The sequence below is a fragment of the Bacillus cereus group sp. MYBK14-1 genome (assembly GCF_051916885.1).
Classification (GTDB): Bacteria; Bacillota; Bacilli; order Bacillales; family Bacillaceae_G; genus Bacillus_A; species Bacillus_A cereus.
This window is the reverse complement of the sequence record NZ_JBQAHM010000008.1, coordinates 1-57,671: the sequence shown is the minus strand read 5'-3', so window position 1 is coordinate 57,671 and position 57,671 is coordinate 1. Positions and strand designations below refer to the sequence as shown.

The following is a 57,671-nucleotide window of genomic DNA, read 5'->3' as shown; positions in this document are numbered from 1 at the left end:
ACATTTCCCTCCCAAATCCCAACATAAAATACATCTTCAAACAAATTAAATAGCTTTTGCATTTTAGAGTTTTGTTTACTATTTACTGACTGATTATCCATCTCCTGAGTTTGTTCCTCGTCATAATGTGACTTAAAAAAATTAAACATCTTACGAATTACACCTTTCTCATCTTGTGTAAACTCATCCATTTGTGGCATCTCCATTCTTTCTCCAACCCCTCCCATCGAAAAGCCTGTGATTTTCCCTTTTTTGATCTCTTTCCATGTTTCACTATCGTCTACTCGAACAGTCATAAGCCATGTTCCTTTTTTAATATTTTGTTTCCCAACAACCGTATTATTTTTTGAAATCCAGCTTTCTACTACTGTTCCTTTTCCTGCCAACTCGTCATGGTTTTTATCTATGTATCTATATTTCTCTAAAAAATTATAAGCCGCTCTTTCAATTTCTTCAGCCGTCATGATATCACCATGTGCATCTTCTATATTTGGTTCATAAACAACCCCTGTTACAAGTTGTTTTTCATCTTCCCTCTTTAAAATAGGGACATTTTTCAAAACGTTAGAGCCATTCATGTTCATACCCTTCATAATTGCAAATGGCCTACCATTAGCCCCCTTTGTTACTAATGAAACATAACTAATTTCTACATTTTTCAATTCATTTGGCATAATATATTCCTACTTTCTAGCAAGACTACTAAATCGAGTTTGAATCTTCATTTAAAAATTTATCTCCTTCTAGAACTGGTTCGTATCCAATAACTTTTCGGCATTCATTTCTTGTTAATACACTCTTTTCGTATCCATCTATTGCGTATTGCATATCACTTGCTCGATCATCTGTATCAATTTCATTTAATTGAAACTGCCAGTCCAATTCCCCCAACGTTTCTGTAAACTCTTTAAATAATTGTGTATTTAATCGATGTTCTAAAATTTGTTGACCTGGTTCAATAATTGATCTTTTATACATTTCATTCATTTCTTTTGCTGTCGTCTGTCCAAGTGATCCTGTCATAGCCCAACCAATTCTATATGGTGGAACTCGATGAGCTACACAAATTTCCATAGCATTATCTTGGCGATATAAACGAAAGCTCGCTTCTTTGACATCAGGCCCTAATTTCTCTAAGCGAGCTTTTGCTCCTTCAGGGACAGGAACAACTGCTAACTTATGATGTTCTCCTTTTGTTTCGACAGAGAAAAATGTTTTTAATTCTCTTTCAACTGAATCATCTATTTCATCAACACCCTCAACAAACAAAACAGCATCTGGAATTGTTTTACCAGTAAAATAATTAATATTATAATCTCTTACAGCTTGTGATCCTACAATGGAACCAATAGAACTCACATAATCCGGAATACCATAGTATGATGATCTAGAACCAAATTTACGAATTACAATAACTTCACCAGCTTTTTCTTCAGTGTCTAATAACGAGTTTTCATCTAAGTTATCACTAATCATTTTTCCATCTACTAACCTAAAATCAGATGGATAACTAAATCTCTTAAACCATCTCTCCTCATTATTTACAATCTGCGCAAATCGAATCTTATCTTTATGCGCACGTACCGTATGTGCTGGAATATGGTGTAGCTGCGCTGGTTCCCCTTTCAAATTACGAACAACCTCTATAATTCCCCAACCTACAGTTTCATAATCCTCCCAAACTGCCCTAAGTATTTCGCTACTTGTCATTTCATTGTTGCAATACCTCATAAAACGCTTTAATTCTTTATATTGTTCTTGATTTGCCTCTGTCACTTCATCTAGCGGTGCAAAATCAAATCCCATACCAGCAATATCATTTACTTTTGCACTAATACATGCCGAGTGAATAGGGTTACTTTCTCTCAAATTTAATAATACTTGCATATCATATGGAGGCTTCACTAGTTCTTTATCACCGTACACTTGTGCAAATGGATCAATTGTCATTTGTTTGCTTTGAAGTTCCTCATCACGTAAAGCCATCTCACGACTTTGTAAATTAAGTACCTTCACATTTTTAATTGCTTTTTTCTCAACCATAAGATTTATGCCTCCTTTCATATACAAATCATTTATTCAATATTTTTCATAAAAACTTTACCAATATAAAAAAACTGAACATTACATGTTCAGCTAAACTCTTTTTATTTTTCCACCCATTATTTTTTTTTGCTTAGTAAAAAAGTATTCTAAGGCTTGTGACGTTGTATCTACTTGATCATTATGCTTACCAGATGGGAAAGAAGCTAATTCATCTATATAATCATATACCCAAGATTGTATTTTAGGATTAGGTATATATACATTTCCAGATTGAAATTCAGGGGATATCGCCTCAGCGCGTGTTTCTTTTGAACCCTGTGGATTTATAGGAATAATTCCACTTATTTCATTCTTCAATGAACTAATAATGGCAGGGCCATTTGCTTTTTTTTCAACTAATTTCGGAATGGACTTTTTAAAACCAGAATTTCGAAGGATCGACTCATATTTATGATGAAAAACAACAAATGCTTTCTTTGTTTCTAGGAAATTCATTTGCGCCCTCACTTGATCAATTAAATATTTGTCTCCATCTATTTTTCCCCAGATCTGTCCAACCACAAATGAACTTTTATTTGTAGTGTTATCAAAAGCCATATCCCAGGAAGTAATAATTTGATCAAATTGTTCCCAATTTGGTAATACATCGTAATATTGAAACCAGTTCCTTTTAAAAATATTCCCTATATCACTTGATGGTTTTTGTTGCCATAAAGATAACCATGAACGTGCAGAGGAAAACTTCTTTTTATCTTCATAATAATTTTGGCCATAGTGTTCAATCCATAAGCCTCTTCCTATTTCTCTGTTCAATGGATCATCCCTTGACTCTGCTATAGCGGGAATTGATAACACAGTCCATTTCTCCTGTTCTTTCTCTAACAATCTACCAGCTAAATCGTCCTCATGCCATCGCGTCAAAATTAGAATTACCTTTGCACCTTTTTGTAAACGTGTAGATAAAGTATCTTCCCATTCATCCCATAGTCTATTTCGGTATGTAATTGATTCGGCCTCTTGGCGATTTTTAATAGGGTCATCAATAATTAATAAATCTGCTCCTTCCCCTGTAATCGAACCACCAACTCCTACAGACAACATTCCACCAGAGTGATTATGTAGTGCCCAATCTGTTACGGAACCTTGCCGCTCATCAATTCTAATGTTAAATATTTCTTTACCAAACTCTTCAATCTTAGCACGATTTCTTCTACCAAACTTTTCAGCTAAACTTGATGCATAAGATACCTCTATAACTCTCTTATTTGGGTAATTTCCTAAATACCAACTTGGCAATGTTTCTGTTATAGACTGTGATTTTGAATGCCTAGGTGGCATAAACACCATTAATCTATTAGTCGATAATTTCTCTTCAATTAAATCTTGGCAAATCTTTGTTATTAATTTTGTGTGCTTTGCATGTTTATAGAATCCCTTATGTGTATACTGAACATAGAAAGGGGTAGTTCACTTTTGCCAATTCCTTAAATGTATTTTCATCTATTAACTTATGCACATTCATCCGTGTCATGATTGTAATTCTCCTCCTTGAACTTTCTCAAATAATTTCATAGCTAAATCAAGCATTTCCTCATCACACCCAATTTTCATAGCCATTTTATTATGCTCTACTTTCATTTCTCCTGAATGATTTACGTTTGCTTGCAATTGATCTTTTCTTCCCCATTTAGTTGGGAATTTTCTTTCTAATCTCCATGCTGCGGCTTTCCAATTAGATTTTGCATGCTCCCCAATCGTCTCAACGTCTCTAGCTTCACTAAATGCTAATGCCTGATCAATTTCCATGACTAACTTCACATAAATCTTATCTTTTCTCGGTACTACTTCACCTGTCTTTTCACTCGTTTCAATTGCCCTACGCCCTTGTTTTAACCAAACATAAACTATACTTCTACTTATTCCAACTAACGCACATGCGGTTTCAATATAATTCCCTACTTTAATATATTGGGTCAACCTATTTATCAGCTCATCATTCAATTTCATTGGTCGCGCCACTAGCATTCCCTCCCGTTTTAACTCATCATTTGTATTTCTTTTTCTAAACACTCAATACATATTGTTGTTATATTGTCGTCAACTACCTCACGAATTAACATTTGTTCACAATACTGAATTGTGATTGGAAATTTCAAAACCCACAAACATTTTTCAAGGCAAATTGAACATATTGGCATAGTATCTATATCTTGTTCTAACATCTAATCGCATCCTTCTGTAGTTTTTCATGTACTACTGCCTATTTTGTAGTAAATAAAAAGATGCCGTCACTTTTAAAATCTCTCATTTAATTTATAGATATCTTTTGGATTACTCTTTCTTTTTGCTAGTATCCATTCTTCATTTTTTATATTTCATTTAAACTTATTTTATTACTCTCTATTTATAGGTGGCACTATGGTGACAAGAATGTATTTGTAATTAAAAAAAGCCTTAACTACTTTCGCAGAAAAGACTTTTTCTTACTTGTTTAGCAATTTTTATTTCAGATCTATATAGAATCGTTTTAATTGTGCTTCTTGAAACATTCAAATATTTAGCAATTTTCTCTTGTGTAATGCCTCTTCCTCTTGACATGATATATATTTCTCTTTCATATTTTGTCAAAGTAGAGAGCGCATCTTCTAGTTTTATTCTCTCCCATTCTGAAATGACACTTTCTTTGTTTTCATCATCCCATTCATATGTTGTATCAGTACTACGAAAATACCTTTGCATTAACAAGGAATCATATGATTTTTCTCGTTGGTAAGCAGCTCTACGTTCTATTCCCCGACGATTACCCGGCATCTTTGCATTCTTCATCCACTCCAAAGCATATGTGACATCACTAATCATACTTGTTAATATTTTAATCTCTTCTTCTTTTGCACTTATTTTAGCACTCTCTAGCTTACATAACGTTTCTTTATATTGGATAATTAAATCTCGCATATACCATTCCCACCCTTATAACAAAGCAAAATTGTTAAAAATAGAGACCATCTAAATCTACATTTAATTTCCATTTATTTTTTCTCACCAAAAAACTAAAATTATAAAAAAATCTTGCTTAATACTATTTATCATTGCTACTTTGTACTTATATGATATATGTATATAACGATTCATTTTTATCTCTTTTTCATCATTTTTTTACATAAAAATAACCACCTGTTTGTTTACACAGGTGGTTATAATCCATATTAAAAACTTATTTATGATTAGTAATCTTAACACTCCTCAACCTCAATCCCTAATGCATATGCATAGTTGTAAAAAGCAGTATTTCTTTTTCTATAATAATCTCCCTCGGATAAATTCAACTCTTTCATAACCTCATATCTATTAACTCGATTCTTTAACAAATATTTTTGAATAATTATTCTATCACTTTCAATATCTAACTTTTCTAACCCTTTGTTCATCGCAATAATATAATTGACCCGCTCTTCTTTCGCATTTTCCTTTAATATATTTTCTTTCGAGAGTACCGTTTCATTAAGATAATTACACTTCATAAATAATCTGTATTTCTTTATAGCTTTCAGTACATTTTCTTTAGTAGCTTCTTTATTTAATACTGGTAATTCTATATTTAACATGTTAAGCCCCTTTCTTATCATTTATCCTTAATCATAATTTGAATTTCACATATCAAAATCATTACAATGATTTGCTATTAAGGCTTATATCCTTCATGTATTATTTCATACATTGTATTGCTAACATTTATTTTCTTATCCTTATGATTTTTGATTAATTTTATTAACTCATCACTATTTAATTCGTACAATTGCTTATCCTTATATTTGTAAATTCCATTTTCAATAAGTTGATTAATTAAAAATAACTTCACCTTGCTACACCACCATATCTTCAACGAAAAATTGAATCTCAATATCTTTTGAATTATAATAACAAATTGCGCCCCCATTAATCGGAACACATCCTACTACAATTTGAGATTCACTTCTACTTTTTACAATAGCCACTTTATACAATTTATTATCTCTTTCAACTACATCACCAAGTCTAAACTCATTTATTTTACGCCCTTTAATAGCGAATAATTTTGCCCGTTCAAATAATAATTTTTCACTTTTTTCAGCTTTCCTAATTTTTAATTTCGTACTCTTTTCAAAATGACCATAATTATTAGAGAACTCCTCTCCATTAATCCAGAACCAACTACCATGCTTTATTTCTTTTTCATTTTCTTTACAATATTCAGCGATGAATTTTTCACTTTTTTCATTTTCAATATACAATAGTTCTCCTTTTCGAATTATTTCTCTACAATCTATAAATTCATTCTCAAAAAAGAAATTAATTTGTTGATAGCTTTCTTTTTTACCTAAATAATCAGCAATCACTCTTTCACCTTCTATCTTCCAACACATCGGTGTCTCTTGTACTGTTGTAATCCAATTTGTTTTCATTCGTTTAATTGCTTCAAATCCTTTATATGTTCTCATTTTCAAGATGCCTCCATTTAATTATTCAAAATATATAGAATAAACTTAAAAACTGCTTTCAATGTACATACATGGAATTTCTAATCAAATACTCTTTCCATTCCTCATATTCTTTCTTAACTTCCGAACCAATTCATACAGTACAAATTTCTTGAACAATATGTTTTTATCTGCATATATATTCTTTTCTTAAAAAGGTAATTTTCTCTTACGCTTATCTCTTGTTTTTTTAAATTCTATGTGTCGATATGTATTAAACATACGAGATGTAACTCTTTCATCGTACGCTTTTATAATTGCCTCACCTGTTAAATTTGTTGTAACAATTGTTTTTTTTCCTTGTCGTCCATCAAATAGTTTAAATAACACACGATTTACAAATGCTGTTGCTTTTAAATCATTAATATCCATATCCCCTAGCTCTGCTCCTAGATCATCAATGACTAATAAATCCATAGAAATTAGCATATTTGTTATGCTATGCTCTGTTTCACAAGATTGCGTATTAAATGTCGAACGTATGTAATCAAAGAGTTCTGAACTTGTAACATACATAACTTTATCCGAACTTTGTTCATTCATTTCATGTGCTATAGAGTATGCAATATGACTTTTTCCGGCTCCAACTTTCCCCACAAGGATCAAATTAAATCGAATATCATTTAAATAGTCTGTAAGAGCCTTTTTAGCTAAAATTAAATTCTTTTCATCCTCTTCACATTCTGATATAAATGTCGAAAATCTAGCTAATTTAATAGTTTCATCTTTAATAAGACTCTGATCGTAAAATATACTTTTACGTTTTCTTTCCTCTTTCTCATAACGAAAAACATTCATTTCTTTTTCTAACCTTCTATTTTCTTCTTCTAAACGACATACTGGACAAATCGTTTCACCCTGAATCTCCATCAATCTTACAATTCGCTTCCTCTCCTGATTACATATCACACATGTTTCAGAAAGGAAGTTCATTTTCTTCGAAAGACTTTGTACTATATCTGTTACCTTTGTTAAAGCCATTTGATTTCACCATCTTTCTCTGCTGCAAATATCCCTCAAATTTAGTTCCAAATAAGGTTTCTGGTCTTAAATATTTTGCCTGTTCTGTATAAAGCCATTCTTTCGCCTTCGTCTCAATAACTTCTTTAAATTCATTTATATTAAATCCCTCTTGTAGTCTAGATTTAATTAACATTTGTGTCTTTTTAGTTGAAATACGATAACTTGTATTACATACACTGTTGAGATAATTAATTATCTCTACTATATCTTTTTGAGTGGTATTCTCTGAGTTAATCTTTTGTGTAGTCTCTGGTATTGGTTGAGACATATTATCATTTTCCATCATGACAATATGTTCTTTTCGTTGAGACAATTTGTCACAATCGTTATCTATTTCTAATTCAACTAGTCTGTCATAATTTATTGAATACCATTTTGTTTTATCAAACTTTAATTTGTTATAGTTACCACTTATCAATAAATTAAACTCTTCTAGATTTTTAACAATACGTTTCAACGTTCTTTCATTCCAAAACGGGAATTGTTTATGCCAATTTGAAATGCTATTATAGACCCAATAACGATCATCATAATAATGTTTCGAGCGCTTGAGCCAATAATGTATTTGTTGAAGAAAAATTGCCTCGTTCAATCCAATCTTACTTGCTAATCGAGGTAATACTAATAATGGCTCATCCTGTATTAGCAAACTACTCATTTTATCTTCCTCCAGATTTTTTCTTAAAATCAATATATTAATCTTCTTAAATGTTAAAGGTTTTATTCTCCAAAACCTTTAAATTTCCCAACCTATTAATACTTTTATAGCTTGATTAGCTTGCTTCCTTGTAAGATCACTCAGTGATTGAATTTTAAGTTTTACTTTTAATTTATTTTTGATTTCCTCTTTTGAAATTACTCCATTATATTTCAATGCTATTATATGAATTTTGGCATAAATCATTTTTAACTGTTTATTCGAAAGTTTTTCTGATTCAAAACGAATAGTATTACTAAATTCTTCATTTTCTTTAGTACTCTTGCTGACATATCCTTGTTTTTTTGTCACTTTAAAAATCATGATTAATCCTTCCCCCTACAATATACTTTCCTATAAGATTTGTTTTTTAAGACGATAGTCTTTCTTTTCTTACACCTCATTCTCTGTTAACCAATTCAATAAAAATGCTTTCGTTTCTTTAGCCGGAAAATACCATGTCCCGCCCACTTTAAATTTTTGAACACGCTGATCAAAAAAGAATTCTTTTTGAATAGTAGTTCACGACATGCACGTTCTTTTTTTAATTCACTTGTATCCCAAAATACAAATTCTGCATCCACTTCTTTAAGCGTTTCTTCTAATTTTTCTAAATATAATCTTCTGATTGCTCTTTCATCCACTTGAATATTTAGCATTTTATATTTCATCTCAATTTTTATATACCAAATACACTTTAGCGTTTCATTTTTTGAATCTCTTTCCTTATTTTCTAAGTAAAAAAACTATATATGAAGTACCTTTAATAGTAGAATTATTAGATATTTGGTTTAAAATACCCCAATAAACATCCTATAATCCATATATAAATACGTGCATTTTTGTCACAAATTATTTAAAAAAAGATCAGGGAATAATTCTTCTATAGATTTCTCTAAATAGCACGATAGCATATGTGCCTCTTTCAGAGTGAATTCACTTTTATTATGTTCTTTTGCCCAATATGTACGTGGAGAAACATTAAGAAAATCAGCAACTTCTTCAATAGTTTTTCTCTTTAATTTTCTTTCTAAAAATATCATCTTGTGCATTTTTGTCACCTCTTTTCAAATTCAAATATAGTACTACGTGACAAAACAGTCAAGAATTTTTTTACCAATTCACGAAGAAAGTTGCATTTTTGTCACACCGATTATATAATCAATCAAGACGGAGGTGACAAAAAGTCATGAAATCATTTGGTTTAAAATTATCTCAATTGATGAAGAAAAATAATATGACAGACGAGCAATTAGCTGAATTATTATCTGTTAGTAGAACTACTGTTTTGCGGTGGAGAAATGGTGAAAGAAGCCCTAAAATGTCAAAAATATCTCAAATCGCTAAGATATTAAATGTCTCTGCAACTTACTTTATTGATGAAAATGAATCCTATTGTCCTGAAGATCAAGCAATTACCAAACGAAATATTCCCATTTATGGTACAATCGCAGCTGGTAAACCAATTGAAGCTATAGAAAATGTAATTGGGGATATACAGGTACCTGATATCATTTTAGATAAATATGGATTTGAAAAACTATTAGCACTTCGTATAAACGGAGACAGTATGAATAGAATTGTACATGATGGACATATAGCTGTACTTGAGAGGACAACAAATATAAATAATGGCGACATAGCCGCTGTACTCATCAACGGATATGACGCCACTTTAAAAAGAATTTACAAAACTAATAATAGAATTATCCTAGAGCCAGATTCTTTTAATCCTAGTATACATCCATTAATGTTTGATTGTACAGATATAGAAAATTGTCCAGAAATAAAAGTAGTTGGAAAATACATTTGGAGTTGTGCACCAATTCAATAATATTTCATCAATGAATTAAGTTATTTTTTAATAAATTTTAAAGTAAGGGGGCTTTCTCCCCTTCTTTTTTATAGCAGGAATTTATCTTGTCTAGTTTCAGGAAATCTTGATTTTTTTGTGAGCGTTTTGTGGGTGAATTACTCTTCTTTCAAATAAAAGTGTTTTACCCACAACATAAAAAAACTCAGCACGTTTTGTGTCAGGAATTTGAACTTCTTATTATAGAGACATATACTGCCCGCTTTCGCCTCTTAAACGTTCAATCATACTTGGTACTTCTTCAAAATCTATACTTGATTGCTTTTTCTTGCTCAATACAAAATACCTTCCTTACAAATTATAATAAATTGAATCTTAGTAAAACAAAAAGAGATGTCTTAGTAGTATACCTAGGACATCCTCTTCATTTTATAATATCTAGATTCTATACATACCTAACAATAAAATTTTTATTCTACCTAAAACATCGTATTATCATTAGCTGCTTCATTTGGAATCTCTTGAATTACATCCCAGTGATCGACAATCTTTCCATCCTTGTTACGAAATATATCGACTATAGCAACTTCTCTTATCTTGAGAATTAGTACGAGAATGTACATGAAGAGCAACTGTATCCCCTTCAGCTACTACACGTTTAATCTCTGCAGAGGAATTAGGTTTTTTAACAAAATACTCCTTAAAGAAATCCATGAAGGCTTTTTGTCCATAAGCAACAAAAGGATTATGTTGCTTATACTCTTCACCTACATATTTTTAGTAAACAACTCATAGTTGAATTTAATATATCTAATTCCTTTTATTATCAGAATAAGCCTTTACAACAACTATTTATTATTTTTCATTTCATTAATTCTATAATTTCTTTAATACACTTACCATTATCCATTGTTATATCTTATTTCCGTTTAAATCCCTTATTTATAAGTTTATACCTATACATCGTGTTAAATTGTGTGTGGCAAGATAAAACAAGCTGCTAAATTGAATTATTGTTAGGTAGTTTCTACGGTATGATATTATCACACAATTAGTTATACATATAAAAAGATTTCCTGCTTTGTAACAGGAAACCTTTTATGTATCTTTAACCTACAAACCTAAAATTTCAACAATCTGACGGGCCTTAGCATTATCTATATAATAATGCATCTCTAACCCTCTTCTTTCTGAGCGGAGTACGGTTCCCCTCAATTTTGATAAATGTTGTGAAACAGTGGATTGTGGAAGTCTCAATATCTCCGTTAACTGTGTAACATTGCATATTTTATGGTGCATTAATTCATTTACAATTTGTAATCGAACAGGATGTGCCATTACTTTTAATACATCTACATCGTCTTCATGGATTTCAGCTAAATTTCTTTCAGATATTAATGTTATCATTTCGCATTCTCCTTTATTATTAATTTCTATTTTCCTGTTGTCCTTATAATTAATACTTATAGCTAATTACCATTTGTCCTGTTGAGAAAATATATTCTCTTTTTAAAACAAAAAGGACACCAATTCATAAAAACGTTTTTTACTGCTTTAATGAATTGATACCCTCTAATTTTTTGACCAGAATATATCTTGTTTTAAAGGATATTTTCAATTCCTTTTTCTCAAATCTAGTAAAAAATTTGTATTTTCTTTAAAATCCATATTAAGAATATTCTTCAAATCCTGAAAGCATAAGTTTGCGGCAAACTTATGCTTCCTATCACATTCCACACCAATCAGGATAATTAACACTATCAATGTAGTACTAACTATCTTAATTGAATATTAGTAATAGTGAGTCTAAATATTATCAATTTACTTTATATTACATGTATGTAAAAATAATGACATGATAAGCTTTTTCAAATTTTTCTCCTTGTAAAGATTTGAAAATAGCATTTCAACAATCTCCTTACTGTTAATATGCCTAGAAAAAGAACCCCATAGGGTTCTTTTTCTGTTCATTCCCTAAAATCCCATATTAATAAAAAAAGAAGAGGGATATATCCTCTCTTCACCAATAAAATCGAACATCTTTACATTTAAGGAAGGGCATCCATTCATCAAGAGATGAAAGGAACAATAATAGTTCACCTAGTGAATTATAACACAAACCCAATTCCATTAATAGGTAATATTAACATTATTGGAATAATTGTGGCAAAATTGTTAAGTATCTTAATATTAAAAGGCTTTATATGTATGTAAATTGAAATTGGATAGTGTAAGGATAAAATATAAGGGGGATATATCATGTTTAACAAAAAACAAACATTCGTAACAACGGTAACAGCTTTAACACTAGGATGTGGATTTACATTCGGATTAACACCGGCCTTTGCAGATTTTAACAAGATTTCCGCCAACAATATTCCTGTTCATTCTATTCAGAACCAAGAACAAGAACCTTTTACTGGATATGTCATTTCAGTAGAGCACAATTATTTAGTAGTTGCTGCTACGTCTACAAAAGATGAAGCTCTTGCTTATCAACATGATTGGTGGAATCTAGTTTCTCAAAATAAGATTTTAAGGGTCCCTGTTTCAGATGGTGCAAACTACACATTAGGTGAGAAATTAAATGTATATGCAGCTGCATGGACTAAATCCCTACCACCAATAGCTGTTATGCCTACAATTGAAAAAGTATTTCAGTAGGTAATATTTCCAATAATTAAGTTATCCCATAAAAAAGAGTCGAATAACGACTCTTTTTTATTCTTTTTTACCTTTCTCTGGATTCCTTACGTTCTCATACCCCTAATATTTAATAACATGCTTCTTTCTCACTAGCTAACGCAATTTTCATCTTAGGAATTATTAACCATATTACTTATTTGAATCCTTATCATAATTTTAAAAAATATCTATTATAAAATAACGTATCACCACCTACATTTACCTATACGAATTTAAGAAATAAGTAATTCAAAAAGAAAAATAAAAATACTACAACAAAGAATATCCATTTGTTTCTTTTCGTTGGTTTTCCTGCATGTTGTATATAAAAAATAACGCAATACCTGTCATGCTAATTAAAAAATTTGATAATAATCAATCATCTGTAATACTCCCTCCATACAAAAATAAGAAGTCTCTTTTTAAGAGACTTCTCATTTCTAATACAAACGACATACATAGGATAAATATACACAATATTATCAGGATGGTGTGCTATGTTGCTCTTTTAGAATAACACACAATATCTCATTTTTGTTTAATAATCCCAACTTATAAAACTTTATCAACATTAAAATATTTCATTTAAAGCAAACGAACAAAAATAAACTCAACGAAATATTCACTTAAAAAAACAACGTATGTAAAAAATAGTTACAATCCTATTCATAGTTTTAAAAATTTGTCCCCCTCTTCTTCTAAGAATATTCTAAATCTCAGATAGATTATCTTATATCGCCACCTTGTGTATGCAGAATTACATATCAAACCATATTGAAAACCATTCTCATTGTAACTATAATGGTTTCAAGGAGTGGTATTTTCACTTCCTTTTCAAATCTCAAAATATATTAAAGGAGGAACTAGCATTATGAAAAAAGCTATTTTAGCAGGGGCACTAGGAATTGCAGTACTATCAGGTATGAATTTACCAGGAGCAGAGGCACCAAAAGCGAGTGCGGCAACTACGAATTTAGAAATTCAAGAAGTTACAAAATATTACTCTATGAATTCCTATGAAGTTTCTCAAAAAGAATCATTTAATCTTAGTAAAGGGGAAGAACTTACAGTCTTTGTACAAAATTCCGGGTTCCCAATTTCTTATACAGTCTTTGATGCAGATAATCAAGTAATTGGCACATACAATGCTAATTCACCATATGGTCGCGTATTCAAAGCACAAAAAGACGGTAATATTTCTGTCCAATTTCAAGCAGGAGTAAATTCTTCTTACATGAAGAAAATGAATTTCACAGCTAAATTTGCGGTTTCTAAACTTAACCAACAATAAAAAATGTAACGATCCTCTTTAAAAGCAAATTAAAAAGGTATATCCCTTCAATGGGATATACCTTTAACTTTAGTGAATTTTATATTGACCAGATAACTGCTCTTGCGCCATACGAACTAAACGTTTCGTAATCTCTCCACCTACTGAACCATTTGCTCGTGATGTTGAATCTGGTCCAAGTGTAACGCCAAACTCCTGAGCAATTTCATACTTCATTTGCTCAATTGCACTTGCTGCCGCTGCTATTAAGATTTCGTTTGAATTATTATTTTCGCGAATTTGCATTTTTTAAACACCTCCGTTGAATTTGGTAATATCATGCTCTATTTCCAACAAAATATGCAAAAAAATTATTCGTTTAGCCATTTTACATATATACCTAAGCTTTCATCTCTTATATGGGAATAAATAAAGGTATAGGTCATACTCTATACCTACACCTTCTCCTATCCTACTTACTTTTGAATTCCCCTATTAACCCCTGTAACTCTTGCGAGAGCCAATTTAAAGAATTTGCTAACTCTGCAATATCTTGTACATATAGTTCTTGCTCTTTCATACTTTTCTCCACATTACTACTGCTATTCACATATGTATTTACAATGTGTGATAATTCATTTACAAACTGAACAATTGTTTGATTATCTTTTAGAATGTCACTTGAGTTATTCGAATTCGCTTTAATTTGATTTGTAACAGATTGTGCAGATTCTGAAATCTTTTCAAAGAAAGCACCACTACTTTGAACAAGTGTTATTCCTGATTCAACTTCCTTTGAACTCTTCTGTATGGATCTTACAGCTCTCTCTGCTTCAGCCTGGGTTTCACCAATTAATTTAGCTATATCCCTTGCAGATGCCTCGGTTCTTTTCGCTAATATACGTACCTCGTCCGCAACACCTGAAAATTCTTCCCCCATCTCTCCAGCACATGAGGATTCAGTAGAAGCATTTAAAGCTAATGAATGTGTTTGATTTGAAATGGTTGTAATTACAGTAAGAATTTCATGAATTTCCTTAGATTGTACTTCTAATGCATAAATACTAGAAGATACATCCTGAACTGTATCTTTGATTCTTTTCATTTGATTCACGATTTGCTTAATCAAATCTTTTCCCTTTGCAGAATGCTGGTCCATGTTTTCCAAAGCATTGCCAACTTGTTTTGCAGCTCCTTTAATTTCTTTCATCTTACTTTCCATTTCTTGAACAATCCCTAAACATTTTTGCACTACATATTCATGAGAATGTGCTCCTAAATTTAATCCTGTAATAGCACTTGCAATTTCTTTAAAGGCTATGCTATTCTCTTTTGTACTTACCGACAATTCCTGTGAAGATGTAGACACCTGTTCAGCAGTCTGCCTTACTTTATCTATAATACTATTAAACTTTTTAATAGTATTATTAAAATAGATATTAGTTATTCCTATATCATCAGATCTTTCATTCAATTTAATACTTAAATCCCCTTCGCCAACTTTACGTAACCCTTCTTGTAAATCCTTTAAAGGCGATAGAGAGCTTCGTGAGATAAATATTTGAATTGTAATTGCGATTGTTAATGAAATTATAATAAATAGTAAACCTTGTATCATAAATTGTTTCTTTGTAAGAGGAATAATAGAAGCTTCCAAATCCGCTGCAACAATTGCAATTATATTTTTATTTTCATCTGTAACTGGCTCTAAAATTGTTACCCAGAACCCTAATTCATCTTCATACACTTCTGTCATTTGTGCCTGTTTTGTTTGTATTACTTTATCATATGTTTTCATCCAATAAGTAGGTTGCTCATAGTATTCACCTGGTTTTACAGAAACAGTATTTGCTAATTCTGTATCCAGAGCTACTATTTGTAATTCAGCTTTTTCACTTAGCTTGGCTCCTGTAACATATGTTTGTCCAACACTTTTCATATCTTTTATAGATTTATCTAATTGCTCCGTCAATTTTTCTTTCTTCACTCTTTGAGCTGTGGGGTCTTTTGCTACATCTCTTACTATTTCTAGATCTAATTGATTTAATACCGCATCACCTGTTTCAAAAGACTGCCTCTCAAATATAGACATCATACTATTTTGAAACATATTAAAACTTAACGCTCCCATACTTCCAACAAGGGTCAGAATTACTAATACCGTTAGTAATACATTTTTTTGAAGCAACGATAGCTTATGCCAATATTTTTTCATTGATTTCACCTTTCTTATTTTCAACAATACAAAAACAAAGTAGTAACATATTAAGAGTTTCTCTTTCTGTTATTAATTTAAACTTTAAAATCGCATACTAATCGTTCAACCAAACGTTCCAATTTTTTTCATTTACAATTTCATCTTTTATATGTCCAGCTGCTCCTGGAAATCTATTAAAAGGAAGACGTAATACTTCTACTACTTCATCTTTTCTATTTGTACTGATTTCTTCTAAATCGATTATATTAAAGGGTTTACCTATAATAATTGCTATAATGTTTAATAGACGACTAAGAATATTTAAAATTCCATATTTATCTCCTAAAGATTTTCAAATTAGACTTGTTGCAGTACCTTCTGCGAGGATTTTTTATACTATCGTTAGTTTTAAATAAAGATAAGAATTTTTAAGGGACTCGTCTTTAGTTATTTTTATCTTGCAGAACAATAAAATCTGAAAGTTTAATTCAATCTCCTATTTTATAACTTTTTTCCTTATTTTTCTATAACATTATAATATTTACCTGTACAATCAAAACTTAGACTCTTTTGGCCTTTACTCTTCAATTGTCTTAAATTCATATGAGGTAGCGCAGAAAGTAAATTTTTAATAAAAAACTTTTGTATTAAAAAATACAAAAATACATACTCCTTCAAAACTATATGCACTTAAATATTCATATAGTAAAATAAGCAGTACAAGCGTGTCCTATACAGCATATTTCCTTAACGGGCTTGATATTATATTCATCATAAAATTGGTGTGACCTTAATATCTCACTTAGCTCTTTAATATTTTGATATTAACAATATAGTGTTAATATATCCCTACTTTATCGCTACACCTACATATAAGCCAAGAATTCAATTACAGAACGGTTTTTATCAATAGTAGATGAAAACATGTCAAACAAAAAGAGACTCGATTATTTATTACTTTTCATATAGATGTAATAAAAGATTATAGGAGAAATATATATGCTAAAAAAAATAAATAGATTTATGTTTGCTTTGCCTACCATTTCTTTTGTTTTTCTTATTTTATTAGGATCATTTTTATTTGTAATACCATTAGATCTATTCTTACCTGAAATACAAAAAAACCCAATAACAGAAGCACCTCTTATTCTTCAAGTTTTATTAGGGGTATTAGCGGCACCTATATATGAAACAGTAGTTTTTCAAGTATTTTTATTTTGGCTATTAAGTTGGATTCCTTACATTAAAAATCGCGATTACCTTATCATTTTAATAGCTTCAATTATATTTGGATTAAATCATCAATACGGAATCACTTATTTAGTTGGTACAACGATAATTGGTCTTTTATATAACTATGCTTATTGTGTATATAAAAAAAAGAATGAAAAATATCAGGTTACCATGTCTGCTTTTTGGGTTGTTTTTTTGATTCACTTATTACATAATTCTGTTGCTTTTATAGCTTCAAATTTATCATTTTAGCCAAGAAGACTCCTTCCTCAAGGAGCGTAAAGGGTCAAAAAGCCAATTAAATAAATGCATTTGCTTGTCCCATGGGATGTATTTTAGAGTATGCGACAACGGATCATAAAGGATATCATCAATATAAATCCAACCCAGAAGACTACGCTGTTTGTCCGCTACGTGAGGTATGTTTTTCAAAGAAACAAAAAGTTATCACTCATCATATATGGGAGAAATATAAGGATATCGCTAGAAAAAACAAACTAACAGTTACAGGGAAAAAGTTTTACAAAGTACGCTGTTCAACTATAGAGCGAAGCTTTGCGGACGCCAAAGAACTACATGGCTATCGATATGCTCGATTTCGGAGGCTGAAGTCTGTCCAAATGCAGGCTTATCTCACCGCAACTTATCAAAACATGAAAAAAATAGCCCTCCATCTGACCAAAAAAGGTCTGGTGGAGGGCTATTTTTTTGAAACTCTATTATTTTATGTTGTTTTTATTCACTAAAATCAAAAACAAACTCATCTTATGACCGCGTTTCTTCTTACGAAATTAAGTAATTGTTTCAATAGCTGGTTTTTTAGTCATAGAATTACTTTCTCTCTCAGCTTTATTATTCTGTTCTTTCGCCTAAAATTCCAATATCCCCATTACTTCCTTCGTAAATAGTTTGAAATCAGTTAAATGTTTTTCAATAATTTGACGAACAATATCTAAATTTACACTTTGATAATCATGAACAGCAATATTACGAAATCCAACCATCGCCTTTAACTTATTTGCTAGATCAGCGCTAAGTAATCCTGCTGTAACCAATAAATCAAAGGCCTCTCGACTAGATTGGGGTAATCCTAATTTTTTCCCTGCAACAATATGCATTGCTAAATCAATACTCGCTTCACAAGCTCTTTGTATATTCAATATTATTGAATCTTGTTTTGTAAAGTCCTCTAAATTTTCAGGGTCATTTCCATACACATCTTGGATTCTTTTTATACAACGCTCTATTGTAGAAATTTTATTTAAAATAACCTCATTCTTCATATATAGAACCTCTTTTCTTTATATCATCAAATACTACCTGTCGTTCTTCATTCAATTTTGAATACATTTTTAAGGTTTTCATTTCAAAAATAACCTTACGTTTTTCATCCGAACAAAATATTGTTTTACCTGTATGTATAATCTGAGCTTGAAAAACTGTAGAAGCTTCGGATAAATCAACTAAATCAACATCTCTATGAACAATGTTAGCTAACTCCTGTGCTAATAAAAAACGTTCATAGTTCCCTAATGTTGTGTCACTTACATAAGCTATATCAATATCACTATCTTCTCGTTCTCTGTTCTCAGCCGTTGATCCAAACACAATTATCCAATAGGGATTCACCGTCTCTTGTAATTTTTCTATAATAGCTGTTATCATGCTTTGAAAAATCATTTAATTAATCCCCCTTATTGTACTTGAATTTTATTATATCATAACCAATCATAAATCCTTTAAACGACTATAAATACGTAAACAAAATTAAGCTTTTTTAGTACTTAACTCCTCACAAAATCAGAAGCTTATTTCTGACCTAAAATTATTATAGTTCAGGGGTAGATATATTGTAGCTTTGGATCTTAAATAATTGTTAATAATCCAGCACTTGCCTGTTAAATACCTTTTATATTTTCTTCCTGCAAAAGCAAAAGACTGACAATAACTGTCAGCCTCTTACTTTAACAACTCTAAAGAACTTTAGCCTATTTCACAATATACATTCTAATAGTTTGAGGATATATTGCTCTAACAAAGCATTATATATTAATCCACCTTTACTTTTTCTTTTACCTTTGTAGGGAGTTCATCTTTTTTAACTTCTTCCCAAGATTTCACACCTTTTTTCTCAGAGTAATATATACGTAAAAACGCTTCTTTACGAAGATTTTTTAACGCTGTAAACTCCATTTCTTTCTCATTACCATTCTTATCAAATCCAGGTAATTTATATTCGTAAGTCGTATCCCCATTTACATTTTTCTCTTTTAATTTTTCACCATCCTTGGTAATTTGCACATAATATGTATCTGTACCAAGACGATTTAAATTACACCCGGATAACACCACAGTAAACATCACAAAAACGCTACACATAAGCACTATTCGTTTCATATTATTCACCTCATATCTTTTCTCACAAAAATTATATCCTAATCTATTGGCTGCCAAAATTCATTTCCATTACGCTAACATTACGTTTTTGTAAGGGAGTAAAAACAGCTTAAAATTAAAAGGATATGAATTCATATTTCTATTGAATCCATATCCTTTGTTCTTATTGAGTAAACTATTTTACATCATTCTAAATAGGAGGTATTTTTATTATTCTGGGAAAATGAAATTAGAGTTCCCTTCACTATTATCGGAATCCTCTTTCGGGAACGTGATAGTAGAACCTTGATTTCCTTTATTTATTTCTTGCTCTTCAGGAAATACAATGGAAGAATCATTACCTAAGTTTGGTGAAAAACCTAGTTTAGATAAAATAGCTTTTAAGTCAGGTAAAACACCAATTTTATCAGAGATTGAATCGTTAGATTTCGTTCCAGTACTAGGGTCGCTTAAAATATTCCTAAGCTGGCTTGGTGTATATACTTTTCCCTTATTATTTTTTGCAATTCCTTGAATTGATGCAGCAGCACCAGCAATAATAGGCGATGCACTAGATGTTCCAGCAAAACTAGATGTATATAGATTTGTTATAAATTCACTTGGTTTAGCATCTGTAGTATCTACTGCATTCCCCCATCCATACACATCCACTCTACTACCGTAATTAGAGAAATATGAACGTTTATGAGGAACCCTTGCAGAAGCTGCCCCAACCATAATTGCCCCTGAATCTTTAAAATCAGGACTATTACGATTTAAAACTTGTTTACCATTACGGTCTCTAAATTGATCCAAGTCATTTCCACCGTTTGCACCTGCTTCAATAATAATAATTCCCTTATTTGTTCCCATACGAATTGCATCAAATATGTCTGGTTTTACTTCCACTGGAAAATAGTTCTTATCTCCATATCCATCGTAAGTTGCTTGTGCCTCTAGTAAAAGAATATCTCCAGCTTGCATATTGTTAACCGCACTTAAAATAGCATCAGCTGTATTATAAGTTCCGTTATCCCTAATCTGGGATACAACCTTTACCTTAGCCTTTGGTGCAATCCCAATTCCACCTATGTTATTATCCTCTGCAGAAACAATTCCCAATACTGAGGTACCATGATCATGGTGTTCACTCTTATTCTGTCCGGACATCAATTCAATCTTTTGATTCACTAAATCTTCATGACTTAGTAACCAACCATACTCCATATCTACGAAAGTAGTTCCTTTTCCATCCCCACCATTTATACTCCAAGCATAAGGTGCATTAATTCCTAATGGTGCTGGTTCAAGGTAACCTTGTCTTGTAAGTCTAGGCTCATCATATGGATTAACAGATAAATTTGGTAAACGCTCTTGAGGTGGCGTTTCTTCTTCCTGTAAATACGCCGTTTCAATAAGAGATGATTTCTCAAACTTTACAAGTAAGGCTTGTACATCAATATCACCTTGGTTTTCTACAATATAATAGTTTAGCAAATTGGAAGAAATATGTTCGGAGTCGTTTATTTCTCTACCTAAATTTTTAATTTCTTTAGGATTTAAAGAACTAAAAAGTCGATTTATAGTTACATTTGGGTATTCGTTTAAAATTCCAATTAATTCAGGATCTTGTTTTTCTTCTTTAATGAATTTTTCTATTCCATCCTGATATGGCAAATTTGCCTCATTTCTAAATTTCAAAATTAATTGTTTGGTAACTTGCTTATGTACAGTAGAATTCAATTTCTTATTTGAATAATTGTAACTAGCTGCATAGGCAACTTCTGATTTATCACTTGGAAGTAGTCCACCCACCCCATTAAATGCTGTTAACGCAATTGAAGAAACTATAATTCCCTTAAAAATTTTCAAAATGTGCACCTCTTTTAATTTATATATGATTATAAAATGCTTTATATGGCCTTAATTCTTTATTTATATAAGCTTCTTATATTTCCAACTCCGTTCATTTTTTAATATTTGCTTAACCATCATTAATACAACTACTTCATACCATCAAACCTATTAATTTAGCTGCATAACTGTAACCATTATAGTTACACCTATAGTGAATAGTCAATCTAATTTTTTATGCAATTTCGCATTTTAAAGAAAGAATGTCTAATTACATCCAATTAGTCTTAAATATTTTAATAGAAGTTAGGCTTCTATCTTTATAAGTAATTGCATATATGTAATATAAAGCATGTAAAGGAGGTCAAAACGTGGTAATCTCAAGGCAAGATTCCTGGACTAACGATAACGATTCACTTCTCGCATCAACAGTACTCCAGAATATTCGTAACGGAGGAACACAGTTAGCTGCATTCAAAGAAGTAGCAAAACTACTAAATAGGACACCTGCAGCTTGTGGATTTCGTTGGAATTCATACGTAAGAAAACAATACCAAGAGGAAATACAACAGGCAAAACAAAATCGAAAAGGGGGAAACAATATTTCTCCCTCTCAACAAAAAAAAGAAACAAACTCTTTATCTATGACATTAGATGATATTATTCTCTTTCTACAAAATTATAAAAAAACAAATGAATTTACAAACTTACAAAACCAAATAAAAAATTTAGAAGCAGAAAACCAGTCCCTTCTACAACGTGTAACAATGTACGAAGAAGAGTATCGTATGTTACTTAATCATATTGATAGGTCAAGAAGTTTAGTTGTAATTGATTAAAAGAAGCAGTAAATTACTTTTATATACTTAGGTCGTAACCTAAAACATTTATATATGAGTTAATTTAAATACTAATAAATAAAGTACACGTTTACTAATAATAAACGTGTACTTTATTTAATTCTTAAAACATAAAATTTAATTTTCAACTCATTAGCAATATTAAAATTAAGATGTTTGTTTTATAGGTAATTCTTTACTTCTATTCTCAATAAGTCTATCTAAAAGTAAGTAAACAAATCCAGAAATAATACAACCTACACCTAAGATTGTAAATAACATATGCCCTAAAAGCTGATCCAGTAATACACCACCTAGAAGAGGTCCAAATACATTACCTGTAATCCATTGCAGATTAGCTGCCCCCATATAAGTCCCCCTCAAATGTTCTGGAGCTATATTAGCAACAAATGTCATTTGAACAGGTGACATAATCATTTCCCCTACTGTATAAACTGTATAAGCTATTAATAATGAGCCTAGAATAACTAAATCATTTGCGTCTATTACTTGAAACCACTTTGGTAACCATCCTATTGCTAAAAGGCCAACGCCAAAAAGAATGGCACCATATAGCATTGATTTACCAATTGATTTGTGAGTTAACCACTTTGAAATAGGAAATTGAAAACATACAACCAATAAGCCATTTAAAGTCATTAAATATGGAAATGGATTACTATTTCCAAAAATCATTGTATCCTCATTACTAAAATGAAGTGGTAACATACCTTCCGATTGTGAGAATCCCATAAATATAATGATTCCCGTCACTATATAGAATAGAAATATTCTATCTCTTATAACAACTCTTAACGTAAATCTTATTGACTGTTTATGTGTTTCCTCATGTATCATTATATTTTTAGGTTTTGTTTCCTTTAGAAACAATAACATTAATATTGTATAAAACAGCATGGTTCCAGAAGTAATCAAAAATATGACATCTTTTGATACAACCACAACTGCTGCACCAATGATAGGGCCTATCGCAGCTCCTATATTATGAGCCATTCTAAGTAATCCATATGCCTCAGTTCTTTTTTCAGGTTCTGTTACATCGGTAACCATTGCAGATGCCGCTGGTTCAAAGAAAGAATTACATAGTCCTAAACCAATAGATAAAATGGCATATGCTATAAAACCATCAATAAACAAAAAAACAAGCATTAGTAGCCCATTACTCGCCATAGAGAGCACCATAGTTGGTTTCCGACCATAAGTATCTGCTATATGCCCTCCAATTAATGAACCAATACTTGCTGCAATTGGAGATAAGGCTATAATTATACCTACCTCAAGTAGAGAATCCACTTTGTCCTTCAAATATAATGCAAAAAATGGCATTAACATCATCATTGCAATACCATTTAAAGCTTCCCCAATAAAGCGGATCCAGACATTAAGGTCCATCCCCCTTAATTCTTTCCATGTACTCCTCATATAGTTACCTCGCCTATGCTCAAAGTATATTTTTATCCCAACAAAAGTTTTACTATATTATTATTAAAATCTAAATTTAGCCGGCTATGCTGAAACCTCCGAAAAACCTAGCTTTTGATAAAGTAATACAAACTTGTCCCTATAATTTCTAGTGCCTCCTGCATACGTTGAGGAGAAATATTTTCTAAAACGGTATCTTGAGGTGTATGGAATACCTTTTCAACATGATAAATTAGGGGATTCCAACTCTCTACATCCATCCAAATAAATAGTGCCGAGGAAATTCCAGCTTCGTTAAATGGTACATGATCACTAGAATCAAACTTTCCAGTTAATACAACCGATTTCCCTAATGCTTTACTAGTAGCTACCGCAGCATTTGTTACTTCATTTTGAGAACCATCTAGTGTCATTGCATATAAGTCCTTAGCCTGCTTGTAACTTGTCGCTATCATATCTGCATTAAAGACCCCTAGAATATGTTTCTTATCTGTTGTAGATAACTGATTAACATAATGGTAAGCACCTAAAGATTCATTTTCTTCTGCTCCAAAGGCTATGAATTGAATTTCTTTATTAGTCTCTATATCTTTAAAATTGTATGCTAACTCTAATAAAAGTCCTACGCCAGAAGCATTGTCATTTGCTCCAGGTGCTCCGATAACACTATCATAATGAGCACTCATTATTGCTACATCCTCATTATCTGTCTTGTATTTGGGCTTTTTTTTCGCAATAACATTTAATGAACTCAAATTCATTTCGTGTTTTGCCTTTAAACTAACTATATTTTTATTATGCACTATCTTATCTTTCATTCTAATTCCCTGATTATAAGCAAGCCCAAATACAGGTATTGCTTGTTTCTTTTTTAGAACTGGGTTAAAGGCTTCTCCATAGTTGCCTCTATCCCCAATCGTACTATATAATAATACAGCTTTTGCTCCTTTTTCCGCTGCATACTCAACTTGTTCATTATATTTCTCAGACGTATCAGCTTGTTCCAATAATACTATTTTCCCATGAATTGGCTCAGGTGCATTTTTAATATCGTTCTCTTTTCCTATAGAAACTACCGATCCCACGACAGGATCTTTAGGTATAGATGCATTAGATGCTGCTCCAACTTGCCATTCTTTTTCTCCATACATACTAAAAGAGATACTCCCAATATATTGATCTGGTACAGGAAATGCCTGATACTCCACTTCATACCCTAATTTTTTCAATGTATTTCCAATGTATGTAGCTGCTTTATGTTCTTCCTTAGTCCCACTTGGACGTGGACCAATTTTCTCAGACAGAAAACGTGTATGTTCAATAGCTCGACTAGCACGAACTTTATCTGCCATGAGAGAACTTTGGTCGTTCTTATTCATAGCATGTACTGGTATTACCTTTCCACATAAATTACTAAAAAGGAAAAGTAACAAAATCCCAAAAGTTACAATAAGCTTCTTTATAAGAGTTAGTTTTTTCATTTGTCCTCCCTATGATTAAAAAAGATTAATAGTAAAACCTTCCCTCCTAACACACTTACTTAGAAGAAAAGGTTCATTAAAATAATCTCTAACTCAAGTTTCATGTAAAAATAAATAAACCGATAGTGCCTTTTATATCTCCAAATAATTCATTTTTGTTTGCATACCAATAATATTCTTATGAAACCAATTAAGAGTCTCCCATGACCTCTTTCTATTCGTATAATCAGTTTCCTGAACCTCAAATACAATTCCTATGTTTTTATCCAAAGTATTGTTCTTCACTTTTAATAAAGTTTCATGTAATAAACTTTCATTAATAGATCCATTAACTGGATTCTCTCCCTCAAAGCAACGTACCTCACTATAAGGAATCGTTAAATGCTTAAAAGAACTAAAATGAAAATGTTTAATATGATCCATTAAGCTTAAATACTTATGAAAATCCTTATATTCAATTTCTTCTTGCCTTAATAATTTAGAGATACCTAAACGTGTAAGATAGGTTATAGACCAATGACATATATCCCAGGTTATTCCAACGTTAGATAACTCCAAATTAACCAAATCAGTAAAATCTTCGGGATATATAAATATAGGATCAAAATCATCACCCAAGTTTCCAATAATGGGTAGGTTTTCAACACCAATCCATATATCAGTTCCTTTTATTTCTTCATCTAGCATATTAAAGAACTCTATAATCCTTTTTCTATTATCTAGAAGATTATAGTTTTGAAATTCCGCGACATTCATGAATTGATTAGCATGCACTGTTATACCTGATGCATTATACTTTATAGCAAGATCAATAAATTCATATAGTTGCTTTTTAATAAATTCATCATTGAGATAGTCTGCATTATCAGTAGGAAAATGCAGCGTTAACAAGGATGGATTAAGGGTTTGAACAAAAGAAAGGACCTCAGAAAACCTTTTTGTATATGAGTTATCAAATAAAGATGCCCCATCAAAAATATTTGCTTCTAATCCAAAGCCTTTTTCAACCCATTTTAAGTCAATCTGTTTACTATCTAAACCAAAGAACGGGACCTGTGGTATTAACATATTCTCTTCACCTACCATGTCCCCCTTACTAACATAAATGCCTCAGCCGCTTGGTATCCAGATTTGGCACCCCATACAAGTGCGTTATGTCTCATTGCTTCTATAGAGCGTGGATGAGGAAATTCCCTTAACTCAGATTCATAATGTCTCATCGCACTTAATTTCTCCTCCAAATGATCTTCAATATTCACAAAATAATTAGGCAGAAACTTATCTTTTTCATTATAATTCCACTCTGTAGAAGATAAAGTTTCATATGCAAATACCCATTTGATATTAGTATCTGGCAGAGGGCGTGTCGCTGTCATTACTGCTCTGTAAACAACAGTATGATCAATATTTATATCTCCACCATATTGAGTATAAATAATTGTAGGATTTACTTTTTCAATGTGATTTTCAATCTCTTTCACTACATCAAGTAAGGGTAATGTATCAAGACGATTATCAGGGAAATCTAGTCTTGCAAAACTCTTTACACCAAGTGTAGTACATGCCCCCTCTGTTTCTTTATAAGATAAGTTCTTAACCTCTAAATCTATCTCTTTATATTCTTTAGCTCTAGAAGATTTTCCCTCTGCAAGTATTACAACATGTACATCATCACCTTGTTTCACGTGTTTCGCTATTGTTCCACCAACACCAATTATTTCATCATCCGGATGAGCGGCAAATACAAGTACATTCATATAATTTTAGACTCCTTTAATTAATTTTTCTGTTTCCTTTGGCCCACAATTTAGTAAAATATCTAAAATAGATAAATGTGGTATAAATTCCCCAAATAATTGCTTGTAGGAATAATCTCTTATTCTTTGGTAGATAATTTCTATATTCTCATTCTCAAAGTCATTTTCGTTTAAATAATCTTGCCCTAAACTTCCAGAATAATAAGTACTGGCATTAAATTTCTGACACAATTCTAATACAAAATCACTTTTCTTACCTGTAATTCCTTCTAGATCTGATACATAATATAGCTCCGTATCAATGTTTAATTCACGGATAATAAAATGAATAAAATTCATGTTCATATCATTTAAATTAATCCAATCTTCTGAATAAAAACCTTCTAAATACTCCTTATATACATTAAAATAAGGTGCATTAGAATAATTAATTCTTATCGTTTTCCAATGCTTCCGTTCCCAATCTTGAGTATTGTCTATCTTTAACTCATTAAATGGAATTTCTTTATAATTCTTCGTTTGTATTGGAACCGTTAGCCAAGACGCTCCTTGTGAAGTCTTAATACGGTTCCTATTTAAAAAACCTTTTTTTTCAAATTGTGCTATATCATGAAATACAAACACATCTGATTTATGAATTTTTTCAAAAAAACCATACCAAGGTAAATAACTTGGTTGGTGGCCACTAATAATCATAGTTTAAATCCTTTCTTTTAAACAAAAACATTTTTTCAAAGCTGCCCCCCAGTATATCTTAGGTCTAGCAATCCCTTTATTATGTGAATATCCTAAATCCGCATACTTTAATTTATTATGAATTGCTAATTCAAACGCATCATTTAGTAGTAAATATGAAGATTGCGAATTTTTTCCTTTGGTATTATTAATATTAATCCAGTAATATAAAACCTGTTTATCCATTATAAAAAGGCTGGAACTAATTAGTTCTTCTTCTAAGAATGTCCCTAAAAAAAGGATTTTTTCTTGTAAATTAAGAACTAAATGATAAAAAAACTCTCTACTAAATGAATAACTCGCTCCTATACTGTTATTATGTTCTTGATATAATTGGTAAAACTCATCTAATTCCGCTACAGTTATAGGTCGAATTTCAACATTCTGTTTACGTGCATACCTAACACTTGTCCTAGCTTTCCCAGAACACGATGTCCATAAATCCTCAAACTTATTTGGTAGATCTAACATATAAGTTTCTTTATAATCCCACTTTTCCTTACTATAACTTTGAAAAGGATTTATCGTTATAGGTAATAAAAGCTTTTGAATTTTATTTTCAAATTTCTTATTTATTATGGATTCATAAACTGAAAAATCTATTTTATCTTGGCCAATTATTATTGGGCCTCCATAACCAATTAAACTTCCCAAAAGCCTACCATTCTGTACATACATAGGAGTTAAAACTACTGTATCTCGTGTTTCTATTAGTACTGGGAAAAATTGAACACCAGGTAATAATTCCATTAACTTTCCCCATTCGTAACTATGAAATACAGAACCATTGTATTCTTCCATACAGGCATCCCAATATTGGGCGTCAGTACATATTTCGATTTCCATATAATCACCTTTTAATTCTTATTCTCTAAATATTTTAGAATTTGACTACATATATACTTAAGGTCCTTGTCTACTAAAGGATATTTAAAAGGTATTGATAATACCCTTGGCCATAAAAAATCTATATTTTCTGTCTCGGTTGCGTACTTCGAAAAAATAGGGATTTCACTCAGAGGTAAATAGTTCCAACAAGTTTGTATACCTTTTTTCGCTAAATGTACAGAACACTCATACCTATCAGATGATTCTTTGAATATAATGGTAAAATAGTTTAAATAAACATTCTGAGCTGAAAATATAATCTGAACGCCATACTTTTCTTCAATTTCCTGCAGCATTGTATAACACAGACTAGCGTTGCATATATTTATTTCTAAAATCTTCTTTGTTTTCTGTAGGTGTTTATCAATTAACAATGAACGTACTATAGACATTCTTTTTGGATTTATAACTTCCGTTTTCTCCGGTAAAGAATCTAATTTACTATTATTATAGGCGGGCAGAATCTCTAATTTCCTCCAATAATTAGTAAATAAGCTCAGTACTCTACTCTTTTTTATTCTTATACCTAATTGTGTTTTTAAATGATTCTTATAATCTAAAATCACTTCTTCCTTCTTTTCTTCATCCATGTCACACAATTCACTTATTGTACGATTAAGAAGTAACGCTCCTCCCCCTATACTTGGGATTGGTTTAGTTCCCCCAAAACTTAAAATACCAATGTCACCTAAACTACCAACTGGCTTTCCATTTTGATAAGAAAACATTGCTTGTGCAGCATCATCGATGATATAAATATTATTTTCTCTAGCCCAGTCAATAATTTCTAAATCATCATGACATCCATACAAGTGCGTAAGAATAATTGCCTTTGTATTAGCATTCAAATGTTTTTTTATTTTATTAAGAGAAATTGAATGATTAGCGTTTAAATCAATTAATACAGGTTTTGCTCCCACCGTTAATAATGCTTCTATCACATTAGGACAATTAAAGTTTGATAGAATCACTTCATCTCCCTTTGCTACTTTTAAGTACTTTAAACCAACCACTAATGCAGATGTACCGCTATTAGTTAATACAATTTCTGCATCCGGATAAAGAGCTTGAAGACTTTTTTTAAGTTTAGAATCATTAGGTCTATATACACTTTTCAAAAAAAATACATGATCAGATATACTCCAAAGAGAAGAATATATGGGATACTTAATTTTCTTTGGATTCTTAGGATATAGATACTGTGTTTCCATACTTCTCCCCTATTATTATCTCTAGTCCTTTATCTAATGAAATAATTGGTTGATAGTTTAAAAATAATTTAGCTTTCTCTATTGAAGGGATTCTTCTAAAGATTTCAATGCTAGAATTTCTGACTCCCTCTTCACCTAAATCAAGAAATTTAATTTTACTTTTATTTCCCATTAATTCATTAATTTTTATTGCTAGTTCTTCCATAGATATAGGTTTGTTATTGCCAACATTAAAATCTGCAAAGTTCTCTCCTTCATATTCAAAGGCTAGTATAGTTCCGTTAACAATATCACTTATATAACTAAAACATCTAATTTGCTGTCCATCTCCATAAATAGTAATATCTTCACCACTATGAGCTTGTTTTAAAAACTTAGAAATTACAAAGTTATCATTTTGTTGTGAACCGTATACATTAAAATAACGTACCACTCTGATTTTCAAACTATCACTAGCATATTCTTTCAAATAATCTTCGGACATTAATTTAGCTTTTCCATAAGCTGATTTTGGCATTTTAATATCATTTTCTTTAAACGGAACACTCACGCCATCGCCATATACCTCTGAACTGGAAGAAAACAATAATTTCTCTATACCATTTTCGCTACAAACCTGTACAATATTTTTCGTACCTTCAAAGTTCACCCTCACTACATCTTCTTCATTTAAACGGCAATTATCAACACCCACTAATGCAGCTAAATGAATTATCCCATCGACATTAATAAGATTTTCTCTTAATGTTGCAATATCTAAAATATCAATTTCCTTAAAAGGAACATCAATACTTGGATTAAATTTATCAAATATAACTACTTCATAACCCCTTGCTAGTAACTCCTTTGTAACATGCTTACCAATAAATCCGCTGCCACCAATAACTCCAATTTTCATAAATATTTACCTCCCCATTTTTAATTGATATAGACTTTTTAAAGACGTTACAATATGTTCAACTTCATTGTCTGTAAGAGCACTATACAGTGGTAATGAAATAATTTGATTAAATATCTCTTCCGTTTTAGGTAAATATACGTTAAATCTCTCTTCATAATACGGGTGCATATGAACAGGAATAAAGTGAACACTAAGCCCAATATTTCTCTTTTTCATTTCTTGAATTACCTGATCTCTACTAACAGGAGAATTAGAATTAATTTTTAAAACAAATAAATGCCATGCGTGTTTTACACCTGGATCGTTAGTATAATTAGGTAACGTTATATATTCTTGAACCTCTTTTAATTCCTCTTGGTACCTTTCAGCTATTCTCTTGCGTTTTTCAATCATTTCATTAGCTCTTTTTAACTGACTAATACCCAAACTAGCTTGTAGATCCATCATGTTATATTTAAACCCCGGTAATAGAACATCATAACGCCAGCTTCCTTCTTCACCATAACGATTCCATGCATTTTTGGTGATACCATGCCAACCATATAATCTAGCTTTTTCAGCAATCGATTCATTTTTGGTAACTAACGCTCCGCCTTCACCTGTTGTTATATTTTTTGTGGCATAAAAACTGAAACAAATAACATCTCCATGTGTACCAATTAAAGTATTATCATATTTTGTCCCTAATGCATGCGCTGCATCCTCTATCAAAAACAATCCGTATTCTTTACATAATTTTTGAAGTTCTTTTAATTTAGCCGGGTATCCAGCAAAGTGAACTGCAATAATTGCTTTCGTTTTTTTAGTGATTTTTCTTTTAACATCTTGAAGATCAAGACATAAATCCTCTTCATCTATGTCTACAAATACAGGTTTTGCACCTACATGCATAATAACGTTTACACTTGAACAAAAAGTAAAACTTGGAACTATTACTTCGTCTTCTAATCCAACTCCCAGAGACAGTAATGCTAAATGTAATGCGGCAGTCCCTGAATTACAACTTACTACATGTTCAGTATTCAGATATTCTTTTAAATTTTCTTCAAACTCTATCACTTTTGGCCCCTTTGAAAGCCATCCAGATTTAAGGGCAGAAACTACCCTATCTATATCTTCATCATTGATTTCTGGTCGATAAAAAGGAATAAACTCTACCATGTAATCACCTACAAACTTATAATATTTTTTTTATATATTGATTCATCTTTAAATATGTTTCTTGTGTCTAAAATTAAACAATTTACCTCATTAAGCAATTTAAAATTAATGCAATCATGATCTGTATGAACAATAATTAAAGTGTATTTATCTAATTGACTTATGTTTAAATCTATAGATTTTTTCAATGTGTTATCGCCCACAATGAGTTCCTCTATAAACGGATCGTAATAATCCACGTTATAGTCTTCTATCATTAAATCATTCATAATATCCAAAGCTGGCGATTCCCTAGCATCATTAACATTCTTTTTATATGCAACACCAACCATAAGAATATCCTTACCATCTTTATCATCTAGTAACTGTAGTGCTCTATTAAGAACATACTTAGGCATGTTTTCATTAATTTCTCTTGCCACATCAATCATTTTTGTTGCTAAATCCTTATTATTTGCAATCCACTTAAAATAAATAGGATCAATCGGAATACAGTGTCCTCCTACGCCAGGACCAGGATAGAATTTTTGAAATCCAAATGGCTTAGTTCCTGAGGCATCAATTACTTCCCAGATATTTATGTTTAACTCATTACAAATTTGTGTCATTTCATTAATAAAAGCAATATTTATAAAACGATACGTATTTTCTAATAACTTAGCTGTCTCTGCTACTTCTGGACTGCTTACCTTATGAATATCCTTAATTAAATTACTATAGAAGGCTGCTGCACAATCGGTACAATTAGATGTAACTCCACCTACGATTTTTATAATATCTTGAATTGAAAACGATTGATTTGCAGGATCGATTCGCTCTGGAGAGTATGCTACAAATATATCTACACCAATTTTAAAATTAGTTTTCTGTTCTAATTTGTATAAAACTTCTTCCCTTGTAGTACCTGGATAAGTAGTACTTTCTAAGATAATTAATGTACCTTTTTTAATGTATTTAACTATTTCATCAACTGCTGAATGAATATATGTTAAATCTGGTTGTTTACTAGTTCTTTCTAATGGTGTAGGAACACATATAACTACAACATCACATTCGTTTATATCATTCATTTCTGTACTAACAAAAAATCTATTTGTATGTAAAGCATCTTGGATTTCAGTATCTTGAATATCGCTGATATAACTTATTCCACGTTCTAGTTTTCTTATTTTTGCTGAGTTTTTATCAAAACCTCTTACCGCATAACCTACTTCTAAACATTTAAGAGCTGATGGTAGTCCAACATAACCTAGGCCTACATATCCAATACACGCATTTTTATTTGCAATTTTTTCAACTAATAAACTTTTAGTTTCATTATTTAATACTGTGACCATTACTTATCACTTCCCCAAAAGATTTGATATTAAAATGCTTACTAGCAAATAATAACTGTGCGTTCTAAAATCCCATGGATGCATATAAAATACTGAATTAGCAACAAACTACATTTTTGGCACTATCAATCCTCCTAATTTAATAAACATCTAAATTTGTAGAAATTCATGCGAAATATCAAGGTGTAATTTATATCTATAATATTCACACGTTATTTTTTGGGATTCAATTGATATTTTTCTATTTTTTTACTTTCTCAATATATAATAATATTTATAATTCAGAAAATTCATTTTTAAAAAACCTAAATATTTTTATATCATTAAAACAATATAATAGTTGTTATGTCTACATTTAGTACGATTTTCATCCTTGAATAAAGAAAAAATTACGCTTATAATTATCCAATAAATCCCATCGTTTAGTGATTTAAATGAACATTTAACCATAACTAAAATGCATGAGTTTCATATTTTTTACTTTTTATTAAAATTAATGGAAAAAGATCTATCTGAATTATAAAAAACAATTTGAAATATATTCAAATTGTTGACATAACAGATGAATTTATTAACACTTGTTGATTTTGTAATAATTCTCAAATACATAAACTCCTTAATGCTACCCACAAATCATAATGACGCTTTACATCAAAAAAAATCGCAACCCTCTACATTTAATGGGGGTTGCGATTTTTATGTACAAATAATTTTTATAAATTTTGCGTTAACCTAATCATATCCATACATTGAATACCATTTTCATATATTTCTTCATTATAGTTTTGTAAGAAAAAGTCCTTATCCACACTGGTTATTCTAAAACCACATTTTTGATAAAGGCCTAGTTGCATTAAACTAGAATTTCCTGTGCCTATTTCTATAGTTTTATATTTTTCTTTTTTAGCATAATCTATAGCAAATCTAAGTAGGTATTTCCCATATCCTTTTCCTTGCTCTTTTTCGGAAACTGCTATATTTATAATCTCAATTGTTTCAGTTCGGGTAGGAATTAAAATCATAATCCCTACAGTAACAGCACCTTTTTTTAAAACAAAACAATCTCCCTTTTTAAGATATCCATTAACTACTTCTGTTGAGGGATCAGCTAGCAATAATAACTCCATTTCTTCCATGTTAATACTTGTACTTTTTTCTATACTAATTCCATCCCCATTATTTAATTCCATTTCTAACATCCTCCCAATTAATATTTTCAATTAATATCTTAAATGAATTCCTTCTTATAAGACAATATCAACAACAATATTAATATTTTGTAATAGACAGAGTGATGATAAAAACTATAAATTTCTTACTTTAAATTCACTTAATCCGTATAATAGGTGTTTATGTTGTTTTATTTCTGTTTTTTCATCTCTTCCATTTCTTGCTGCCATGTAGCACCAACCCCACCTGATGGCGTATTCCAACGGTCTTCTTGTCGTTTAATGCGTTCCATGTCTGCATCACTCGGCTTAAATTCTTCTATTTCCTCACGTTGCTGTTCCTTATTATGATGTTGTTCAACTTCGTTATTATTAGGTTTATGATTCGTAGTAAATTCTCCGGGCTTTTTATTTGCCTTTACACCTGCTGTACTAGATGCGGGCTTATCATTTGCTTCAACATTCTTACCTTCGTTCCTTTGAGACTTGTGATTGTTTGACTTACTCTCACTAGATTGCAAGCCTACGTCTCTCTCTTCATCCCAACGATTATTTTTTACATCCCATCCAACAGGAATAACTGAATACATTTCCTTATCTTGACCAACATATTCCGCACCAAATAAATTACCATCCTTAAATTGAACTTGTATTACCGCTTCTGGCGCCTCATAAGTATATTCAATTAATTCAGTATCAAATTTCTTAGTTTTAATTGCACTTGTCGCATTACGGTGTAACGCCTTAGCTACTTCTTCATATGGCATACCATGTTCAAGTGCTTCAAAGTAATCGACAGGCATCGTAGAACTACTTTCATCTGATGGAAGCTGATACTGCACAATATCAACTTTATCTTCACTATTTTTCGTATCAAGCGCTTTGTTTTCATTATCCTTTGGCACATTATCATCCAACTTTTCCGTGTCCTTTAATTCATCACGCTTTGTTTCGTCTACCTTCTTATTGGCTTGCGGGTCCTTCTTCACTTCCTGCTCACTCTTAGGCGTTTCTTTCTTGGTAGAGGCGTTCTCCTGACCACACCCCACTAATAAACTTGACAACAATAATCCTGCTACTAGATACTTTTTCATGTTCATTCTCCCTGTTTGCGCTATATTTATACAATAACATTAGCATATTTACCTTATATTACCTTATTCCCTTTCGTAATATTATAACAATATATTAAAATATACAACGATTTAATTCTCTATTATGCTATCTATTACGAAATATCTTACGAGTTTAATTCTGTCAAACACGCTACAGCTTTCTAGCACTTCTTTTGCACACTTTCTTCTTTCCCCGAGATGCACCTCTAATGAAAACAAATGAACAAAATTTCGTTAACCTGGTATGTATAGGTACTTATATAAATCAATAATTGATACGTTCAATGTATCGATCAGTCTGGCATTCCAATTAACCTCAATATTCACCCTAACATGCGTTTCTCATTGTAAATAAAAAAACGGCGATTCCTCCATGTAAGAGAATCCGCCATCACAAGTAACTAATTATTTCATATCTATTCTTTCTTTTACTTTCGTTGGGAGCTCGTCTCTCTTCACTTCCTCCCAAACTTTCCTAAGTAATATACACGCAGGGGTGCTTCTTTACAAAGATTCAAGTTGTACCGCTTGTATCATTTCACTGTTTACAAAATACAGTTAGGAACGAAATGCTTCCACTTGAACAACCATTTTATTCCATAACTGTTACAATCCTTTGTAGAGTAGCTGTATCGGTATGTTCAAGTTTAATATTTTTTTGTACCAGAACCCACAACTATATTTGGTTCAACCGTTCCTATCACTACCATATCTTTATCAGTGATTATCTTCACCGTTTGATTTTAAATTATAATTTTTTCATAATATATGTAGAAGAAATATAACCTACAAGTTTTTGATCTGCAGTTTTAACTGGATACCATACAAACTGATTGCTACTATCTACAGATTCATCATATGCTGCGTTTCCTTGAATAATCAAGTTCGTATTTTTACTTAATGGTTTCCCACTTGAAGCGGAAGTAGGTTTAGATCTTAAATTTACTCCATCTCTTGTTACAAGTACTTGATCTCCTGTTTTTAGGTGATAGATAGAAGGATGTAGATTAGTTAGTGTGTACTCCTTCTTTTTAAATATAATGTTTGTGCTCGTGTTAGGATCATATTCGAAATCAGCTGTACTGAAAGGAAACTGCCCCAATTTTGTATCATTTAAAAAACTGTATTGTTCTAGAATAGAAAACACTTTTTCCTGGTAAGCGTTTAAATTTTTTTGACCGGTAGCTTTATACAAAGGACTGTTTGCAGGTTTTGTTCCATTATAAGCCATAACAGAGAAGTACCAGTTTTCAATTATTTCTGGTCCAGCAACTTTTACCTTAGGTAGATCTGTTCGCTGATACATACTACGAAGAACTTTAACACCTGCTTCAATATTATAATTAATATCATATTTTAACTTTTGTTGATCGAACTGAGGTTGATTGGTAATTTGCATAATCCCAATTCCACCATCTTGTGCTATGATTGGCTGGCCGTTTCCATCAAATTGTTTCCATCCACTTTCTTGTGTAGCTACAGCTTTTACAACTTCAGGAGGAACATTTTCTTTTAATGCTGCGTTCGTTAGTAGGCAATTTATGTGCTGACGAGAGGGATTTTGGTTCGGCTTAATTTCACCATATGGCTCACATGTAGATGCAGCAGAGACATCTTCATAGGACCAACAGAATATCATGAAGCAAGCCAATATCCCTATTCTTAGTAATTGTACTTTCATTCTAGTATTCTCCAATCTATTTAATAATTTATAGTTATACACATTTTACCATAATACATTTCTAATATTCTTTATTTTAAGAATGCATAGGACAATTACGAGAGTGGTAATGGGACACCATGGTCTTGCACGTCAGCCATAGCAGAAATGGACTTTGCCTTTGGTAACAAGAATCCTACTAACGTTAGTCAACTTGCCTCTTTAGAGATAGGAGCTTCAATTTAAATAATGCGTTCTGAGACACAACTCTTCTTCTAAAATAGCATAATAATATTCATCCCACCATTCATTCCCATGTGGTATACACTTCCTGAAATAGCCTTCTCTTCTCATTCCAATCTTCTCCATCACCCGATATGATGGAATATTTTGTGGCTGACATGTAGCTATTATCCTATGTAAATTCATTTCCTTAAAGCCATATTTTACTGTAGCTTGTGCTGCTTCAGAGGCATATCCTTTATTGAAATATTTTGGATTGAACACCCAACCAATCTCATAAGTATGCTCACCAAAGTATTTATGAAAAACTATATGACCAATCAGAATATCTTTATCAATTAATACTACAGGAAAGTTCTTAGCGTTTTCACCAATATTTTCATTCACAAAGTTTCTTGCACCTTCTTCAGTAAAAACCCCTTCAGGTATATATTTCATAACATTAATATCTGATGTATACTCATGAACAGCTTGCCAATCTTTGAACTCAAATCTTCGTATTAATAACCTTTCTGTTTCTATAAACATTACTTTTCCCCCTCAAAGAATTGCAACTATATTTTAAATCCACATTTAACCCTTAAAACAAAAAGAACTTGTAGGACTCTCTACAAGTTCTTTTTAGTTTAAGGTGAATATACGGGCCAAACAAACTATCTTACAGATTGACTGTAGAAACTTTAGGGGTAATGCTTTGACAACTATATTATATAACAAATATTAACATCCACGGGATTTATTTTTGAAAATTATGTGAATTAAGAAAGAAAGTAGTTTTTTTAGCTATTATTGTTAATAACTGACGGTATCCTTATATTTCAAGAAAAAATATAGGTAGCCCGTTAAAGAACCCTGCAGAACAGGTTTATTAACATGTAAAGTGGCAACCTATTTTTCAAAACTACAGAAATTCAACATTTTCGTTATACCGTATGTATAGTAAAAGGCATCGACACCATTCATGTCCCGTACAAAAAAGCGAAGTCTTTAACTAAACTTCGCTTTTCAATGTATTATGAATTACAGGAATTATTGCTAAATGCCAAAAGTGTATTTCTCCAAATATAAATCTTTTTTATTTCAGCTAACTTTGCAAAAGAATTTGATCAAATATAATTAATTATTGATTAACCGCTTTAGCTACAAGTACTGCGTATGCTTCTGCACCTATATTGGTTAAATGCACACCATCAGGTGCAAAGTAGTCTTTCTTTCCAGCACTTGCTGCATACCAATCAACTAGAGTTACATTAGGATATTTAGGTACTGTTACTTTCAGTCTCTCGTTCACAATTGATTCCCACGGACGTGGCACTCTCGTATTAATAAATATTATTTTACGTTCGTTTCCAATTAATTTTATTAATGAAACAAGTTGCTCAGTAGTAAAGGCTCCATTTGTTCCTAATCCGATAATGACATAGTTTCCTAAATTCCCTTCATTTTTTAACTGTTCAACTACCGGAATCGCTTTTGACAGCTGACGACCAATTTGCGCATCAATCCTAATATCAGGAAAAGTATTTTTTAAATATGGAGTAATATCAATCATAACGGAATCGCCTATCGCAGTAACTGTGAGTGGATTTTTAGGTTTTGCAGGATTTACTTCTTTTGATTCCCCTTGATTTAGTGGCGTTTCTTGATCTGCATTTTCCCAAACAGCAACTGGATGTGGCGCCGGTTTTGTTTGTACTGTTTCCACCTTATCTTGTTGAGAATTCTCCTTAGCCTTACTAGCATTTGATAACCCTAAAACTGCTATTGACGAAAAGAATAATGAACAAACTAAAGCTAACTTAACACCTAAAGTGACATTTTGAAGTCTTAAGTTCTTAAACTGAATGTTCCGAAGCGCACCTTGTCGGATTGGTTTTTCGATAAACTTCCATGAAATTTGCGCAATCAATATGATTAAAAGAAATTGAAAGATTGCTCTTATTATTGAAAAATCCCCTACATTTACTTTTGGAGTCGTTAATGTAAGAATTGGATAATGCCAGAGGTATATGCCATACGATCTTACCCCTACCCAACGTAAAGGCCTAAATCGCAAAAATTGAGCAATGCGACTAGCTGGATGAGCTAGATTTGCCACTAACAATGCTGTTGCAATTGATAAGAGAACCATTCCTCCCTTGTATAGAAATGGATCATATTGATTGGTCTTCCAAAACATAACCAAAATTATAATAAGAGCTATGCCCCCCACTACATCAAGAATGAAACGCGCCTTCGGGATAATTCTATTAGCAAGCCTATTGCTTGGCCAAACTAAGGCAAGTACCGCTCCGATAAGTAAGGAAAAGGCCCTCGTATCTGTACCATAATATATTCTACTCGGATCAACTCCAGGTTCATATAAATTTGCCATTGCTAAAGCTGAAGCAAACGCTCCTAGACAAATCAATAAAATCATACGGGATTGTTTTTTTATGTAGTAAAGTCCTAAACTAATAATAAACGGCCAGACAACATAGAATTGTTCTTCGACTGCTAACGACCAAAAATGATTTAATGGAGAAATCTGGTTAAAATTATCAAAGTAAGATAATTTATGATAAATATACCACCAGTTACTAACATAAAATAATGCCGCTAATGAATCTCCGCGCATTTTTTCAAGTAAAGAGCTATGAAAAATCGTAATCCATGCCAATGTTATAACGAGCATAACAAGCATTCCTGGAAGCAATCTTCTTGCTCTACTAAGCCAGAATTTTTTCAAATCAACTCTCTTATTTCTCTTCCACTCCATGGCTAGAATATCTGTAATTAAATAACCTGAAAGTACAAAAAATACTGTAACCCCTAAAAACCCTCCAGGTAACCAATTAAAATTAATATGATACAAAATAACACCTAGTATAGCTAGACCCCTTAGACTGTCCAACCCAACCATATAACGACTATTTTTTTTAAAAGGTTTAGTCATCCTACATTCACCTCTATTTCTTGGTAACTAGGTTAATAATAACGGCTTGAACTACCCCCACTTTCACTTCGTTTAGAAGTGGAGGATTCCTAAGTAAAGAGTTCTATCGAACTCTAATTGATTAGGCTAACCCCGCAGGCCTTGCGGTTAGAAGCCTTATCGCTTCATTCTTCCAATTGATACTTGCGTTAATATCCCTATCATGGTGTGTACGACAAGAAGGACACTCCCATTTACGTAGGTTTAGATTTTTAACGTCTTTATTTTGATACCCACAACATGAACATAATTGGCTTGAAGCAAATGTTTTCGATACGACAATGACTTGTTTGCCATACCATTTTGCTTTATATTCCAACATGGATCGAAACTGTGACCATGATACCTCACTAATTGCTTTTGCTAACTTATGATTCTTTAACATATTCGATACTTGCAAATCCTCTATACCAATAACATCGTGGTTTTTGATGATTTCAGTCGAGATTTTGTCCAAGTAATCTTTTCTAGCATTTGCCATGTATTCATGAATTCTAGCTACTTTTACTCGTTGTTTATTCCAGCGAGAAGATCCTTTCATTCTTCTAGAAAGAACACGCTGTGCTTTTGCCAACTTCTCTTCTAACAATCGAAAAAACTTCGGATTTTTATAGGTTGTTCCATCTGACAAAATGGCGAAATCTTTTAGTCCCACATCCATTCCAATGTAAGAATTTGTTTTCGGAAGTTCTTGCACTTCTGTTTCCACTAACAATGACACAAAGTATCTACCAGAAGGGTTCCGTCTAACCGTAGCATTTACAATACGTCCTTTTACTTCACGACTTTTGGCAAATCGAACAAGACCTAGTTTTGGCAATTTCATTTTGTTTCCTACAACGGCAATGTTTTCATTTGTTTGTTTTGTGGTGTAAGATTGTACGTTGTTCTTCTTAGATTTGAAACGCGGGGCACTGTTTTGTTTTTTGAAAAAGCGTGTATAAGCATCCGCAAGGTTGCGAACAGATGACTGAATCGCAATACTATCGACTTCTTTTAGCCAAACAAACTCTTTCTTCAAGGTAGGAAGTTTGACAGAGCATGTACCGTATGTCAAACCTTTTCCTGTTTCTTTATATGCATGATCCCATAGAGATAGGAAGTGATTGAATACAAAACGAGAGCAGCCAATCGTTTTATTGATTAGTTTCGCTTGTGCTTTATTTGGATAGATACGAAATTTATATGCTTTATTGATCAACATTCATTTCACCCCCATTTCGATATAATTCTATTATATAACAAACGTACATTCGGTTGGTAGTGAAGTAACAGTTTATGTATGTCGAACAATTAAGATGGCTTTCTGCCATCCCTTGTCCGAATGCAATTCATCTCCCACCTACTCACTTCGCGTTCCTTGAGGAAGGAGTCTTCTTGGCTAAAATGATAAAATGCTATTAATTTCCTAAAATCATATAAGCTAAATAAACCGTTACAAACATCATTTTGTAAGGCTTTTTTTTATATTTACATGCACAGCAATAAATACTTTATCACGTTATCTGGCTCTGTTGTGAAAATTTTTATAGTAGGTGTTTTTACTCTTCCTAAACAAGAAGAATTTGCCCAATCGAAAATTTATATACCGTGTGTCTTAAAGTAAAATTTTGATACGTTTTTACAGACATATCAAGGCCTGTGACATTTTGAATATAATCGATAATGCATACGTAAAGGATTTTGCATATAAAAACATTATAAGAAATGGATATGCATAATTACATATTTCTCTTACTGATAAAGCGCCTCCATTTCAAAAAATCCTCATTAATATTTTTAATCTCTTTGTTAGCTTGATAGCTTAATGGTATAGCAAACAAACCATAATCGGGATATTTCCACAAGTATCAATTGGAAGAATGAAGGAATAAGGCCTCTAACCACAAGGACTATGTTGAATACCTACTAACTAAGTTGGAATTCGATAGAGCCCCCTTACTTATTAATTCCCCCTCTTCTATACGAAGTAATAGTGGGAGTAGTTCAATAAAGGGTTAATCTTTATTAAGTAAAATTACTGGGAGTAAAAAAGGAGACTTTCGTGTTTGTAAGAGCAACAAAAAGAACTTGTAGGAATCTCTACAAGTTCTTTTCAGTTTAAGGTGAATATACGAGATAAAAAAACTAACTTGCAAATTCATCATAGATACTACAGGGGTAATGCTTTGACAAGTATATTATATAACAAATATTAACATCCATAGATTTTGATTTTGAAAATCCTGTGAATTCAGAACAAAAGTAGCTTATTTTATGGTTTTACCGCTAAATTATTCACAAAACTCTCTATAGAATTCGCTTGGAATATACGGAAATAAGAGGATTGAACGTCGTAATATTTGTCGGTAATGATAAGAATTGAAGGAAAGAATTTAGAAGTTTTCGGTTGCCAAGATTCATTATGCCATTCTTGGCTATGGAAGTATAACTCATATCTATTTATCTTATCTTGCATTATCTTTTTACTGTACACTGACTTTTGAACTTCAATAAAGAATGGCGACCTACGCCATATAGTAAAAGCATCCGGCTCCATATATTCCTTCCCATACTTTGGTTCCACTTTGAATAACTTAGGATTTTCATAATGAACAGGTTGTTTGTATACGTCCACAATACCAAGGAAATGAGGAATTTTTTGACTGTTTTTTCTGATAGAACTGGGTTGCGGAAAATAAATGTATGGGTGTTGCAAGACGTTAGCATCAACATGGCCGTCTCTTCTTAATCGTTTCATAACCGTATTACAGCAGGTTATTGCATTCTTTAAGCCTTGGAAATGCAAGTCAATAATATCATCTCGGGACATGCATCTAAATTGCTTCAAATCATTCAGAATTCCTTTATCTCTACTCTTCATCATCTAACACCCCAAATAACGGCATTTCTACTTGCGATGAATTCTTGAGTATCTTCTCCCCTTTAGACATGCGATATGGTTCAACAATTTGTTTCGCCTTACTTAATTCCAAATAAGGAGCTTGCACTTTCTTTAATCCATTGCGTTTAAAAATCATTTGTCCAGATTGCTCTAAATACTCTGAACCAGGAGTACCCATAATATTACTATTAATCACACTATCACATTTAAAGCCCATTCTTACAGTCATATTAAGTTTTAACTTACCATCTAACACCTTGGCATCTGGCCTCTGCATACTAAGCAAAAGAAATACCCCAAGTGATCGCCCAACTGCTGAAATCTTTTCAATTGTAGCCATACACTCTTTTTCATCTTTAAGCATAGCCACCTCATCGATAGCAAGTAGGATATATGGCTTTTGATGATCTGGATTTAATTTGTTGTACGCATCAATATGATCAACTTCATATTCTTCCATAAGTTTTCTTCGTTCCCTGATTTCCTTCCATAACTTTTGAAGCATTATTTTCATTTCGATTTCTTCCATACAAACTTCTTTTACATGCTTCACTCTACGTAAAAAATGAAATTCAGAGTTTTTTAAATCACCAAGATACAAATGCAACGTATTAGGAGACAAATATTGAATGAGTGTGGATAGCACAACACGTACCATACTACTTTTCCCGCTTCCTGTTTCTCCTGCGATCAATAAGTGCGGTGAATTGGAACCAATCATGTCGTACGCAATCATTTTTCCGTATTGGTCCCTGCCGACCACAACAGGTAAACCGTAACTTTTTAATTGTGGCTGCCATTCTCTATAACAATAAGTATACGGCTTTAGCCCAGCATTCGAATGAAATACATGTAGGACAAACTTTTTCACATCCCCTTCAATCGTAATATTCCGTCCTAATATTTGCTGAAAACAAAACCACTTCTTTTCAATCTTCTGTGGATCTAATCCGTTTGGTATGGTAAATACATATCTCACGCTTTCCGCTGAAGAAGATATATTATATATCTTTGGATAAATAGGCACTTTCCCCCCGCGTGTTTGATGTTCCGTATATAGACCTGTTTTTCCAAATACCTCTATAAGTTGATTCCTTAACCTTTTTGTATGAAGCCAATCCTTTATCATTCTCATATAATTCCCCCTAAAACATGATGAGGATGCGAATAAATACATATCCAATCAAACAAACTCCGCCTATTCGCATGCCGTAATAAATACCTTCACTTATAAATTTAGCTGCTGATATATGGTCATGTCGCACTAAATATTTTTCTAATATGACTGCCCCTATTAAAACCGTTCCCATTACTCCTAATGCAATGTAAGTATGTAGTACCTGATCCGACATATGAAGGAATGCGAAAGGACTAACTGAATTGTATTTATGTATTTTCTTTTCTTTCTCTTCGTAAGATCGATTCATACACTCACGAAAAGAAATTGTTTCCTTCCTACCACGCATTTAATTGCCCCCCCTCTATAAACAAAATGAACAAACTAGATAAAATATAGGGTTTATGTGCCTATTACCTTGATAACACTATCTTGACTGTTAACTTGGTAGATACCTTGCTAGTACATAGGCTGGTTGATTTGGTATCTAATTTGGTAATAAGTTTACTAAATACCAGAGTGGCTACCTTGATACATCATATTGCGTGGGGCTTGTACATTATTAACACTTTTGTTTAAAAAAATCATGCTTTGGTAAAGATGTGATTAATAGAGAATTTATGAATAGGAGTGTTCACAATGTTTGGCTTGGGGAAACCATTATCAAGGTTTGGTAAATTTTTAAAAACAAATAGTATTACTCAAACCGAATTAAAGGAATGGAGTGGAGTAAATCAAAATACAATTAGTCGTATTTCTCGTTCAAATACATACAAACCTTCATTAGGGAATGGCCAAAAATTAATTAGGGCCTTAAAAAGGAAAGGTTACAGCGTAGACTTTGAGGATTTCTGGATGTAATAATCAGCTCGTTAAACCGAGCTGATTATTTTTTGAAGAATTCATCATTCTTTTTGATTTTTGTGCCGTGTTAGCTTATATAAAAGTGCTAAAATTCCAAAGAACGTGTATAAAAAGTGACAAACAAAAGATATATTGTCAATAGCAATAATATTAATACACAAGTAAAATACACGATAGATATACGCTTTCTATTCTCTTTCCAATTACGTATACTGGAAATTATAAAACTTACTATCACCATGCAACAAATCCCTACCAAAAACACCAATACATACTCGTGAATAATAACACCACAAATTAAAAATATAACTGCTAATATTGCTAATAGTGAATGAACTACACGCAAAAATAACCTCTCCTTATCTCATTGGAAACATATTAATGTACTATTATTTTATTTAGCAAACAGATGGTTTCCAATTTGTGCAACGGTTTGACGTGTTGTAATCCATTTATCAGTCGAGGTTTTGGGATTGTAGAAATAAAGCCAATCAGAATTTGTTCCTTTTGAAGTGAGAGCCTCTTCTACTGCCATTCTTGCTTCCTGTGTAGCAGGCTGATTAATTCTACCGTCTGTAACAGGAGTAAATGCATAACCATTTTTAATGGGTTCATAAATTACACCTGTAATTGTATTTGGAAAACCATTTGCGTTAGCACGATTTAATACTACCTTTGCAACTGCAACCTTTCCTGCATGCGGTTCTCCTCCTGCTTCTGCATTTACTAATCGAGCCATTAAATCCACTTCTTGTAATGAAATACCAGTATCAATCTTTAAGTGCTGCCCGACAAAAATATGATTTTCATCTACGTTATTGTTTTGTTTTATTGACTGTATTGAAACCTTATATTGTTGTGATATAGAACTTAGTGTATCCCCGCTTTTCACTTGGTAAATTGCTTGATATGTATTAGTTGAAACTGTTGAATTATTTTTTTGAACATATTTGTTTGCAGTTGACGATACCGGAATTGTTAAACGTTCTCCAATATTAATTTGATCATTTGCTTTATTGTTTTCTTGTTTAAGTGATTGTACAGAAACCTCATATTGTTTACTTATTGCTTCTAGGGTATCATTCTTTTGAACCGTATAAACCGTTGAAGCCGCAGTCCCTACTGGATTTGTTACTACTGTAATCATTGCAGCAGATAATGGTAACCAGGTTTTCGCCTTACATAACTTCATTCAAAAAAGCCTCCTAAAAATTATTAAGTACTCTTAATATGTTTAAGTTAAAACAAATCAAGCTATCTATAGCGTAACAAAACATTGAATTCAAGTCATTGAATTTGTATTTCTATATAATAACTGAGTTGCTTACAATATTGAAATTGAATTATTATAGTTATGTTTCAAAAGAATTGAACAATCTAATTCTTAAACTAAATATGGTGAAAGTAGAGGCTGATTTCAATTGCCTAATAGTTTCTTCCCAAAGAACTGTTTCTATATGCTATACTGACTCCTAATTAATTGTAGAAGGAATGATAAAAATGAGTGATAGATCCTCAAGACGATGGAAAATGCAACAAAAATTACGGGCACTGAAAACCAAAAATAACAATGATACAAACCCTTTGTTTAATGAATGTATTGAATCCCTCGGAGCAGAAACTCTCATTTTCTCTCAAAATAAAAGCCAACAGATTGTAAATACTTTAATAAATTCATTTCCTATAACTGTCTCTGGAAGAATAGATTGGGAACAGATAGACAATCAATTAATAGCTTTAAATAAAGAGCAACTAATTTCCCTTATTAAAGAAAACAAACCAGATTTTGATGAACAGATTTTTATATTATGGGATAATAATGAAATCCCTGTAATAAGCACAAATCTTGATAAAGTATTCCAATCACTAGTTGATATTGATGCAGTCAGTTTTTATTTCTGGTTATTGGATAAAGAATATAAATTTATAATTGAAATAAAAAATGAAGAAATGATTATGGTTGGATTTAGCTAATAATCCAATCCACTTTCCTCATTCTTTTTTTCTATAAATGAGCTTTTTCCACCGAAGCTATGTCGCCTTTAGCAATACGAGTACCTCTTTCAATTTCATGATCTTGCATAATTATCCTCTTTAGGAACTTCATTGTTAACAACCAACACTCCGACTTCTCCATGGCAACTACTGTCCACCGTTCCAAGAACATTGTGTTCCTCGTTATACCGATACGGGGATGTACCTGCAATTCATATCCTGGTAGAGCCTTAAAAACTTATATTTTTGGGACACTAGCATGTTTCTTTTTTCATTTATAAGTTTAATATTTCTTATACGGCATTTGGATTTTGCGATGTAATTTCAATCTAGAATGGGAATTCCCTCTCACTACTTGTCTATTGTCTTGTTATTCGCTTTTTCCTAGTGGGTTATAGCAAACGACAAGACTATTATTTTTTCTTCTAATCCCGTACTTATATTCTTTGATTTTGTTATTTTTCCTTAACAAAAAACAAGACGCCAACCAGATCACGGAAGCGCCTACAATACTTGCTATAAACTTAACTAAACTTATTTACCTTCACGTCATTTACTTCTTTGTTTCCATACCCCATTCTCTTTACGATAAGTATTCTTTCCATTCATGAATCCCGCTGTATTACCAGGAATGCTATATTTTTTATTCTTAGCTTTCTTCTTCATTCTCTTTTCTTCTTGAACAGCTTGCAGATCCACCTTCCATTGTTTTAACAAATCCTCTTTACGTCGCATCGAATTTGTACCCCTTATATCGAAAAATAAATTGAATAATCATATTATATACATTTAAATATATTTTTCAATAAAAAGAGAGCACCCCCGCTACCGGTGCTCTCAATGTGAATCGGGGTTATCCTGAGCATTGAATAGGACACAAAGAACTCGTCCTATTACATAATATGCTTGTCCTTATAATAATGTGCATTAAAAAAGCACCCTCGCACAGGTTCCAAATAATACATATACTTTGAATTAACTAACATGTTCGAAAAGACCTTTCCATATCATTGTATGATTATAAATTATCTTTATACTTAAATGACTCCTTAAGTATGTTTAATGTATAATTTCTATATAACTAAAAAAAAGCACCTGCATCATATAACTTTCTATCTTTCTTAACTATTCGCTTTATGTTTGGTGGTTGGGAGAAAACCAAGAATCTTCTCATTTATACTCCGTAGGTTCAGTCAGTACTTCTGTTGTCCCCTCACCTTCGCTCACCAATTATGGTTACGCAACATGATACCTACTAACAAATAAATCTATATATATAGTTTCAAAAATATGTGGTTGAGTGTTAAAATTGCATAGGTACTCTTTAACGTATTCCCCGAAAGAATTCTCCTTCCTCAAGCGTGTGAAGGGCGTAGCCCTACGATAGGTGGGAGATGACTTTCGGTTTGGCATAGCCAAAAACTTTTGATAAACTTGCTATATGAAGTTCTTTGATAACTTGATATAGAAGGTTGCAGGAAGAAAATAGAGTGCGAAAACCAAGCCATTCGGTTCCTGCGTAAAATATCAACCGTACCAACAGAGCATCCATGCGTTGGACATCTAAGGATGGAACACCCCGAAGTAACGCTCAGGGAGACGAAAGGTTACTTTCGTCGTGGAACTGATAAGCTCCCACTTCAAGCTTTGCTAAGTGGCGAGTAGTTCACGGAGTTCTCATATAAATTAACAAGAGTTTAAAAATTCTCGAATCTTAGCCCCTTGGAGCGCCCTCCAAGGGGCTGAACTAATTAAAATATAGATTATATGCACCTTTATTATTTTTATTGACTCTATATATTGCATATACGTAATATTTTTGTGAAACATCGCGGGTTTCAAATACAACATTTTTTAAAGAACTCTTATCTTTCCATAAGAGTTCTTTTTTAATAATGCATTTGTTTAAATTCTTAAATTTGGCCAGACAGTCCAGTAATTCTCAATACTTTGTCAATCTTCCTGATTGTCGAAACCCAAATACATAATTATTTTCACCTCGGCATCCTAATAATACAATATTTTAAAAATAGATGAAGTTATGTACCAACAAACAAATTTTACATGAATCAATTACCAAAAATAGATAAAAATTTTTGACTATAGCGCATTTACCTTTATGAATATGAGATACAGACGAAATACGGGGAAAAATAGGTCATAGGACAGAAATGAAATCTGAAACTTCTAAACTATCTTTTTATTTCCTTTCGACATAATATGACAATATAAAGATATATGATGTGTTATTATTACTGTTGCAATCTTAAATTTTACATAATTGGAGGAACAAACGTGGGAAAAATATTTAAGTTTGGATGCCTAGGCATTATAGTTTTATTTGTAATCGGAATAATTGCTATGGTTGCTGGTGGCGGTGATTCAACAGAAACAACTTCAACAGACACTAAAGCAGTATCAAAAGAAGGGGTATCTTCTGATGTGAAAATCGCTGTAGGATCTATGGAAACAGTAGATTCTGTAGGCAATGAATATACAAAAGAACAAGCACAAGGTGTATTTAAAATTTTAGAAGTTACACTTACTAATAATCAAAAAGACGCTATCACTGTTGATGCTAACAGCTTTAAATTAGTAGATAGTAAAGGTCGCGAATTCACATATTCAACACAAGGTCAAACATCTTTTGACTTAGCTAACGGTGGAAAAACTGACTTCTTCTTAAAACAATTGAATCCTGGTCTAACACAAACAGGTAAAATTGTATTTGATATACCAAAAGATGCTGAAGGAATTTTCTTAAAAGCTAGTGGTGGTATGACGGGTAAAGAAATTAAGTTAAAAGTAGAATAGTAAAAAGGTACTCGAAAGAGTACCTTTTTTTCTCACTGACCGACATTACATAACACGGGAAAATAAGATGTGGATGAGAGTCCCATACATATTATTAAAATTAAGACGGTTCAAGTATGAGAAAGGCTCCTTAAGTTAGCTATTCTTTTTGAAAAGTAACTTTACACATAGAAAAAATCTCATATATTGAGGCTTTATAGTAAACATTTTAGTATTTTCTTCCTACAAACTCTCAGCGGGAAGAATCATAAAAAAACATTGAATTACTGAAGAATTCTGTCCTCAACATTACATTAGATTTGCATCATATTTATTAATCGTGAATACATTTCACATTCTTCTTTCGACTTTTTTATATAATTGTGAGCAGCATGAAAAACATCCAAAAATTGATTAAGAAAAAGCACTTCCAAAATATTCCGCAATACTTTCCCATTAAACCTACTATGATAATAAACGTCTAATTTTTTCTACACAAAGGTTCTGTATACTCATATATATTTATTTTAGCTTTAAGATACGTTCAATTTCCTCCACACTCAACTTACTTGCTTTTGCAATAGTTTCAAGTGGTACACCAATTTCATGCATTCCTCGGATTATCTGCATCTTACCTTGCTCGATTCCTTTTTCCATGCCCTCTTGTTCTGCATGCGCTAACTTAGCTTGTTCATCTAGAAGTAATTTCTCTCGAGCTTCATATGCTGTTCGGAAAGAAGAATCATGGCTCATATTTTACCATTTATTTATTACCTTTTGTAAAATTGGATCTTGATTCATCGCAATCTCCTCCAATATTTGAGTAAAATTCTTCACACATTATTGAGATTCTTCTCCGTCTAGAAAATTAAAATTACCATCAATAAGATTCTGTAAATACTCATCAAAGCTGTTTGCAATCACTTCATATTCATCGGGGTCGTGTAAAAAACGAATGATTTGACCACATACCCCTTCTTCAGAAGGATTAAAATCAATATACAGCTTTGATGTTCCACCGTTGTTCATACAATCTGAAAAGTGAATATACGTGCCAGGGAGAAGACCTTCTGGATTTATCTTAGAGTCAACAGCATCCTCGTCATCTTGGTATTCTAAAAGATAGGAGACGTCTTCTCCTTCTTTTGAACTTTCGATCATTTCCTGTGTAGAAAGCAAATAATATGGATACTCTTCAACATCTGAGCCTAAAATACATACCGTGACTTCGTTTTCTCCATATTTCCGCCAATATGTACCATCGATATTTTCAAGTAAAGTGATTAACGATTGTGGACAATTTGGATATTTCGTTCTTAATATATCAATATCCCCTTTTGTAGCACCGTATGCTTTATTTAGTGCTTCGAGATCATCTGTTGATAATGCTACTTTCAAACCGTTCAAAAATTTTTTTACCAAATCCATTATTTTGTCCTCCCCAAAAACGAATATAAATTTTCTTAGTCTATATACCTAACATAAATAAGATTTGACCTTTAACCGTTTACACATCTAATTTAATTAGTAGCATTACGTTCTAGCTCTTCTCGATTAAAGTATTGTTCTAGTAACTCTTTACCTGTTTTGATTGTAGTATAGTACTCTCCACCATACAGTTTCCCTTCTGATGGTTTATGAAAATCTTCGTATTTAGGGAAGTCTTCATTCTCTTCAAATGATTTCTTTGCAACTTCCATGTCTTCTGCTTCTATTTTAGCAAACAATCTACCTATACCGAATAACCCTTCATCATCAATACTTTCTTCTATAAGATAGTGTTCCTCTTCCTCTATAGGTGTCATTTTACTTTTTCTAACAGAATATAGATGACCCGTTTCTTCTTCTCTTACCGTAATAAAAATCCAACCAACTCTTACAACTGTACAAGGTTCTAATCCTAATAGTGTATAAGCAACTACCTTTTGGTCTTTCACATATTTCCCCATTTTATCTACCCCTTGTTGTTTATTTTGTTTAAAAGTTAAAATATTTTCAACGTGGTGATACATATCTATAACCATATAAAACCGTAATTCCCTTTACTACAACTGTTTTTTTTCAATGCTTTTCACTACCTCCTTTCCTGTTAAACAATTCATATATTAAATATAAATTGCAAATTCTATAGGTTCCTTTTTATTCCCATTTTGGTCATCCTTTTCGTTCCTATTAATAATTTTTTCAACTTCTATTAAGCCAATTATTGTCTATGAAAACATTAAATATTCCCATTTTTATCATACAGGATAAAGAATGATTGCACCAATTATTACCATGCGTTTCTAAAGTTTTTTGAAATGACGTTATTACTTTTTAACAAGTTTATTATTCGCGTACATCAAGTGTACAATGATATTTATTTTGCCATTATTGAAACAGAGTAAGATAGTAGCTAGTTCATCTTAAAGCGAGCTTTTTAATTCTAAATACAAAGAGCTATCATCATTAAACATGATGATAGCTCTTATATTAATCCAAACTAATTTCTTGATTATTTTTTTATAAATCCCCACCAACTAAAACAAGTTGTAATTGTTCATATATTTCCTGTGTATCAGGTGTACTTTCTGCCTGCTTACGTTCACGTTTAACTGTAGTATCATTTTCCACTAGTATTTCTTCTTTAGTTTCTGCGACCATTTCTATGTGCTCTAGTACAGCTACACGCTCTAAGCCTTCCATTTCATCTAAATCTTCTACATCATCTGCATCGTCAATTATTTCTGATTCTTCTGTTTTTATAATCTCTCTCTGTTCTTTTTTCAATTCAATTACTGCTGATTGCTCTTGTACTATGCTCTCTTTTTCAAGGCTAAATTGAGCAACTTCAATTACCTCTAAAGGTTTATTTTTAGTATTTGCAATTTTATTTGCTTTTGCTATAGCAATTTTCACTTTCATCGCTCTTAATGAAGAGGATATTTTATTTAGTATTCTTCCTAATCCATAGAAACGAATTGCCTCAACTATAACACCCATTGCAATTCCAAAAATCCATGAGCTTGAAAAATACCCAACTAAGCTAAATATTATAACTCCTGGTAAATATAAGCTAGCATAGGCTATTAAATTAGGTATAGCTTTTTCTACTGTTAATTTGAAGCTATATTTAATTATTAAATATATAGCACTTAACCCCACTATTAAACCAGCCAGATTTAATAATAAATTTTTAAAAGTTTCACCTATCATTATAATTTCCTCCCTTTATGAAAGAAAATGCTCTAAAGGCAAATCTATTAGAGGGTTATAGGATGGTTTCACCTCATGTAAAACCTTCTCTACTATAATTTCTGCATATTTAAGCATATAGTCAGTTAAACTATTACCCTCTTCTAACACGCTTCCATAATCCACCTTCGGAAACAAGATTTTCTACTCTTTTACCATTTCACTAATACAATAATTCATTTCATATTCATTGAAATTGAACTTTAACACCTAGAAATATTTAAATAACTTATTGTCATAATAACAAGGTACAGTCTCCATCTCTTTTTTTCTCTAATAATCTTTGATAAATAGGTTCTCCCAATTCTTTTAAAGTACCAATTCAATACTTTTCTCACCTATAACGTTACGTATTGCAGCAGCTGGTGATTCTTCAAATGAAAAAGGTATATGATCTTTCTCTTACCAAATCATGTACCCTAATGATTGGCTTACGGCCATTAATTATAATTAGAAATATTGTATATTTTCCCTTTTCAGCATAAAACTGAAACTGTGATTCAAATTAATAACTTATTGAGTTTTTTCTTCAGTACCAAACTTCAAATTGGAAATCCCATTATCAATTGCATCTTTTATACTTTGAACTGTACTCTCAATGCCCCCAATTATTGTGAAAAGTAGTAAGGAAACACACTGTCCTATATCCGCAACAACATGTGCAAAGCAAAAGGCAGATTGATATGTTTTACCTTCTACTAGAACTTCTATCATCTGCTGATGAGTAGCAGATCTCTCAACTTCCTCTAAAATCTTAGCTATTCGCTCAAATCCATTTAGTTCATTCGTTTTAGTAGTAACATACATTATTTTTACTCCTACTACTTAGTATGAAATTTGTTTAATAAGTTAGTGGAAGTGTTACAAACCCTTTAGAGTAACTGCATAATAAAATTCCTTTTCAAATATATACAACACCCTTCATCCTTTCCTTATGGAAATATCTATATAAACGGCATAAGCCTAATTGTTTTTAAACACAAAAAACCCTTTCGGGTATATGAATTTTTGTAAGCAAGGCTGCTTTACAAAGTCATTTCCCCGAAAGGGTTGTAGTATTTATGGATTAAAAAAAGAAAAAAGAAAGTCTTACATACATTATATAAATTATCATCATCATATTCAATTTATTTTCAACAGAATATTCAGACTCCTATTTGTATTCAAGTTCTATTTTTCTTTATAATATGGATATATTTTAAAGGATTAAGCTATAATTCCTCATTACCTTCTGATATGCATGTGGAAAAAAGTCAAGATTCTAATAATTTTCCTTTTTTACTATAATTAGATTGATATATGCAGACTATTTGTTTGCTATAGTTCCTTATCACTTCTTGATATTATATGATATTTCACCACTGAGGACCTCTAAAATAACATTATTTAGGGACCTCCAATTATGTATAAAAGCACTAACTTTATATACTTAAAATATAACATGTGTAACTTTTGACTAAGTTTGATAATTCGCCTTTAACTATTAGTTCTATATTAGGAGTGGATCTTATGGAAGGAAAAACATTGATAAAATATATTTTTTACTTTTTTTCTTATTTACTTGTTTATATACCCTCATTTCCAGTTATAGTTATTCTTAGTATGGCTGGTGCTTCTCCTGATGTAGAACATACTATACTAGAATGGATAATTACGATTTTTGAGTTATCTGTTACAATTTTAGGTGCTTGGTTTTTTAACTTTATTTTCAAAAATATTATAGGAATTAAGAAGAATACAAAATTCACCTGGACTATCTGTATTCTTCATTTAATTCTTATTCCTTGGACATGGAGACTTCTTCTTTATTATTAAGTTATCAATCTTTTTTATTAATAAAACTACATTTCAAATCCTGATTATTTAATCGTGTACTTGCATACTAAAAAAATAAATTCCTGTGTTTGTCTTAAACAAATATTCTTCATAACAGCATGCATAATAACCTCCTGGATCTAATTTAATCCAATAAACCTCATCTGGTTCTTGTTTGAATACATTTAATAACTGCTCTATTATAAATTCCTTCGGAGTCAATCCATGTAAATCATATCCGCACGGTATTTTCCCAAACCAAGAAGACTCTCCATTGGAATATTGGCAAATTAGGAATTCTTTTTTCCATTCTTTCAAGCGGATGAGTTCTAATGTGTCATTACTAGTAGCATATGTCGCCTTTTTGGCAAGTACAAAAATATTGTCCTCTTTATTTTCTGACATAATACTAAGCTCATAATAATTCCTCACGTATTCATCTGTATTTATATCTGCAAAATCACTTAAGATTTTATTAATTGTATTCATTTTTTACTCCTTTTAAACGTTGCTTTAAAATAAAGTTTAATCAAAAATCTCTTACCAAATTAGATTCTATGACTCACAAAAAAGAATCGATTTAAAAAAAGATTGATTAGAATCAACTCTTTCTTTAGGATTGCATGAACAATTTTCATAAAAAAATTTGTTCATTTTCTGTTCATGTTCCTAGAAAATATAAACTTTTGGTTGATTCATTCTAAAGAGATATTTCATACTGATATAACTTAATTCATAACTTTATACTTTTTAAAATTATACGACTTTCATTTAAAAATATAGCATTTAGAACTAACATAACCATCTATCGTTTAAGAGTTAGATGGTTATGTTAGTTATTGAAAAACTAATACAAACTTTCATTTTCTGTAAAAAGCAGCAAAACCATTCATGCACTTTGCGTCGAAAAAACAAAGTTATCAATAGAACCTATTACATATTATTTTTGATATACAATTATTTTATAAGTTCATAGATGTTACTACTGTTTTGAATTTTCTCTGACGTTAGCCAGAGTGAATAGCTTGTTCTATCTTTGTTGGATACAAATATATCAAATTTCTCGTTATGTAGTTCTTCTTTAAGAATCGTGACCACCTTTGTCAAATCCTCCATTACATCGGGATCATTTTTATACTCCATAGAACTGTCATTAAAAACTATCGTAGCTTCATATTTTGGGCATTTCCCTTCCTTCGGATGTGCACAAGTAATATCTTTAATTACAAAGCGGTCATTTTGAATTTCTTTTAATCTTTCAACGACTTTTGTTTGAGTTTCAATTAAATATGTCCAATAACCGCTTACTGTGTCTTTCATTGTTAGTAGAAGTTCTTCTTTCGTTATACCCTTTTGCACATCTTCGAAAGGAAGACCAATCGATTTACCATTATGATCCTCAATTTCAAGTTCTGTTATGTTTCTATTACTCTTTTGAATGAGTTGAAATAATGTATGTAAACGATCTAATTCTATAGTTTCAAATTGAATATAATCGATTTCCTTACTCATTTTTAAGGTTAATAACAACTCATCTGTTGGTTTTTCTGCTGCATTGTTATAATCTACTATATATTGAAGAACATTTTTATTTTCAGATTCCTCGTAACCTAACTTTTTCATTTCTTCAAGAATGGGTTTGAATTTCTTATATTCCTCGTATGTGTTTTTCCCATATTCGTATTCATCACCTTGTATTTTGGAATAGAAGATACCATTTACCTCTACTCGAAATTGAATATTTTTATTATCCTTTGCCTGAACAGTATGGTACGTATGTCCCATATTTCCTTCATGTATCCCGCCCCAATCTGTTACAACAACATCGAAACCATGTTTTTCTTTTATATATTTTTTCACCTGATCTTCATTTTCATAATTGCACCCACTCAAACATAAGAAACATAACACTAATAACCATACATTTTTCATTCTTTTCATATAACCCCTCATATCCCTTCCTTACATAAGAAACGTTCTCTGGTTGAATACTGTAAAAATATTAAAAGGTAAAGTAATCTTTTGAATAACGTACTTCATTCGTTCAATTATTTTCTCGCTAGCGCCAAGGTAGGTTACTCCATAATCTCGGCGGGAAAAATTACAAAAAACATTGAATTGCTGAGAATTTCAATTCTTAACATTAAATCAGATTTGCATCATAAATGTACATCCTCATTTACCAGGTATTTTCCTTTATTAAGTCTTTGTCTTATAAATAATTCTGCAATAAGTGAACTACCCGCCACTTAACGTCCTAACGGACTGTTTGAAGTGGGGGCTTCTCGGTTAGTCGTTACTTTTGATAGCTAACGAATTCGTCCTAAGACAGCCGAGCTAACTC

57 protein-coding genes and 6 pseudogenes (1 of these 63 running past the window's edge) are annotated in these 57,671 nt (G+C 31.7%); 10 read left to right on the top strand and 53 right to left on the bottom strand.

Annotated elements, in window-relative coordinates:
- The 14 genes and pseudogenes from ACTFR3_RS20085 to ACTFR3_RS20020 form a co-directional block, all read right to left on the bottom strand.
- On the bottom strand, window positions 1-674 hold the 5' portion of the coding sequence (locus tag ACTFR3_RS20085; RefSeq protein WP_440044720.1) for an XkdF-like putative serine protease domain-containing protein. Its footprint begins 517 nt before the window's first position; 674 of the gene's 1,191 nt are visible here — the first part of the coding sequence; its start codon is at window positions 672-674; the stop codon falls past the left edge of the window.
- Between the two features lie 28 nt (window positions 675-702).
- Complete coding sequence (locus tag ACTFR3_RS20080; protein WP_440044718.1) at window positions 703-2,043, bottom strand: phage portal protein; 1,341 nt, start codon at window positions 2,041-2,043, stop codon at window positions 703-705.
- 93 nt (window positions 2,044-2,136) lie between these two features.
- Entirely contained in the window at window positions 2,137-3,384 is a 1,248-nt protein-coding gene (gene terL, locus ACTFR3_RS20075; protein WP_227749024.1) for a phage terminase large subunit, read from the bottom strand.
- A 189-nt stretch (window positions 3,385-3,573) separates the two neighbouring features.
- A complete protein-coding gene (locus tag ACTFR3_RS20070) occupies window positions 3,574-4,071 on the bottom strand; it encodes a hypothetical protein (RefSeq protein WP_069603977.1) in 498 nt (165 codons plus the stop codon).
- Window positions 4,072-4,082: 11 nt separating this feature from the next.
- Window positions 4,083-4,268, bottom strand: a complete 186-nt coding sequence (locus tag ACTFR3_RS20065) for a hypothetical protein (RefSeq protein ID WP_000892959.1) — start codon at window positions 4,266-4,268, stop codon at window positions 4,083-4,085.
- A gap of 232 nt (window positions 4,269-4,500) precedes the next feature.
- Window positions 4,501-5,001, bottom strand: coding sequence for a sigma-70 family RNA polymerase sigma factor (locus ACTFR3_RS20060; protein WP_001205173.1), 501 nt, complete (start codon window positions 4,999-5,001; stop codon window positions 4,501-4,503).
- A gap of 278 nt (window positions 5,002-5,279) precedes the next feature.
- Window positions 5,280-5,651: a hypothetical protein gene (locus tag ACTFR3_RS20055; RefSeq protein ID WP_000931950.1), complete on the bottom strand. Its 372-nt coding sequence runs from the start codon at window positions 5,649-5,651 to the stop codon at window positions 5,280-5,282.
- Between the two features lie 77 nt (window positions 5,652-5,728).
- Window positions 5,729-5,905 (bottom strand): Fur-regulated basic protein FbpA, encoded by a 177-nt coding sequence (locus ACTFR3_RS20050; RefSeq protein ID WP_000765291.1) that lies wholly within the window; start codon window positions 5,903-5,905, stop codon window positions 5,729-5,731.
- Between the two features lie 4 nt (window positions 5,906-5,909).
- Entirely contained in the window at window positions 5,910-6,524 is a 615-nt protein-coding gene (locus ACTFR3_RS20045; RefSeq protein WP_440044716.1) for a hypothetical protein, read from the bottom strand.
- A 189-nt stretch (window positions 6,525-6,713) separates the two neighbouring features.
- Window positions 6,714-7,544, bottom strand: a complete 831-nt coding sequence (locus ACTFR3_RS20040) for an ATP-binding protein (protein ID WP_098542616.1) — start codon at window positions 7,542-7,544, stop codon at window positions 6,714-6,716.
- Window positions 7,480-8,244 carry a conserved phage C-terminal domain-containing protein gene (locus tag ACTFR3_RS20035; RefSeq protein WP_098818638.1) on the bottom strand — a complete coding sequence of 255 codons (765 nt, stop codon included), beginning with the start codon at window positions 8,242-8,244 and terminating at the stop codon, window positions 7,480-7,482. Before ACTFR3_RS20035 ends, ACTFR3_RS20040 begins: the two co-directional genes overlap by 65 nt.
- 78 nt (window positions 8,245-8,322) lie before the next feature.
- Window positions 8,323-8,607: a hypothetical protein gene (locus tag ACTFR3_RS20030; RefSeq protein ID WP_440044715.1), complete on the bottom strand. Its 285-nt coding sequence runs from the start codon at window positions 8,605-8,607 to the stop codon at window positions 8,323-8,325.
- Between the two features lie 69 nt (window positions 8,608-8,676).
- Window positions 8,677-8,942 (bottom strand): annotated as a pseudogene (locus ACTFR3_RS20025) (hypothetical protein).
- Between the two features lie 186 nt (window positions 8,943-9,128).
- Window positions 9,129-9,335 carry a helix-turn-helix transcriptional regulator gene (locus ACTFR3_RS20020; protein ID WP_000549412.1) on the bottom strand — a complete coding sequence of 69 codons (207 nt, stop codon included), beginning with the start codon at window positions 9,333-9,335 and terminating at the stop codon, window positions 9,129-9,131.
- A 137-nt stretch (window positions 9,336-9,472) separates the two neighbouring features.
- Between ACTFR3_RS20020 and ACTFR3_RS20015 the strand changes: the two genes are divergently transcribed.
- Window positions 9,473-10,117 (top strand): LexA family protein, encoded by a 645-nt coding sequence (locus ACTFR3_RS20015; protein WP_017657778.1) that lies wholly within the window; start codon window positions 9,473-9,475, stop codon window positions 10,115-10,117.
- 458 nt (window positions 10,118-10,575) lie between these two features.
- Here the strand turns inward: ACTFR3_RS20015 and ACTFR3_RS20010 are convergent.
- Window positions 10,576-10,873: pseudogene (locus ACTFR3_RS20010) on the bottom strand (nuclear transport factor 2 family protein); the annotation flags it as partial.
- Between the two features lie 336 nt (window positions 10,874-11,209).
- A complete protein-coding gene (locus ACTFR3_RS20005; RefSeq protein WP_000631352.1) occupies window positions 11,210-11,503 on the bottom strand; it encodes an ArsR/SmtB family transcription factor in 294 nt (97 codons plus the stop codon).
- Between the two features lie 852 nt (window positions 11,504-12,355).
- On the opposite strand from ACTFR3_RS20005, the gene ACTFR3_RS20000 reads away from it, so the two are divergent.
- Entirely contained in the window at window positions 12,356-12,760 is a 405-nt protein-coding gene (locus ACTFR3_RS20000) for a DUF3221 domain-containing protein (protein ID WP_440044713.1), read from the top strand.
- A gap of 892 nt (window positions 12,761-13,652) precedes the next feature.
- Window positions 13,653-14,072, top strand: coding sequence for a hypothetical protein (locus tag ACTFR3_RS19995; protein ID WP_029443236.1), 420 nt, complete (start codon window positions 13,653-13,655; stop codon window positions 14,070-14,072).
- A 69-nt stretch (window positions 14,073-14,141) separates the two neighbouring features.
- Here the strand turns inward: ACTFR3_RS19995 and ACTFR3_RS19990 are convergent, their stop codons facing one another.
- Together ACTFR3_RS19990 and ACTFR3_RS19985 are read right to left on the bottom strand one after the other, a co-directional pair.
- Window positions 14,142-14,357, bottom strand: coding sequence for an alpha/beta-type small acid-soluble spore protein (locus ACTFR3_RS19990; protein ID WP_001167049.1), 216 nt, complete (start codon window positions 14,355-14,357; stop codon window positions 14,142-14,144).
- Between the two features lie 166 nt (window positions 14,358-14,523).
- Window positions 14,524-16,266 carry a methyl-accepting chemotaxis protein gene (locus ACTFR3_RS19985; RefSeq protein ID WP_440044712.1) on the bottom strand — a complete coding sequence of 581 codons (1,743 nt, stop codon included), beginning with the start codon at window positions 16,264-16,266 and terminating at the stop codon, window positions 14,524-14,526.
- A 981-nt stretch (window positions 16,267-17,247) separates the two neighbouring features.
- Between ACTFR3_RS19985 and ACTFR3_RS19980 the strand changes: the two genes are divergently transcribed.
- Both ACTFR3_RS19980 and ACTFR3_RS19975 read left to right on the top strand, forming a co-directional pair.
- Window positions 17,248-17,733 carry a CPBP family glutamic-type intramembrane protease gene (locus tag ACTFR3_RS19980; protein WP_440044711.1) on the top strand — a complete coding sequence of 162 codons (486 nt, stop codon included), beginning with the start codon at window positions 17,248-17,250 and terminating at the stop codon, window positions 17,731-17,733.
- A 50-nt stretch (window positions 17,734-17,783) separates the two neighbouring features.
- Window positions 17,784-18,227 (top strand): annotated as a pseudogene (locus ACTFR3_RS19975) (transposase); the annotation flags it as partial.
- Window positions 18,228-18,350: 123 nt separating this feature from the next.
- On the opposite strand, the gene hepT reads toward ACTFR3_RS19975, so the two are convergent.
- The 4 genes from hepT to ACTFR3_RS19955 all read right to left on the bottom strand — a co-directional run bounded on the left by hepT (window position 18,351) and on the right by ACTFR3_RS19955 (window position 21,729).
- Complete coding sequence (gene hepT / locus ACTFR3_RS19970; RefSeq protein WP_000787540.1) at window positions 18,351-18,764, bottom strand: type VII toxin-antitoxin system HepT family RNase toxin; 414 nt, start codon at window positions 18,762-18,764, stop codon at window positions 18,351-18,353.
- A complete protein-coding gene (mntA, locus tag ACTFR3_RS19965; RefSeq protein ID WP_000577226.1) occupies window positions 18,754-19,161 on the bottom strand; it encodes a type VII toxin-antitoxin system MntA family adenylyltransferase antitoxin in 408 nt (135 codons plus the stop codon). The genes hepT and mntA overlap by 11 nt, the downstream gene beginning before the upstream one ends.
- Before the next feature lie 369 nt (window positions 19,162-19,530).
- A complete protein-coding gene (locus ACTFR3_RS19960; RefSeq protein WP_440044710.1) occupies window positions 19,531-19,878 on the bottom strand; it encodes a YxeA family protein in 348 nt (115 codons plus the stop codon).
- 210 nt (window positions 19,879-20,088) lie between these two features.
- Window positions 20,089-21,729 (bottom strand): S8 family peptidase, encoded by a 1,641-nt coding sequence (locus ACTFR3_RS19955; RefSeq protein WP_440044709.1) that lies wholly within the window; start codon window positions 21,727-21,729, stop codon window positions 20,089-20,091.
- A 353-nt stretch (window positions 21,730-22,082) separates the two neighbouring features.
- Between ACTFR3_RS19955 and ACTFR3_RS19950 the strand changes: the two genes are divergently transcribed.
- A complete protein-coding gene (locus ACTFR3_RS19950; RefSeq protein ID WP_431140578.1) occupies window positions 22,083-22,550 on the top strand; it encodes an RsfA family transcriptional regulator in 468 nt (155 codons plus the stop codon).
- A 168-nt stretch (window positions 22,551-22,718) separates the two neighbouring features.
- On the opposite strand, the gene ACTFR3_RS19945 is transcribed toward ACTFR3_RS19950, so the two are convergent.
- From ACTFR3_RS19945 to ACTFR3_RS19850, 20 genes and pseudogenes are all read right to left on the bottom strand, one after another.
- Window positions 22,719-23,993: an MDR family MFS transporter gene (locus ACTFR3_RS19945; protein WP_377825881.1), complete on the bottom strand. Its 1,275-nt coding sequence runs from the start codon at window positions 23,991-23,993 to the stop codon at window positions 22,719-22,721.
- Window positions 23,994-24,100: 107 nt separating this feature from the next.
- Window positions 24,101-25,474 (bottom strand): M28 family metallopeptidase, encoded by a 1,374-nt coding sequence (locus tag ACTFR3_RS19940; protein ID WP_440044707.1) that lies wholly within the window; start codon window positions 25,472-25,474, stop codon window positions 24,101-24,103.
- A gap of 132 nt (window positions 25,475-25,606) precedes the next feature.
- The gene (locus tag ACTFR3_RS19935) at window positions 25,607-26,542 is read right to left on the bottom strand and encodes a TIM barrel protein (RefSeq protein WP_440044791.1); all 936 of its coding nucleotides are present in this window, start codon (window positions 26,540-26,542) and stop codon (window positions 25,607-25,609) included.
- An 11-nt stretch (window positions 26,543-26,553) separates the two neighbouring features.
- A complete protein-coding gene (locus ACTFR3_RS19930) occupies window positions 26,554-27,231 on the bottom strand; it encodes a PIG-L deacetylase family protein (protein WP_431140575.1) in 678 nt (225 codons plus the stop codon).
- Between the two features lie 6 nt (window positions 27,232-27,237).
- Entirely contained in the window at window positions 27,238-27,927 is a 690-nt protein-coding gene (locus tag ACTFR3_RS19925) for a WbqC family protein (RefSeq protein WP_071732403.1), read from the bottom strand.
- 3 nt (window positions 27,928-27,930) lie between these two features.
- A complete protein-coding gene (locus ACTFR3_RS19920; RefSeq protein WP_440044706.1) occupies window positions 27,931-28,812 on the bottom strand; it encodes a GNAT family N-acetyltransferase in 882 nt (293 codons plus the stop codon).
- A gap of 11 nt (window positions 28,813-28,823) precedes the next feature.
- Window positions 28,824-30,065 (bottom strand): aminotransferase class V-fold PLP-dependent enzyme, encoded by a 1,242-nt coding sequence (locus tag ACTFR3_RS19915; RefSeq protein WP_440044705.1) that lies wholly within the window; start codon window positions 30,063-30,065, stop codon window positions 28,824-28,826.
- Entirely contained in the window at window positions 30,040-30,963 is a 924-nt protein-coding gene (locus tag ACTFR3_RS19910; protein ID WP_074593161.1) for an NAD-dependent epimerase/dehydratase family protein, read from the bottom strand. The genes ACTFR3_RS19915 and ACTFR3_RS19910 overlap by 26 nt, the downstream gene beginning before the upstream one ends.
- A 6-nt stretch (window positions 30,964-30,969) precedes the next feature.
- A complete protein-coding gene (locus ACTFR3_RS19905) occupies window positions 30,970-32,127 on the bottom strand; it encodes a DegT/DnrJ/EryC1/StrS family aminotransferase (RefSeq protein ID WP_440044704.1) in 1,158 nt (385 codons plus the stop codon).
- An 8-nt stretch (window positions 32,128-32,135) separates the two neighbouring features.
- A complete protein-coding gene (locus tag ACTFR3_RS19900; RefSeq protein ID WP_080495053.1) occupies window positions 32,136-33,464 on the bottom strand; it encodes a nucleotide sugar dehydrogenase in 1,329 nt (442 codons plus the stop codon).
- Between the two features lie 713 nt (window positions 33,465-34,177).
- Entirely contained in the window at window positions 34,178-34,654 is a 477-nt protein-coding gene (locus ACTFR3_RS19895; protein ID WP_139848184.1) for a GNAT family N-acetyltransferase, read from the bottom strand.
- A 170-nt stretch (window positions 34,655-34,824) separates the two neighbouring features.
- Entirely contained in the window at window positions 34,825-35,727 is a 903-nt protein-coding gene (locus ACTFR3_RS19890) for a hypothetical protein (protein ID WP_440044703.1), read from the bottom strand.
- 426 nt (window positions 35,728-36,153) lie between these two features.
- Window positions 36,154-36,263 (bottom strand): annotated as a pseudogene (locus tag ACTFR3_RS19885) (YxeA family protein); the annotation flags it as partial.
- 233 nt (window positions 36,264-36,496) lie between these two features.
- On the bottom strand, window positions 36,497-37,429 hold the full coding sequence (locus ACTFR3_RS19880) for a transglycosylase SLT domain-containing protein (protein ID WP_078386167.1): 933 nt from the start codon (window positions 37,427-37,429) through the stop codon (window positions 36,497-36,499).
- A gap of 216 nt (window positions 37,430-37,645) precedes the next feature.
- On the bottom strand, window positions 37,646-38,179 hold the full coding sequence (locus tag ACTFR3_RS19875) for a GNAT family N-acetyltransferase (RefSeq protein ID WP_078386166.1): 534 nt from the start codon (window positions 38,177-38,179) through the stop codon (window positions 37,646-37,648).
- 592 nt (window positions 38,180-38,771) lie between these two features.
- The gene (locus tag ACTFR3_RS19870; protein ID WP_139848179.1) at window positions 38,772-40,586 is read right to left on the bottom strand and encodes an acyltransferase family protein; all 1,815 of its coding nucleotides are present in this window, start codon (window positions 40,584-40,586) and stop codon (window positions 38,772-38,774) included.
- Window positions 40,587-40,707: 121 nt separating this feature from the next.
- On the bottom strand, window positions 40,708-41,829 hold the full coding sequence (gene tnpB / locus ACTFR3_RS19865; protein WP_440044702.1) for an IS200/IS605 family element RNA-guided endonuclease TnpB: 1,122 nt from the start codon (window positions 41,827-41,829) through the stop codon (window positions 40,708-40,710).
- A 1,050-nt stretch (window positions 41,830-42,879) separates the two neighbouring features.
- Window positions 42,880-43,455 carry a replication-relaxation family protein gene (locus ACTFR3_RS19860; RefSeq protein WP_440044790.1) on the bottom strand — a complete coding sequence of 192 codons (576 nt, stop codon included), beginning with the start codon at window positions 43,453-43,455 and terminating at the stop codon, window positions 42,880-42,882.
- Window positions 43,456-43,477: 22 nt separating this feature from the next.
- Window positions 43,478-44,644 (bottom strand): FtsK/SpoIIIE domain-containing protein, encoded by a 1,167-nt coding sequence (locus ACTFR3_RS19855; RefSeq protein WP_440044701.1) that lies wholly within the window; start codon window positions 44,642-44,644, stop codon window positions 43,478-43,480.
- A 10-nt stretch (window positions 44,645-44,654) separates the two neighbouring features.
- Window positions 44,655-44,975 (bottom strand): hypothetical protein, encoded by a 321-nt coding sequence (locus ACTFR3_RS19850; RefSeq protein ID WP_017658154.1) that lies wholly within the window; start codon window positions 44,973-44,975, stop codon window positions 44,655-44,657.
- 290 nt (window positions 44,976-45,265) lie between these two features.
- On the opposite strand from ACTFR3_RS19850, the gene ACTFR3_RS19845 reads away from it, so the two are divergent.
- Window positions 45,266-45,487 (top strand): helix-turn-helix domain-containing protein, encoded by a 222-nt coding sequence (locus tag ACTFR3_RS19845; protein WP_017658153.1) that lies wholly within the window; start codon window positions 45,266-45,268, stop codon window positions 45,485-45,487.
- A gap of 397 nt (window positions 45,488-45,884) precedes the next feature.
- Here the strand turns inward: ACTFR3_RS19845 and ACTFR3_RS19840 are convergent, their stop codons facing one another.
- On the bottom strand, window positions 45,885-46,682 hold the full coding sequence (locus ACTFR3_RS19840; RefSeq protein WP_048538543.1) for a LysM peptidoglycan-binding domain-containing protein: 798 nt from the start codon (window positions 46,680-46,682) through the stop codon (window positions 45,885-45,887).
- 308 nt (window positions 46,683-46,990) lie between these two features.
- On the opposite strand from ACTFR3_RS19840, the gene ACTFR3_RS19835 reads away from it, so the two are divergent.
- Window positions 46,991-47,464, top strand: coding sequence for a CDI toxin immunity protein (locus ACTFR3_RS19835; protein WP_001283878.1), 474 nt, complete (start codon window positions 46,991-46,993; stop codon window positions 47,462-47,464).
- Window positions 47,465-47,495: 31 nt separating this feature from the next.
- Here ACTFR3_RS19835 and ACTFR3_RS19830 read toward each other — a convergent pair whose 3' ends face one another.
- Together ACTFR3_RS19830 and ACTFR3_RS19825 are read right to left on the bottom strand one after the other, a co-directional pair.
- On the bottom strand, window positions 47,496-47,657 hold the full coding sequence (locus ACTFR3_RS19830) for a hypothetical protein (protein WP_017658151.1): 162 nt from the start codon (window positions 47,655-47,657) through the stop codon (window positions 47,496-47,498).
- Between the two features lie 377 nt (window positions 47,658-48,034).
- Entirely contained in the window at window positions 48,035-48,220 is a 186-nt protein-coding gene (locus ACTFR3_RS19825) for a hypothetical protein (protein WP_001253021.1), read from the bottom strand.
- Between the two features lie 1,560 nt (window positions 48,221-49,780).
- Between ACTFR3_RS19825 and ACTFR3_RS19820 the strand changes: the two genes are divergently transcribed.
- Entirely contained in the window at window positions 49,781-50,299 is a 519-nt protein-coding gene (locus ACTFR3_RS19820) for a DUF4352 domain-containing protein (protein WP_000516011.1), read from the top strand.
- A 501-nt stretch (window positions 50,300-50,800) separates the two neighbouring features.
- Here ACTFR3_RS19820 and ACTFR3_RS19815 read toward each other — a convergent pair.
- From ACTFR3_RS19815 to ACTFR3_RS19790, 6 genes and pseudogenes are all read right to left on the bottom strand, one after another.
- Window positions 50,801-51,112, bottom strand: a pseudogene (locus ACTFR3_RS19815) (Rpn family recombination-promoting nuclease/putative transposase); the annotation flags it as partial.
- A 6-nt stretch (window positions 51,113-51,118) separates the two neighbouring features.
- Window positions 51,119-51,706, bottom strand: coding sequence for an SMI1/KNR4 family protein (locus ACTFR3_RS19810; protein ID WP_097863211.1), 588 nt, complete (start codon window positions 51,704-51,706; stop codon window positions 51,119-51,121).
- A 92-nt stretch (window positions 51,707-51,798) separates the two neighbouring features.
- Window positions 51,799-52,227 (bottom strand): hypothetical protein, encoded by a 429-nt coding sequence (locus ACTFR3_RS19805; protein ID WP_048538582.1) that lies wholly within the window; start codon window positions 52,225-52,227, stop codon window positions 51,799-51,801.
- Between the two features lie 46 nt (window positions 52,228-52,273).
- A pseudogene (locus ACTFR3_RS19800) lies at window positions 52,274-52,419 on the bottom strand (transposase); the annotation flags it as partial.
- Between the two features lie 361 nt (window positions 52,420-52,780).
- On the bottom strand, window positions 52,781-53,473 hold the full coding sequence (locus ACTFR3_RS19795) for a hypothetical protein (protein WP_440044700.1): 693 nt from the start codon (window positions 53,471-53,473) through the stop codon (window positions 52,781-52,783).
- A 552-nt stretch (window positions 53,474-54,025) separates the two neighbouring features.
- A complete protein-coding gene (locus ACTFR3_RS19790) occupies window positions 54,026-54,319 on the bottom strand; it encodes a hypothetical protein (protein ID WP_017657372.1) in 294 nt (97 codons plus the stop codon).
- A 702-nt stretch (window positions 54,320-55,021) separates the two neighbouring features.
- Here ACTFR3_RS19790 and ACTFR3_RS19785 point away from each other — a divergent pair.
- Complete coding sequence (locus tag ACTFR3_RS19785; RefSeq protein ID WP_000398639.1) at window positions 55,022-55,327, top strand: hypothetical protein; 306 nt, start codon at window positions 55,022-55,024, stop codon at window positions 55,325-55,327.
- Window positions 55,328-55,375: 48 nt separating this feature from the next.
- Here ACTFR3_RS19785 and ACTFR3_RS19780 read toward each other — a convergent pair whose 3' ends face one another.
- On the bottom strand, window positions 55,376-55,816 hold the full coding sequence (locus tag ACTFR3_RS19780; protein ID WP_001092362.1) for a hypothetical protein: 441 nt from the start codon (window positions 55,814-55,816) through the stop codon (window positions 55,376-55,378).
- A 468-nt stretch (window positions 55,817-56,284) separates the two neighbouring features.
- A complete protein-coding gene (locus tag ACTFR3_RS19775; protein WP_440044699.1) occupies window positions 56,285-57,268 on the bottom strand; it encodes a hypothetical protein in 984 nt (327 codons plus the stop codon).
- Between the last annotated feature and the right edge of the window lie 403 nt (window positions 57,269-57,671).

What these genes read in the sequence shown, in the direction of transcription:
- ACTFR3_RS20080 (WP_440044718.1), bottom strand. Translation starts at nt 2,043, where the DNA reads ATGGTTGAGAAAAAAGCAATTAAAAATGTGAAGGTACTTAATTTACAA.
- terL (WP_227749024.1), bottom strand. Translation starts at nt 3,384, where the DNA reads ATGCCACCTAGGCATTCAAAATCACAGTCTATAACAGAAACATTGCCA.
- ACTFR3_RS20070 (WP_069603977.1), bottom strand. Translation starts at nt 4,071, where the DNA reads ATGCTAGTGGCGCGACCAATGAAATTGAATGATGAGCTGATAAATAGG.
- ACTFR3_RS20065 (WP_000892959.1), bottom strand. Translation starts at nt 4,268, where the DNA reads ATGTTAGAACAAGATATAGATACTATGCCAATATGTTCAATTTGCCTT.
- ACTFR3_RS20060 (WP_001205173.1), bottom strand. Translation starts at nt 5,001, where the DNA reads ATGCGAGATTTAATTATCCAATATAAAGAAACGTTATGTAAGCTAGAG.
- ACTFR3_RS20055 (WP_000931950.1), bottom strand. Translation starts at nt 5,651, where the DNA reads ATGTTAAATATAGAATTACCAGTATTAAATAAAGAAGCTACTAAAGAA.
- ACTFR3_RS20045 (WP_440044716.1), bottom strand. Translation starts at nt 6,524, where the DNA reads ATGAGAACATATAAAGGATTTGAAGCAATTAAACGAATGAAAACAAAT.
- ACTFR3_RS20040 (WP_098542616.1), bottom strand. Translation starts at nt 7,544, where the DNA reads ATGGCTTTAACAAAGGTAACAGATATAGTACAAAGTCTTTCGAAGAAA.
- ACTFR3_RS20035 (WP_098818638.1), bottom strand. Translation starts at nt 8,244, where the DNA reads ATGAGTAGTTTGCTAATACAGGATGAGCCATTATTAGTATTACCTCGA.
- ACTFR3_RS20030 (WP_440044715.1), bottom strand. Translation starts at nt 8,607, where the DNA reads ATGATTTTTAAAGTGACAAAAAAACAAGGATATGTCAGCAAGAGTACT.
- ACTFR3_RS20020 (WP_000549412.1), bottom strand. Translation starts at nt 9,335, where the DNA reads ATGCACAAGATGATATTTTTAGAAAGAAAATTAAAGAGAAAAACTATT.
- ACTFR3_RS20015 (WP_017657778.1), top strand. Translation starts at nt 9,473, where the DNA reads ATGAAATCATTTGGTTTAAAATTATCTCAATTGATGAAGAAAAATAAT.
- ACTFR3_RS20005 (WP_000631352.1), bottom strand. Translation starts at nt 11,503, where the DNA reads ATGATAACATTAATATCTGAAAGAAATTTAGCTGAAATCCATGAAGAC.
- ACTFR3_RS20000 (WP_440044713.1), top strand. Translation starts at nt 12,356, where the DNA reads ATGTTTAACAAAAAACAAACATTCGTAACAACGGTAACAGCTTTAACA.
- ACTFR3_RS19995 (WP_029443236.1), top strand. Translation starts at nt 13,653, where the DNA reads ATGAAAAAAGCTATTTTAGCAGGGGCACTAGGAATTGCAGTACTATCA.
- ACTFR3_RS19990 (WP_001167049.1), bottom strand. Translation starts at nt 14,357, where the DNA reads ATGCAAATTCGCGAAAATAATAATTCAAACGAAATCTTAATAGCAGCG.
- ACTFR3_RS19985 (WP_440044712.1), bottom strand. Translation starts at nt 16,266, where the DNA reads ATGAAAAAATATTGGCATAAGCTATCGTTGCTTCAAAAAAATGTATTA.
- ACTFR3_RS19980 (WP_440044711.1), top strand. Translation starts at nt 17,248, where the DNA reads ATGCTAAAAAAAATAAATAGATTTATGTTTGCTTTGCCTACCATTTCT.
- hepT (WP_000787540.1), bottom strand. Translation starts at nt 18,764, where the DNA reads ATGAAGAATGAGGTTATTTTAAATAAAATTTCTACAATAGAGCGTTGT.
- mntA (WP_000577226.1), bottom strand. Translation starts at nt 19,161, where the DNA reads ATGATTTTTCAAAGCATGATAACAGCTATTATAGAAAAATTACAAGAG.
- ACTFR3_RS19960 (WP_440044710.1), bottom strand. Translation starts at nt 19,878, where the DNA reads ATGAAACGAATAGTGCTTATGTGTAGCGTTTTTGTGATGTTTACTGTG.
- ACTFR3_RS19945 (WP_377825881.1), bottom strand. Translation starts at nt 23,993, where the DNA reads ATGAGGAGTACATGGAAAGAATTAAGGGGGATGGACCTTAATGTCTGG.
- ACTFR3_RS19940 (WP_440044707.1), bottom strand. Translation starts at nt 25,474, where the DNA reads ATGAAAAAACTAACTCTTATAAAGAAGCTTATTGTAACTTTTGGGATT.
- ACTFR3_RS19935 (WP_440044791.1), bottom strand. Translation starts at nt 26,542, where the DNA reads ATGTTAATACCACAGGTCCCGTTCTTTGGTTTAGATAGTAAACAGATT.
- ACTFR3_RS19930 (WP_431140575.1), bottom strand. Translation starts at nt 27,231, where the DNA reads ATGAATGTACTTGTATTTGCCGCTCATCCGGATGATGAAATAATTGGT.
- ACTFR3_RS19925 (WP_071732403.1), bottom strand. Translation starts at nt 27,927, where the DNA reads ATGATTATTAGTGGCCACCAACCAAGTTATTTACCTTGGTATGGTTTT.
- ACTFR3_RS19920 (WP_440044706.1), bottom strand. Translation starts at nt 28,812, where the DNA reads ATGGAAATCGAAATATGTACTGACGCCCAATATTGGGATGCCTGTATG.
- ACTFR3_RS19915 (WP_440044705.1), bottom strand. Translation starts at nt 30,065, where the DNA reads ATGGAAACACAGTATCTATATCCTAAGAATCCAAAGAAAATTAAGTAT.
- ACTFR3_RS19910 (WP_074593161.1), bottom strand. Translation starts at nt 30,963, where the DNA reads ATGAAAATTGGAGTTATTGGTGGCAGCGGATTTATTGGTAAGCATGTT.
- ACTFR3_RS19905 (WP_440044704.1), bottom strand. Translation starts at nt 32,127, where the DNA reads ATGGTAGAGTTTATTCCTTTTTATCGACCAGAAATCAATGATGAAGAT.
- ACTFR3_RS19900 (WP_080495053.1), bottom strand. Translation starts at nt 33,464, where the DNA reads ATGGTCACAGTATTAAATAATGAAACTAAAAGTTTATTAGTTGAAAAA.
- ACTFR3_RS19895 (WP_139848184.1), bottom strand. Translation starts at nt 34,654, where the DNA reads ATGGAATTAAATAATGGGGATGGAATTAGTATAGAAAAAAGTACAAGT.
- ACTFR3_RS19890 (WP_440044703.1), bottom strand. Translation starts at nt 35,727, where the DNA reads ATGAAAAAGTATCTAGTAGCAGGATTATTGTTGTCAAGTTTATTAGTG.
- ACTFR3_RS19880 (WP_078386167.1), bottom strand. Translation starts at nt 37,429, where the DNA reads ATGAAAGTACAATTACTAAGAATAGGGATATTGGCTTGCTTCATGATA.
- ACTFR3_RS19875 (WP_078386166.1), bottom strand. Translation starts at nt 38,179, where the DNA reads ATGTTTATAGAAACAGAAAGGTTATTAATACGAAGATTTGAGTTCAAA.
- ACTFR3_RS19870 (WP_139848179.1), bottom strand. Translation starts at nt 40,586, where the DNA reads ATGACTAAACCTTTTAAAAAAAATAGTCGTTATATGGTTGGGTTGGAC.
- tnpB (WP_440044702.1), bottom strand. Translation starts at nt 41,829, where the DNA reads ATGTTGATCAATAAAGCATATAAATTTCGTATCTATCCAAATAAAGCA.
- ACTFR3_RS19855 (WP_440044701.1), bottom strand. Translation starts at nt 44,644, where the DNA reads ATGAGAATGATAAAGGATTGGCTTCATACAAAAAGGTTAAGGAATCAA.
- ACTFR3_RS19850 (WP_017658154.1), bottom strand. Translation starts at nt 44,975, where the DNA reads ATGCGTGGTAGGAAGGAAACAATTTCTTTTCGTGAGTGTATGAATCGA.
- ACTFR3_RS19845 (WP_017658153.1), top strand. Translation starts at nt 45,266, where the DNA reads ATGTTTGGCTTGGGGAAACCATTATCAAGGTTTGGTAAATTTTTAAAA.
- ACTFR3_RS19840 (WP_048538543.1), bottom strand. Translation starts at nt 46,682, where the DNA reads ATGAAGTTATGTAAGGCGAAAACCTGGTTACCATTATCTGCTGCAATG.
- ACTFR3_RS19835 (WP_001283878.1), top strand. Translation starts at nt 46,991, where the DNA reads ATGAGTGATAGATCCTCAAGACGATGGAAAATGCAACAAAAATTACGG.
- ACTFR3_RS19830 (WP_017658151.1), bottom strand. Translation starts at nt 47,657, where the DNA reads ATGTTCTTGGAACGGTGGACAGTAGTTGCCATGGAGAAGTCGGAGTGT.
- ACTFR3_RS19825 (WP_001253021.1), bottom strand. Translation starts at nt 48,220, where the DNA reads ATGCGACGTAAAGAGGATTTGTTAAAACAATGGAAGGTGGATCTGCAA.
- ACTFR3_RS19810 (WP_097863211.1), bottom strand. Translation starts at nt 51,706, where the DNA reads ATGGATTTGGTAAAAAAATTTTTGAACGGTTTGAAAGTAGCATTATCA.
- ACTFR3_RS19805 (WP_048538582.1), bottom strand. Translation starts at nt 52,227, where the DNA reads ATGGGGAAATATGTGAAAGACCAAAAGGTAGTTGCTTATACACTATTA.
- ACTFR3_RS19795 (WP_440044700.1), bottom strand. Translation starts at nt 53,473, where the DNA reads ATGATAGGTGAAACTTTTAAAAATTTATTATTAAATCTGGCTGGTTTA.
- ACTFR3_RS19790 (WP_017657372.1), bottom strand. Translation starts at nt 54,319, where the DNA reads ATGTATGTTACTACTAAAACGAATGAACTAAATGGATTTGAGCGAATA.
- ACTFR3_RS19785 (WP_000398639.1), top strand. Translation starts at nt 55,022, where the DNA reads ATGGAAGGAAAAACATTGATAAAATATATTTTTTACTTTTTTTCTTAT.
- ACTFR3_RS19780 (WP_001092362.1), bottom strand. Translation starts at nt 55,816, where the DNA reads ATGAATACAATTAATAAAATCTTAAGTGATTTTGCAGATATAAATACA.
- ACTFR3_RS19775 (WP_440044699.1), bottom strand. Translation starts at nt 57,268, where the DNA reads ATGAAAAGAATGAAAAATGTATGGTTATTAGTGTTATGTTTCTTATGT.